This is a genomic window from Cupriavidus sp. GW821-FHT02F09 (genome assembly GCF_059421605.1).
The window spans coordinates 227,909-283,127 of sequence record NZ_JBWKVH010000006.1 but is presented as its reverse complement, the minus strand read 5'-3'; the positions used below and the strand labels follow the sequence as shown (position 1 = coordinate 283,127).

57 protein-coding genes (1 of these 57 only partly in view) are annotated in these 55,219 nt (G+C 65.5%); 24 read left to right on the top strand and 33 right to left on the bottom strand.

The window, feature by feature from the left end:
- Positions 1–197 precede the first annotated feature (197 nt).
- The 4 genes from AC07XB_RS10215 to ubiA all read left to right on the top strand — a co-directional run bounded on the left by AC07XB_RS10215 (position 198) and on the right by ubiA (position 3,466).
- A complete protein-coding gene (locus AC07XB_RS10215; RefSeq protein ID WP_492372954.1) occupies positions 198–1,643 on the top strand; it encodes a catalase in 1,446 nt (481 codons plus the stop codon).
- A 78-nt stretch (positions 1,644–1,721) separates the two neighbouring features.
- The gene (locus AC07XB_RS10210) at positions 1,722–1,916 is read left to right on the top strand and encodes a hypothetical protein (protein WP_150985960.1); all 195 of its coding nucleotides are present in this window, start codon (positions 1,722–1,724) and stop codon (positions 1,914–1,916) included.
- A 77-nt stretch (positions 1,917–1,993) separates the two neighbouring features.
- Positions 1,994–2,479, top strand: coding sequence for a Dps family protein (locus AC07XB_RS10205; protein ID WP_035867478.1), 486 nt, complete (start codon positions 1,994–1,996; stop codon positions 2,477–2,479).
- 129 nt (positions 2,480–2,608) lie between these two features.
- Complete coding sequence (ubiA, locus tag AC07XB_RS10200) at positions 2,609–3,466, top strand: 4-hydroxybenzoate octaprenyltransferase (protein WP_492829062.1); 858 nt, start codon at positions 2,609–2,611, stop codon at positions 3,464–3,466.
- 104 nt (positions 3,467–3,570) lie between these two features.
- On the opposite strand, the gene proC is transcribed toward ubiA, so the two are convergent.
- Both proC and AC07XB_RS10190 read right to left on the bottom strand, forming a co-directional pair.
- Positions 3,571–4,395 (bottom strand): pyrroline-5-carboxylate reductase, encoded by an 825-nt coding sequence (gene proC / locus AC07XB_RS10195; protein WP_492829060.1) that lies wholly within the window; start codon positions 4,393–4,395, stop codon positions 3,571–3,573.
- 45 nt (positions 4,396–4,440) lie between these two features.
- On the bottom strand, positions 4,441–5,169 hold the full coding sequence (locus tag AC07XB_RS10190) for a YggS family pyridoxal phosphate-dependent enzyme (protein ID WP_492829058.1): 729 nt from the start codon (positions 5,167–5,169) through the stop codon (positions 4,441–4,443).
- Between the two features lie 63 nt (positions 5,170–5,232).
- On the opposite strand from AC07XB_RS10190, the gene AC07XB_RS10185 reads away from it, so the two are divergent.
- The 3 genes from AC07XB_RS10185 to AC07XB_RS10175 all read left to right on the top strand — a co-directional run bounded on the left by AC07XB_RS10185 (position 5,233) and on the right by AC07XB_RS10175 (position 8,023).
- The gene (locus tag AC07XB_RS10185; RefSeq protein WP_150985964.1) at positions 5,233–6,276 is read left to right on the top strand and encodes a type IV pilus twitching motility protein PilT; all 1,044 of its coding nucleotides are present in this window, start codon (positions 5,233–5,235) and stop codon (positions 6,274–6,276) included.
- Positions 6,277–6,310: 34 nt separating this feature from the next.
- The gene (locus AC07XB_RS10180; RefSeq protein WP_492372959.1) at positions 6,311–7,450 is read left to right on the top strand and encodes a PilT/PilU family type 4a pilus ATPase; all 1,140 of its coding nucleotides are present in this window, start codon (positions 6,311–6,313) and stop codon (positions 7,448–7,450) included.
- Positions 7,451–7,531: 81 nt separating this feature from the next.
- Positions 7,532–8,023: a glutathione peroxidase gene (locus tag AC07XB_RS10175; RefSeq protein ID WP_492372960.1), complete on the top strand. Its 492-nt coding sequence runs from the start codon at positions 7,532–7,534 to the stop codon at positions 8,021–8,023.
- 37 nt (positions 8,024–8,060) lie between these two features.
- Here the strand turns inward: AC07XB_RS10175 and AC07XB_RS10170 are convergent, their stop codons facing one another.
- From AC07XB_RS10170 to AC07XB_RS10115, 12 genes are all read right to left on the bottom strand, one after another.
- On the bottom strand, positions 8,061–8,750 hold the full coding sequence (locus tag AC07XB_RS10170; protein WP_492372961.1) for a helix-turn-helix transcriptional regulator: 690 nt from the start codon (positions 8,748–8,750) through the stop codon (positions 8,061–8,063).
- Positions 8,751–8,804: 54 nt separating this feature from the next.
- Positions 8,805–9,170 carry a VOC family protein gene (locus tag AC07XB_RS10165; RefSeq protein WP_492372962.1) on the bottom strand — a complete coding sequence of 122 codons (366 nt, stop codon included), beginning with the start codon at positions 9,168–9,170 and terminating at the stop codon, positions 8,805–8,807.
- An 80-nt stretch (positions 9,171–9,250) separates the two neighbouring features.
- On the bottom strand, positions 9,251–9,973 hold the full coding sequence (locus AC07XB_RS10160; protein ID WP_043349437.1) for an LrgB family protein: 723 nt from the start codon (positions 9,971–9,973) through the stop codon (positions 9,251–9,253).
- On the bottom strand, positions 9,970–10,356 hold the full coding sequence (locus tag AC07XB_RS10155; protein ID WP_492372963.1) for a CidA/LrgA family protein: 387 nt from the start codon (positions 10,354–10,356) through the stop codon (positions 9,970–9,972). Before AC07XB_RS10155 ends, AC07XB_RS10160 begins: the two co-directional genes overlap by 4 nt.
- Positions 10,357–10,433: 77 nt before the next feature.
- Positions 10,434–11,699, bottom strand: coding sequence for a glycolate oxidase subunit GlcF (gene glcF / locus AC07XB_RS10150; RefSeq protein WP_492372964.1), 1,266 nt, complete (start codon positions 11,697–11,699; stop codon positions 10,434–10,436).
- A 65-nt stretch (positions 11,700–11,764) separates the two neighbouring features.
- Positions 11,765–12,880 carry a glycolate oxidase subunit GlcE gene (glcE, locus tag AC07XB_RS10145; protein WP_492829056.1) on the bottom strand — a complete coding sequence of 372 codons (1,116 nt, stop codon included), beginning with the start codon at positions 12,878–12,880 and terminating at the stop codon, positions 11,765–11,767.
- 30 nt (positions 12,881–12,910) lie between these two features.
- On the bottom strand, positions 12,911–13,870 hold the full coding sequence (locus tag AC07XB_RS10140) for an ion transporter (protein ID WP_492372966.1): 960 nt from the start codon (positions 13,868–13,870) through the stop codon (positions 12,911–12,913).
- Positions 13,871–13,872: 2 nt separating this feature from the next.
- Entirely contained in the window at positions 13,873–15,366 is a 1,494-nt protein-coding gene (locus tag AC07XB_RS10135; RefSeq protein ID WP_492829054.1) for an FAD-linked oxidase C-terminal domain-containing protein, read from the bottom strand.
- 252 nt (positions 15,367–15,618) lie between these two features.
- A complete protein-coding gene (locus tag AC07XB_RS10130) occupies positions 15,619–16,155 on the bottom strand; it encodes a GNAT family N-acetyltransferase (RefSeq protein ID WP_492372968.1) in 537 nt (178 codons plus the stop codon).
- Positions 16,152–16,946 (bottom strand): hypothetical protein, encoded by a 795-nt coding sequence (locus AC07XB_RS10125; protein WP_492372969.1) that lies wholly within the window; start codon positions 16,944–16,946, stop codon positions 16,152–16,154. Before AC07XB_RS10125 ends, AC07XB_RS10130 begins: the two co-directional genes overlap by 4 nt.
- Positions 16,947–16,992: 46 nt before the next feature.
- Positions 16,993–17,883, bottom strand: coding sequence for a LysR substrate-binding domain-containing protein (locus AC07XB_RS10120; RefSeq protein ID WP_150985975.1), 891 nt, complete (start codon positions 17,881–17,883; stop codon positions 16,993–16,995).
- 13 nt (positions 17,884–17,896) lie between these two features.
- On the bottom strand, positions 17,897–19,315 hold the full coding sequence (locus AC07XB_RS10115) for an FAD-binding oxidoreductase (protein WP_492372970.1): 1,419 nt from the start codon (positions 19,313–19,315) through the stop codon (positions 17,897–17,899).
- A 241-nt stretch (positions 19,316–19,556) separates the two neighbouring features.
- Here AC07XB_RS10115 and AC07XB_RS10110 point away from each other — a divergent pair, with 241 nt between their 5' ends.
- The 4 genes from AC07XB_RS10110 to AC07XB_RS10095 all read left to right on the top strand — a co-directional run bounded on the left by AC07XB_RS10110 (position 19,557) and on the right by AC07XB_RS10095 (position 25,861).
- Positions 19,557–20,102 (top strand): cob(I)yrinic acid a,c-diamide adenosyltransferase, encoded by a 546-nt coding sequence (locus tag AC07XB_RS10110; RefSeq protein ID WP_492829051.1) that lies wholly within the window; start codon positions 19,557–19,559, stop codon positions 20,100–20,102.
- Between the two features lie 185 nt (positions 20,103–20,287).
- Positions 20,288–22,294 (top strand): molecular chaperone DnaK, encoded by a 2,007-nt coding sequence (dnaK, locus tag AC07XB_RS10105; RefSeq protein WP_492829070.1) that lies wholly within the window; start codon positions 20,288–20,290, stop codon positions 22,292–22,294.
- Between the two features lie 175 nt (positions 22,295–22,469).
- Positions 22,470–23,618: a molecular chaperone DnaJ gene (dnaJ, locus tag AC07XB_RS10100; RefSeq protein WP_150985979.1), complete on the top strand. Its 1,149-nt coding sequence runs from the start codon at positions 22,470–22,472 to the stop codon at positions 23,616–23,618.
- Positions 23,619–23,938: 320 nt separating this feature from the next.
- Complete coding sequence (locus tag AC07XB_RS10095; protein ID WP_492829049.1) at positions 23,939–25,861, top strand: chorismate-binding protein; 1,923 nt, start codon at positions 23,939–23,941, stop codon at positions 25,859–25,861.
- 9 nt (positions 25,862–25,870) lie between these two features.
- Here AC07XB_RS10095 and AC07XB_RS10090 read toward each other — a convergent pair whose 3' ends face one another.
- The 8 genes from AC07XB_RS10090 to hda form a co-directional block, all read right to left on the bottom strand.
- Positions 25,871–26,602: an ATP-binding cassette domain-containing protein gene (locus tag AC07XB_RS10090; protein WP_492372973.1), complete on the bottom strand. Its 732-nt coding sequence runs from the start codon at positions 26,600–26,602 to the stop codon at positions 25,871–25,873.
- Positions 26,599–27,297 (bottom strand): ABC transporter permease, encoded by a 699-nt coding sequence (locus AC07XB_RS10085; RefSeq protein WP_492829047.1) that lies wholly within the window; start codon positions 27,295–27,297, stop codon positions 26,599–26,601. Before AC07XB_RS10085 ends, AC07XB_RS10090 begins: the two co-directional genes overlap by 4 nt.
- A gap of 13 nt (positions 27,298–27,310) precedes the next feature.
- Positions 27,311–28,132: a 3-methyl-2-oxobutanoate hydroxymethyltransferase gene (panB, locus tag AC07XB_RS10080; protein ID WP_492829045.1), complete on the bottom strand. Its 822-nt coding sequence runs from the start codon at positions 28,130–28,132 to the stop codon at positions 27,311–27,313.
- A gap of 211 nt (positions 28,133–28,343) precedes the next feature.
- On the bottom strand, positions 28,344–28,985 hold the full coding sequence (locus tag AC07XB_RS10075) for a deoxynucleoside kinase (protein ID WP_492372975.1): 642 nt from the start codon (positions 28,983–28,985) through the stop codon (positions 28,344–28,346).
- A gap of 81 nt (positions 28,986–29,066) precedes the next feature.
- Positions 29,067–29,585, bottom strand: coding sequence for a 2-amino-4-hydroxy-6-hydroxymethyldihydropteridine diphosphokinase (folK, locus tag AC07XB_RS10070; RefSeq protein ID WP_492372976.1), 519 nt, complete (start codon positions 29,583–29,585; stop codon positions 29,067–29,069).
- Positions 29,585–31,198, bottom strand: coding sequence for a polynucleotide adenylyltransferase PcnB (gene pcnB, locus AC07XB_RS10065; protein WP_492372977.1), 1,614 nt, complete (start codon positions 31,196–31,198; stop codon positions 29,585–29,587). Before pcnB ends, folK begins: the two co-directional genes overlap by 1 nt.
- A 1-nt stretch (position 31,199) precedes the next feature.
- A complete protein-coding gene (locus AC07XB_RS10060; protein WP_492829043.1) occupies positions 31,200–31,874 on the bottom strand; it encodes a histidinol-phosphatase in 675 nt (224 codons plus the stop codon).
- 115 nt (positions 31,875–31,989) lie between these two features.
- Positions 31,990–32,697 carry a DnaA regulatory inactivator Hda gene (hda, locus tag AC07XB_RS10055; protein ID WP_043349383.1) on the bottom strand — a complete coding sequence of 236 codons (708 nt, stop codon included), beginning with the start codon at positions 32,695–32,697 and terminating at the stop codon, positions 31,990–31,992.
- A gap of 278 nt (positions 32,698–32,975) precedes the next feature.
- Between hda and purM the strand changes: the two genes are divergently transcribed.
- Entirely contained in the window at positions 32,976–34,028 is a 1,053-nt protein-coding gene (gene purM / locus AC07XB_RS10050) for a phosphoribosylformylglycinamidine cyclo-ligase (RefSeq protein ID WP_183035224.1), read from the top strand.
- A 125-nt stretch (positions 34,029–34,153) separates the two neighbouring features.
- On the opposite strand, the gene AC07XB_RS10045 is transcribed toward purM, so the two are convergent.
- The 3 genes from AC07XB_RS10045 to mutL all read right to left on the bottom strand — a co-directional run bounded on the left by AC07XB_RS10045 (position 34,154) and on the right by mutL (position 37,819).
- Positions 34,154–34,657: a GNAT family N-acetyltransferase gene (locus tag AC07XB_RS10045; protein ID WP_416049631.1), complete on the bottom strand. Its 504-nt coding sequence runs from the start codon at positions 34,655–34,657 to the stop codon at positions 34,154–34,156.
- A 116-nt stretch (positions 34,658–34,773) separates the two neighbouring features.
- Positions 34,774–35,760: a tRNA (adenosine(37)-N6)-dimethylallyltransferase MiaA gene (miaA, locus tag AC07XB_RS10040; protein WP_492373106.1), complete on the bottom strand. Its 987-nt coding sequence runs from the start codon at positions 35,758–35,760 to the stop codon at positions 34,774–34,776.
- A gap of 28 nt (positions 35,761–35,788) precedes the next feature.
- Positions 35,789–37,819, bottom strand: coding sequence for a DNA mismatch repair endonuclease MutL (mutL, locus tag AC07XB_RS10035; protein ID WP_492829041.1), 2,031 nt, complete (start codon positions 37,817–37,819; stop codon positions 35,789–35,791).
- 156 nt (positions 37,820–37,975) lie between these two features.
- Between mutL and AC07XB_RS10030 the strand changes: the two genes are divergently transcribed.
- Complete coding sequence (locus AC07XB_RS10030) at positions 37,976–38,602, top strand: VTT domain-containing protein (protein ID WP_241754543.1); 627 nt, start codon at positions 37,976–37,978, stop codon at positions 38,600–38,602.
- A gap of 49 nt (positions 38,603–38,651) precedes the next feature.
- On the opposite strand, the gene AC07XB_RS10025 is transcribed toward AC07XB_RS10030, so the two are convergent.
- Positions 38,652–39,500 carry a SirB1 family protein gene (locus AC07XB_RS10025; protein WP_150985991.1) on the bottom strand — a complete coding sequence of 283 codons (849 nt, stop codon included), beginning with the start codon at positions 39,498–39,500 and terminating at the stop codon, positions 38,652–38,654.
- 236 nt (positions 39,501–39,736) lie between these two features.
- Entirely contained in the window at positions 39,737–41,290 is a 1,554-nt protein-coding gene (murJ, locus tag AC07XB_RS10020; RefSeq protein WP_043349366.1) for a murein biosynthesis integral membrane protein MurJ, read from the bottom strand.
- A gap of 380 nt (positions 41,291–41,670) precedes the next feature.
- Between murJ and rpsT the strand changes: the two genes are divergently transcribed.
- Positions 41,671–41,937 (top strand): 30S ribosomal protein S20, encoded by a 267-nt coding sequence (gene rpsT, locus AC07XB_RS10015; protein ID WP_006157537.1) that lies wholly within the window; start codon positions 41,671–41,673, stop codon positions 41,935–41,937.
- 257 nt (positions 41,938–42,194) lie between these two features.
- On the opposite strand, the gene AC07XB_RS10010 is transcribed toward rpsT, so the two are convergent.
- Positions 42,195–42,494: a DUF3579 domain-containing protein gene (locus AC07XB_RS10010; RefSeq protein ID WP_043349364.1), complete on the bottom strand. Its 300-nt coding sequence runs from the start codon at positions 42,492–42,494 to the stop codon at positions 42,195–42,197.
- A 396-nt stretch (positions 42,495–42,890) separates the two neighbouring features.
- Here AC07XB_RS10010 and argF point away from each other — a divergent pair, with 396 nt between their 5' ends.
- From argF to ppnP, 3 genes are all read left to right on the top strand, one after another.
- Positions 42,891–43,814: an ornithine carbamoyltransferase gene (argF, locus tag AC07XB_RS10005; protein ID WP_043349360.1), complete on the top strand. Its 924-nt coding sequence runs from the start codon at positions 42,891–42,893 to the stop codon at positions 43,812–43,814.
- A 189-nt stretch (positions 43,815–44,003) separates the two neighbouring features.
- On the top strand, positions 44,004–45,233 hold the full coding sequence (locus tag AC07XB_RS10000) for an argininosuccinate synthase (protein WP_035867543.1): 1,230 nt from the start codon (positions 44,004–44,006) through the stop codon (positions 45,231–45,233).
- Between the two features lie 117 nt (positions 45,234–45,350).
- Positions 45,351–45,662: a pyrimidine/purine nucleoside phosphorylase gene (gene ppnP, locus AC07XB_RS09995; protein WP_492829039.1), complete on the top strand. Its 312-nt coding sequence runs from the start codon at positions 45,351–45,353 to the stop codon at positions 45,660–45,662.
- A gap of 19 nt (positions 45,663–45,681) precedes the next feature.
- On the opposite strand, the gene murB is transcribed toward ppnP, so the two are convergent.
- Positions 45,682–46,698: a UDP-N-acetylmuramate dehydrogenase gene (murB, locus tag AC07XB_RS09990; protein WP_492829037.1), complete on the bottom strand. Its 1,017-nt coding sequence runs from the start codon at positions 46,696–46,698 to the stop codon at positions 45,682–45,684.
- Between the two features lie 140 nt (positions 46,699–46,838).
- Here murB and AC07XB_RS09985 point away from each other — a divergent pair, with 140 nt between their 5' ends.
- Positions 46,839–47,324: a YajQ family cyclic di-GMP-binding protein gene (locus AC07XB_RS09985; RefSeq protein ID WP_006157531.1), complete on the top strand. Its 486-nt coding sequence runs from the start codon at positions 46,839–46,841 to the stop codon at positions 47,322–47,324.
- Between the two features lie 58 nt (positions 47,325–47,382).
- Here the strand turns inward: AC07XB_RS09985 and AC07XB_RS09980 are convergent, their stop codons facing one another.
- From AC07XB_RS09980 to AC07XB_RS09970, 3 genes are all read right to left on the bottom strand, one after another.
- Positions 47,383–47,832 (bottom strand): DUF192 domain-containing protein, encoded by a 450-nt coding sequence (locus AC07XB_RS09980; RefSeq protein WP_492373103.1) that lies wholly within the window; start codon positions 47,830–47,832, stop codon positions 47,383–47,385.
- A gap of 187 nt (positions 47,833–48,019) precedes the next feature.
- Complete coding sequence (locus AC07XB_RS09975) at positions 48,020–48,241, bottom strand: hypothetical protein (RefSeq protein ID WP_416049626.1); 222 nt, start codon at positions 48,239–48,241, stop codon at positions 48,020–48,022.
- A 103-nt stretch (positions 48,242–48,344) separates the two neighbouring features.
- Positions 48,345–49,019 carry a pseudouridine synthase gene (locus AC07XB_RS09970; protein WP_492373102.1) on the bottom strand — a complete coding sequence of 225 codons (675 nt, stop codon included), beginning with the start codon at positions 49,017–49,019 and terminating at the stop codon, positions 48,345–48,347.
- A 321-nt stretch (positions 49,020–49,340) separates the two neighbouring features.
- On the opposite strand from AC07XB_RS09970, the gene icd reads away from it, so the two are divergent.
- The 4 genes from icd to AC07XB_RS09950 all read left to right on the top strand — a co-directional run bounded on the left by icd (position 49,341) and on the right by AC07XB_RS09950 (position 53,076).
- On the top strand, positions 49,341–50,591 hold the full coding sequence (gene icd, locus AC07XB_RS09965; protein WP_043349336.1) for an NADP-dependent isocitrate dehydrogenase: 1,251 nt from the start codon (positions 49,341–49,343) through the stop codon (positions 50,589–50,591).
- 292 nt (positions 50,592–50,883) lie between these two features.
- Positions 50,884–51,453: a PAAR domain-containing protein gene (locus AC07XB_RS09960; protein ID WP_492829035.1), complete on the top strand. Its 570-nt coding sequence runs from the start codon at positions 50,884–50,886 to the stop codon at positions 51,451–51,453.
- Complete coding sequence (locus AC07XB_RS09955) at positions 51,453–52,154, top strand: hypothetical protein (protein ID WP_492829033.1); 702 nt, start codon at positions 51,453–51,455, stop codon at positions 52,152–52,154. Before AC07XB_RS09960 ends, AC07XB_RS09955 begins: the two co-directional genes overlap by 1 nt.
- A 1-nt stretch (position 52,155) precedes the next feature.
- Complete coding sequence (locus AC07XB_RS09950) at positions 52,156–53,076, top strand: type II toxin-antitoxin system YafQ family toxin (RefSeq protein ID WP_492829031.1); 921 nt, start codon at positions 52,156–52,158, stop codon at positions 53,074–53,076.
- Here the strand turns inward: AC07XB_RS09950 and AC07XB_RS09945 are convergent.
- The gene (locus AC07XB_RS09945; protein WP_150986000.1) at positions 53,004–53,210 is read right to left on the bottom strand and encodes a cold-shock protein; all 207 of its coding nucleotides are present in this window, start codon (positions 53,208–53,210) and stop codon (positions 53,004–53,006) included. The genes AC07XB_RS09950 and AC07XB_RS09945 overlap by 73 nt on opposite strands.
- 513 nt (positions 53,211–53,723) lie before the next feature.
- Between AC07XB_RS09945 and clpS the strand changes: the two genes are divergently transcribed.
- Positions 53,724–54,050, top strand: coding sequence for an ATP-dependent Clp protease adapter ClpS (gene clpS, locus AC07XB_RS09940; protein WP_006157525.1), 327 nt, complete (start codon positions 53,724–53,726; stop codon positions 54,048–54,050).
- Positions 54,047–55,219 carry the 5' portion of an ATP-dependent Clp protease ATP-binding subunit ClpA gene (clpA, locus tag AC07XB_RS09935; RefSeq protein ID WP_043349328.1) on the top strand. It continues 1,122 nt past the right edge of the window, so the window shows 1,173 of its 2,295 coding nt (coding positions 1–1,173); its start codon is at positions 54,047–54,049; its stop codon lies beyond the right edge, outside the window. The genes clpS and clpA overlap by 4 nt, the downstream gene beginning before the upstream one ends.

Here is a 55,219-nt window from a genome sequence, read left to right as displayed (position 1 = left end):
GTCATCCACAAGGAGTCGCACATGAAAGGCGAAAAACCCAGCTTGACCGCCGCCGGCGAGCTCCTGAGCGCACTGGCCGGCCGCATGGCCGACTGCCTGGCCTGTTACGCCACGGTGTACTGACATTTTGCCGCGGCTTTGCCGCAACCCGCCCTAGCTAGACTCCCCGTTCCACCCCCACGAAAAATGAGGCCAAGATGAGCAAGAACAAGGACACTCTCACCACCGCCGCTGGCGCGCCGGTAGCCGACAACCAGAATTCGCAGACCGCCGGCCCGCGCGGCCCGATGCTGCTGCAAGACGTGTGGTTCCTGGAGAAGCTCGCTCACTTCGACCGTGAAGTCATCCCCGAGCGGCGCGTGCACGCCAAGGGCTCGGGCGCGCACGGCAAGTTCACGGTGACCCACGACATCACGCGCTTTTCCAAGGCCTCGATCTTTGCCAGCGTTGGCAAGGAGACGCCGATGTTCATGCGCTTCTCCACGGTGGCGGGCGAGCGCGGCGCGGCGGATGCCGAGCGCGATGTGCGCGGGTTCTCGGTCAAGTTCTATACCGATGAAGGCAACTGGGACGTGGTGGGCAACAACACGCCGGTGTTCTTCGTGCGCGACCCGCTGAAATTCCCGGATTTCATCCACACGCAAAAACGCAATCCGCGCACCAACCTGCGCGACCCGATTGCCGTCTGGGATTTCTGGTCGCGCCATCCGGAATCGCTGCACCAGGTCACCATCCTGATGAGCGACCGTGGCCTGCCGCAGAACTATCGCCAGATCCATGGTTTCGGCTCGCATACCTTCTCGTTCATCAATGCGGCCAACGAGCGTTTCTGGGTGAAGTTCCACTTCAAGTCGCAGCAGGGCATCGCCAACTGGACCAACGAGGAAGCGGCCAAGGTGGTGGCGGGCGACCGCGAGAGCGCGCAGCGCGACCTGTTCGAGAACATCGAGCGCGGCAACTTCCCGCGCTGGAACGTGCGCGTGCAGGTCATGCCCGAAGCCGATGCGGCCAAGTACCACATCAACCCGTTCGACCTCACCAAGGTGTGGCCGCACAAGGACTATCCGCTGATCGACGTCGGCGTGATGGAGCTCAACCGCAACCCGGACAACTACTTTGCCGAGGTGGAGCAGGTGGCGATGAACCCTTCCAACATCGTGCCGGGTATTGGCTTCTCGCCCGACAAGATGCTGCAGGGCCGGCTGTTCTCGTACGGCGACACGCAGCGCTACCGCCTGGGCGTGAACCACAACCAGATCCCGGTGAACGCGCCCAAGTGCCCCTTCCACAATACCTTCCACCGCGATGGCGCGATGCGCGTGGACGGCAACCAGGGCGGCAAGCTCAACTACGAGCCGAACCGCGAGGGCGCCTACGCCGCCAGCGAGCGCGCCATCGAGCCGCCCCTGGCCCTGGATGGCGCGGCCGACCGCTTCGACCACCGTGTCGACAGCGATTACTACAGCCAGCCCGGCGCGCTGTTCCGCTTGTTCGACGAGGCCCAGCGCCAGCGTCTTTACGCGAACATTGCGGCAGCCATGCAGGGCGTGCCGGAAAACATCGTGCGGGTGCAGCTGGAGCACTTCACCAAGGCCGATCCGGCTTATGGCGAGGGCGTCAAGCGCGCACTCAACCTGAAGTAATGCGCAAGCAATGAAGCAGGGCAGTGCGGGTGGCCCCTAGCCGGGGGCCACCTTGAATGCCCGGCACGGAGAACCATCATGGCCATGTTCAGACTGTTCGTCAGCGAATTTCAGCAGTTGCAGCAAGTTGCCCACGACCGCCCCCGCCGCGCAGACGCGGCGCGCCTGCAGCGCAAGCTGTGGCGCACGGAGATCGGGCTGGCGGCGGTCGCGCTGGGCGCGGTCGCGATGTTCCTGGACGCGGCCAAGGGTTTGTCTGCCTTTACCGGGTGATGCCATAATGTGCGGGTTGTGCCGCGTCCCGAGGCGCGGCAGTTGTCAGAGCCACCCCAGACTGGAGCGTACCTATCATGGCAAAGAAGAATGAGATGAGCGTGAACATCGGCATTTCCGACAAAGAACGCAAGAAGATCGCGGAAGGCCTGTCCAAGTTGCTGGCGGATACCTACACGCTCTATCTCAAGACCCATAACTTCCACTGGAACGTCACGGGTCCGATGTTCAACACCTTGCACCTGATGTTCGAGACGCAATACACCGAGCTGGCGCTCGCCGTGGATTCGATCGCCGAGCGTATCCGCGCGCTGGGCTACCCGGCGCCGGGCACCTACAAGGAATACGCCCGCTTGTCGTCGATCCCGGAGGAAGAGGGCGTGCCCGAAGCCACCGAGATGATCCGCAAGCTGGTCGAAGGCCAGGAAGCCGTGGTGCGCACCGCGCGCTCGCTGTTCCCGGTCATCGACGCCGCGGGCGACGAACCCTCCGCCGACCTGCTGACCCAGCGCATGCAGACGCACGAAAAAACCGCGTGGATGCTGCGCTCGATGCTGGCCTGATGCCCTGAGTCGACACCACCGGCGGCCTTGGTGTGCTGCCGGCCATGCGCGCCGCGCCCTGACCGGGTCGCGGCGCGTTTTTCGTTGAATGCCATTGCCTTGCCCGACCCCGTGCCGCGGCCCCTCGCCATGCTTGAACGCTTAGCCCTGTACGCGCGCCTGGTGCGCATCGACAAGCCCATCGGCACGCTGCTGCTGTTGTGGCCCACGCTGTGGGCACTGTGGATGGCCTCGGGCGGCCAGCCGGTGTGGAGCCTGTTCTGGATCTTCGTCATCGGCACCTTCCTGATGCGCTCTGCCGGCTGCGCCATGAACGACTGGGCCGACCGCGACTTCGACAAACACGTCAAGCGCACCAAGGAGCGGCCGCTGACCGCGGGCAAGATTGCCGCGTGGGAGGCCGTGGCGGTGGCGGTGGTGCTGGCGCTGGCAGCCTTCGCGCTGATCACGCCGCTCAATGGGTTTACCAAGTGGCTGGCGGTGGTCGCGGCCGTGCTTGCCGCCACCTATCCGTTCTTCAAGCGGTTCTTTGCCATCCCGCAGGCCTACCTTGGCATTGCTTTCGGCTTTGGCATCCCGATGACGTTCGCCGCGGTGCAGGACCATGTGCCGGTGGTGGCGTGGGTGATGCTGCTGGCCAATGTGTTCTGGGCGGTGGCCTACGATACCGCCTACGCCATGGTGGACCGCGACGATGACTTGCTGCTCGGCATGAAGACTTCGGCCATCACGTTCGGGCGGTTCGATGTCGCCGCCATCATGATCTGCTATGCGGTGTTCCTGGGGCTGATGGCCTGGGCCGGTACGCAGTTCGGGCTGGGCTGGCCGTACTGGATCGGGCTGGCGGCGGCGGCGGGATGCGCGGTGTATCACTACACGTTGATCCGCGAGCGGGATCGCATGAAGTGCTTTGCCGCGTTCCGGCACAACAACTGGCTGGGTGCTTGTGTGTTTGCCGGGGTGGCTGCGGCCTATGCGTTGCGCTGAAGGATGTTGTGCGTCAGATAGCGTCATCCCAGGCGGTCTTGGCCTTTTCGGCCGGCTTCGTTCAGCGCTGCACGAAGCCGCTCTCGCGACCGCTTGAGCCTGACTCAGTCCTTGCCAAACTCCGCGCCCATTTCCGTCGCGCGTTCAGCGGCGGCGTGCATGGCCTTGACGAAGGCTTCGCCGATACCGGCGGCTTGCATGGCGGTGAGCGCGGCGTAGGTGGTGCCGCCCTTTGAGGTCACGCGCTCGCGCAGCAGGCTGACCGGCTCTTCCGACTGGGCAGCCAGGGCCGCGGCGCCGCGGAAGGTTTCCACTGCCAGCGCGCGCCCTTGCTGGGCGTTCAGGCCGAGCTCCACGGCCGCTTTCTCCATGGCTTCGATGAAGTAGAAGACGTAGGCTGGGCCGCTGCCGGAGATGGCCGTGACTGCGTCGATCTGCGCGTCGCCTTCCACCCACTCGCACTTGCCCACGGCTTGGGCCAGCGCGCTGGCGATGTCACGGTCTTGCTGCGCCAGTCCGGCTACCGCTGCCAGGCCGGTCATGCCCATGCCGGCCAGCGCCGGGGTGTTGGGCATGGCGCGCACCAGGCGGGTGCGCCCGCCAAACCAGCGCCGCATGTCGGCCAGGCGGATGCCGGCGGCCACGCTCACGATCAGGCTGTCGCCCAGGTGCGGCAGCAGCGCTGCCGCCGCTTCGCGGAACTGCTGCGGCTTGACCGCCAGCACAAGCACATCGCTCTTGCCAAAGGCGGCGTCGGGCGCGCCTGCCGCATGCACCCCGAGGTCGCGCCGCAGGCGCGCCTGCGCTTCATCGAACGGATCGACCACGCGGATCGAGGTGGCTGGCACGCCCCGGGCGATCAGGCCGCCGATCAGGGCGGTGGCCATATTGCCGCCGCCGAGGAAACCAAAGGTGAGAGTCTTGAGCATATCGGTCTCTTGCTGGGAATCGTCTGGGAAGAAGGGGGCCGGCGTTCAGGCCGGCTTGGCCTGTGTCGCCTCGGGTGCCGTGGCATGGTCGCGCGCGCCGAAAATGGCGGTGCCGATGCGCACCACGGTAGCGCCCTCGGCAATGGCAGCCTCCATGTCGGCGGACATGCCCATCGAGAGCGTGTCCACATCCAGCCCGGCGGCGCGCAAGGTGTCGAGCAGGGTGCGCAGCGCGGCAAACGGCCGGCGCTGGGCCGCCATATCGCTCTGCGGCTCCGGAATGGCCATCAGGCCGCGCAGCCGCAGCCCGGGCAGCGCCGCCACGGCGCGTGCCAGCGCGGGCACTTCGTCTGGCGCGACGCCGCTCTTGCTGGCTTCGCCGCTGATATTGACCTGCAGGCAGACCTGCAACGGCGCCATGCCGGCGGGCCGCTGCGCCGACAGCCGCTCGGCGATGCGCAGGCGGTCGATGGCATGGACCCAGTCGAACTGCTCGGCCACGGCACGCGTCTTGTTGCTTTGCAGGGGGCCGATAAAGTGCCAGCTTATCTGGTCGCGCAAATCGCCAAGTTGCGCAATCTTGTCCACGCCTTCCTGCACGTAGTTCTCGCCAAAGGCGCGCTGGCCGGCGTCGAACGCAGCCTGCACCGCGGTGGCGGGGAAGGTCTTCGAAACCGCCAGAAGCGTGACTTCACCGGCCGGTCGCCCGGCCTGTTGTGCGGCTGCCGCGACACGCCGGTTGACGGCTTGCAAGTTGGCGGCGATTACAGACATAATCCGGCGAACATATCAAGAAGTACAACAATAAGTACGACAAAAAGGGTGGGGTCATTATAGATGGACATCGCGCAGCTATTAGCTTTCGCCGTCAAGAACAAGGCGTCCGATCTCCATCTCTCGGCAGACATGCCGCCGATGGTGCGTATCCACGGCGATATGCGCCGCATCAATGTGGCCGCGATGGGCCACAAGGATGTCCACGCCATGGTGTACGACATCATGAGCGACACCCAGCGCAAGCAATATGAGGAACGGCTGGAAATCGACTTTTCTTTCGAGATCGCCAGCCTCTCGCGTTTCCGGGTCAATGCCTACAACACGCAGCGCGGCGCCGCCGCCGTGTTCCGGACCATTCCTTCCAAGGTGCTGACGCTGGAAGACCTGCGCGCGCCGGCGGTATTCGCGGACCTGTGCATGAAGCCGCGCGGCCTGGTGCTGGTGACCGGCCCGACGGGCTCGGGCAAGTCCACCACGCTGGCGGCGATGGTGGACCACCGCAACGATCACGACATGGGCCACATCCTCACGGTGGAGGACCCGATCGAGTTCGTGCACACGTCCAAGAAGAGCCTGATCAACCAGCGCGAGCTGGGGCCGCACACGCATTCCTTTGCCAACGCGCTGCGCTCCGCGCTGCGCGAGGATCCCGACGTGGTGCTGGTGGGTGAGCTGCGCGACCTGGAAACCATCCGCCTGGCGCTGACCGCGGCCGAAACCGGCCACCTGGTGTTCGCCACGCTGCACACGAGCTCGGCGGCCAAGACCATCGACCGGGTTGTCGATGTGTTCCCGCCCGAAGAAAAAGACATGGTGCGCACCATGTTGTCGGAATCGCTGGAAGCGGTGATTTCGCAAACGCTGCTCAAGACGCGCGATGGCAACGGCCGTACGGCGGCCCACGAGATCATGATCGCCACGCCGGCGATCCGCCACCTGATCCGCGAGAACAAGATCGCGCAGATGTACTCGATGATGCAGACCAGCAGCGGCCTTGGCATGCAGACGCTGGACCAGTGCCTGTCGGACCTGATCAAGCGCGGCATCATCAACTACAACGATGCGCGCGCCATTGCCAAGAACCCCGACTCATTCACGGGCTGAGGCGAGTCCGCCGCATCCGAACCAGGACACCGCCATGCTCGATCGCGAATCCGCCGCCAAGTACATCAACGACCTGCTCGAGCTGATGGTGGGCAACCGCGGCTCGGACCTGTTCATCACCGCGGATTTTCCGCCGGCCATCAAGGTCGACGGCAAGATCACGCCAGTCTCGCAGCAGCCGCTCAACCCCACCCAGGCGCTCGGCCTGGTGCGCTCCATCATGAATGAGCGGCAGGCGGGCGAGTTCGACGGCAGCCGCGAGTGCAACTTCGCCATCTCCGTGCCCAACGCCGGGCGCTTTCGCGTCTCCGCGTTCATCCAGCAGGGCAAGGCGGGCATGGTGGTGCGTACCATCAATACGCGCATTCCTTCGGTGGAAGACCTCGACCTGCCGCCAGCACTGCATGACATCGTGATGTCAAAGCGCGGACTGGTGATCGTTACCGGCGCCACCGGCTCGGGCAAGTCGACCTCGCTTGCGGCCATGCTCGATCATCGCAATGCGCATTCGTATGGGCACATCATCACCATCGAGGACCCGATCGAATACGTGCACGCGCACCAGAACTGCATCGTCACGCAGCGCGAGGTCGGCATCGATACCGACTCCTGGCACGTGGCGTTGAAGAACACGTTGCGCCAGGCGCCCGACGTGATCCTGATCGGCGAAATCCGCGATCGGGAAACCATGGAATACGCGATGCAGTACGCGGAGACGGGCCACCTGTGCCTGGCCACGCTGCACGCCAACAATGCCAACCAGGCCATCGACCGCGTGGTCAACTTCTTCCCCGAGGAAAAGCGCCAGCAGTTGCTGATCGACCTGTCGCTCAACCTGAAGGCGATGGTGTCGCAGCGCCTGTTGCCGCGCAAAGGGCAGAAGGGCCGGGTGCCGGCAGTGGAGATCATGCTCGGCACGCCGCTGGTGGCCGACCTGATCTTCAAGGGCGAGATCCATGCGCTCAAGGAAGTCATCAAGAAATCGCGCGAGCAGGGCATGGTGTCGTTCGACCAGGCGCTCTTCGATCTCTACGAGGCCGGCAAGATCACCTACGAAGACGCGCTGCGCAATGCCGACTCGCTCAACGACCTGCGGCTGATGATCAAGCTGCACGGCACCCTGGACCGCGAGCCCGACCTGGGCGCCGGCACCGAACACCTGAACGTGATCTGAGCACGCACCGCATCGCCTAGTACACTGACCGGTACAGGACGCGCATCGCCGTGCGCCGCCGTGCCACCCGAGGATTCCGTCATGAGCAATGTCTACCAGTTCGAAGCCAGCTCCCTGGCTGGCCAGCCGGTGCCGCTGTCGCAATTCAGCGGCAAGGTGCTGCTGATCGTGAACACCGCCAGCGAGTGCGGCTTCACGCCCCAGTACGCCGGCCTGCAGGCGCTGCAGGACCAGTACACCGCCAGTGGCCTTGCCGTGCTGGGTTTTCCCTGCAACCAGTTCGGCAAGCAGGAGCCGGGCGACGCCGCGCAGATCGGCCAGTTCTGCGAGTCGCGCTTCCACGTCACTTTCCCGATGTTCGGCAAGATCGACGTCAAGGGCGACAACGCGCATCCGCTGTATCGCTGGCTGACCTCGGAGAAGCCGGGCGTGCTTGGCCTGGAAGCGATCAAGTGGAACTTCACCAAGTTCCTGCTGCGCCGCAACGGGACGGTGTTCAAGCGCTACGCGCCCACCACCAAGCCCGAGGATATCAAGCGCGACATTGAGACACTGCTGGCCGAGCCGGCGTAGGATGCGTCCCGAATCAGCCGATCACCCGATCGGCCGGCTAGCCGCTGGTGTGCTGCACCGCACGCAGGAAGCCGTTGAGCGAGCGGTCGGGTGTTTCGTGGAAGCGGTCTTCCAGCATGACGATGCCGCGGCAGCGGTCCAGGCGGAAGCTGCGATAGTCGGTGCGCGTGGTGCACCAGGCGGCCAGCAGCCAGCTATTGCCCCAGAAGAACAGGCCCAGCGGCTGCACGATGCGGTCGGTGGCGCGCTGCTGCGCGTCGGTGTAGTCCAGGCGCAGCAGGCGTTGCGCGTTCATGGCGCCATGCACCACGTCAAAGGCGTCGCGCACCTGCGGCAGGTTGACGAATTCGGGGGCGAACACGCGGCTTTGCTGCGCCGCATGACGCCGCGCGGGCGGTAGCGCCGCCACCAGCTTCTCCAACGCGGGATCGGCCGCGGCGGCCAGCGCCCCGCCGCCCCAGGCCTTGAGCAGCCGCAGCCCGGCCACCAGCGCTTCGACTTCGATCGCGGTGAACATCAGCGGAGGGACGTCATAGTCGGCCCGCAACCGGTAGCCGATGCCCGCTTCGCCCTCCACCGGCACGCCCGACAGCGACAGCGCCTGGATATCCCGGTACACCGTGCGTTCGGACACCCCGAGCCGCTGCGCCAGCAGCGCCGCCGTGGTGAGGCGGCGCCCGCGCAGTACCTGGACGATCTGGAAAAGGCGGTCGGCGCGGCGGCTCATCGAGGCTTCATCTTGGTGCTATGCGGGTATTGGTAAAACGGTCGCGGTGGCTGACTATCCTACCAGTGGCTGGTGCAGGCCGACGCGATTGCCTTCGCTGTCGATGATATGCGCGATATGGCCGATATCGCCAGGCAACTGCAGCGGGCCGAACACGGTCTTGCCGCCGGCCGCGGTGACACGCGCCAGCAGCGCCGTGAGCTGCGGCGTGTGCAGGTAAGGCAGGCAGCCGTCGGCCGAGGGGCGGAAGCCCTCGCCGGCTACCAGTGCGCCGCCAGGCTCACGGTTGGCAAAGACAGCCATGTCGATCTGCGCCATGGTTTCGCGCTTGAGGGTGGTCTCGAAGGCCTGCTCGTAGAACCGGATGGCACGGGTCATGTCCACGACAGGAATTTCAAGCCAGTTGATCAGTCCGCTCATGATGGTCTCTCTCAGGGGTGATGGAGAGACGGATCATGCGCGGGGGCTCCTGACAACGTCCTGTCAGCAGGGATCAGGGATCAGCGTGGCATCCATGCCGCCAGCATCGGCACCATCACGGCGGTCAGCACGCCGTTCAGGCCCATGCCGAGCGCGGCGAAGGCGCCGGCCTCCTGGTTGACCTGGAAGGCGCGCGCCGTGCCGATGCCGTGCGCTGCCACGCCGGTGGCGAAGCCGCGCACGGTGTAGTCGGAAATGCGCAGCAGGTTCAGCAGCTTGGTGGCGCTGACCGCGCCGATGATGCCGGTGGCCATCACCAGCACGGCGGTCAGCGAGGGCAGGCCGCCGATCTTCTCGGCCACGCCCATGGCGATCGGGATGGTGACCGACTTGGGCGCGAGCGAGCGCATGGTCTCGGGCGAAGCGCCCAGCAGCCAGGCGATGCCAACGGCCGATACCACCGCCACCAGCGATCCCGCCAGCAGCCCGCCCAGCAGCGGGAACACATGCTTGCGCAACTTGGGCAGCTGCATGTAGAGCGGCACCGCCAGCGCGACGGTAGCGGGCCCGAGCAGGAAGTGGACGAACTGCGCGCCATCGAAATAGGTCTTGTACGGCGTGCCGGTCACCGTCAGCAGCGTGACCAGGATGGCGACCGCGATCATCACGGGATTGGCTAGCGGCGAGAAGCGCGCGCGCTCATAGACGCGGAACGCGAAGACATAGGCCAGCAAGGTAGCGGTCAGGCCGAGCAGCGGGCTGGCCGCCAGATAGACCCAGATCTCGTTCAGGCGCGGCGTCATGCTTGATCTCCCGAACCGGCTTGCGCGCCGGCATCCTCAGGCGGCCGGGGCTTGCCCATCAGCGCGCGCGCCACCAGCGCGGTGGTGGCGATCGCCAGCCAGGTGGACACCACCAGCGCCACCACGATCGGCAGCCATTCCCCGCCGATGCGGTGCGCGTGCACCATGATGCCGACGCCCGCCGGCACGAACAGCAGCGACAAGTGCTTGAGCAGCTCGGACGTGGTCCCCTGGATCACCGGCAGCAGCCGGTCGTCGAAGGTGAGCCAGCCGAACAGCAGGATCATGCCGATCACCGGCCCGGGCACGGGCAGGCTCAGGGAATAACTGAGCGCTTCCCCGACGGATTGGAAAACCAGCAGGATGGCAAAGGTCTGGAGCATGCGCGGGCGGGGCGAAAGGAGCGAAAGGCGGCAAGGGTGAATGCCATCGCATGGTAACCCGGCACCACGCGTCCAGCCTACCCCAGCATGCGATCCACCAGCTCGATCCAGTGCATCACCGGCGTGCCGGTGCCGCTTTGCAGGTGCGTGATGCAGCCGATATTCGCCGAGACGATGGCCTCGGGCTTCGAGGCCTGCAGATTGGCGAGCTTCTCGTCGCGCAACCGATAGGACAATTCGGGCTGCAGCACCGAGTACGTGCCTGCGGAGCCACAGCACAGGTGGCTGTCGGCACAGAGCTTGACGTCCACGCCCAGGCCTGCCAGCAGGGCTTCCACCTTGCCGCGGATCTGCTGGCCGTGCTGCAGCGTGCAGGGCGGATGATAGGCCACGCGCTGGCCATTGGTGCCGTTGGAGCCTTTGCTGCTTCTTGCCTCGGCGGCCGCGTCTTGCAGGGCGTCGGCGAAGTTCGGCAGCAGCTCCGACAGATCCTTGGTCAGCGCCGAGATCTGGCGCGCGCGATCCGCATAGCGGGCATCGTTGCGCAGCAGGTGGCCGTATTCCTTGACCATCACGCCGCAGCCCGACGCCGTCATCACGATGGCCTCCGCGCCGGCTTGCACCGCCGGCCACCAGGCGTCGATATTGCGCCGCATATTGTCGAGGCCGCCATCGTGGTCGCCGGTGTGATAGCGCACGGCGCCGCAACAACCGGCCTCGCGCGCCACCACCAGCTGCACGCCAAGACGGTCGAATACGCGTGCCGTGGCGGCATTGATGTTGGGCGACATCGAGGGCTGCACGCAGCCGTCGAGCAACAACATCTTGCGCGCGTGCGTGGTGCGCGGCCATGCGCCGGCGTTGACCGCCTGCGGCACCTTGTTGCGCAGCGCCTGCGGCAACAGCGCTCGCACGCGCTGCCCCAGGCGCATGGCCGTGCCGAACAGCGCCGGGCGCGTCATGCTTTCGCGCAGCGCCCACCGCGCGAAACGCTCGCGCGCCGGGCGCTGGATGCCTTCGGCCGCAAGGCGGTCGTCCACCACCTTGCGGCCGATGTCGACCAGACGGCCGTACTTCACGCCCGAGGGGCAGGTGGATTCGCAGTTGCGGCAGGTCAGGCAGCGGTCCAGGTGCAGGCGTGTGCTTTCCGTGACGGGCTGGCCCTCCAGCACCTGCTTCATCAGGTAGATGCGGCCACGCGGGCCGTCCAGCTCGTCGCCGAGCAACTGGTAGGTGGGGCAGGTCGCGGTACAGAAGCCGCAATGCACGCATTTGCCGACGATGGACTTGGCTTCTTCGCCGTCGGGCGTGTCGCGCAGGAATTCGGCCAGTGTGGTTTGCATGGTTCGGGGACTCTCCGGTGCCTTGGCTGGGGATCGATGCGGTGTGGTGCGGTGCCGCCCGTGGCTCAGAGGCCGGCGTACATGCGCTGCGGGTTGAAGATGCCGGCGGGGTCGAACGTCGCCTTGAGCCGCTGATGGATGGCAGCCACCGGTGCGGACAGCGGCGTGAACACGCCCACGGCTTTGTCGCCGTTGCGGAACAGCGTGGCGTGGCCGCCGGCCGCTTTGGCCGCGGCGCGCACGATGGCGCTGTCGGCCGCGCTGTCGCTGCCGCCCAGCCACCAGCGCTGGCCGCCGCCCCATTCGATCAGCTGCCCGCCGGGCAGCGCCAGCGGCGCGGCGGTGGTTGGCACGGCAATGCGCCACAGTGCCCGGCCAGCTTGCACCGGGGCAAAGAAGGCGTGGCTCTGCTCGCGCAGCGCGCGCCACAATGCATCGGCTTGCGCGGCGTCCACGGCTTCGCCGCCAAGCCGCTCGCGCGCGGCGCGCAGCGCGGCCGCCGCGCCCGACAGGCGCAGGTGCAGCACGCCGTCGTGCCAGGCCGAAGCGGCAATCGGCAGGGGCTGGCCGCCCCAGTCGTTGAGGCGATCGAGCGCCGCGGCCTCGTCCAGCGCAAAACGCAGCGTGGCGTCGTCGAAGGGCACCGGCAGCACCTTGAGCGAGACTTCCAGGATCAGCCCCAGCGTGCCGAGCGACCCGGACATCAGCCGCGAGACGTCATAGCCGGCTACGTTCTTCATGACCTGGCCGCCAAAGCTCAGGACGTCGCCACGGCCATCCATCACGCGTGTGCCCAGCACAAAGTCACGCAACGCGCCCACCGCCTGCCGGCGCGGGCCGGACAGGCCAGCGGCCACGGCGCCGCCGATCGTGGCCACGTCGCTGGCATTGGCGCCGGTGCTGAAGTGCGGCGGCTCGAACGCCAGCATCTGGCGCCGCTCGGCCAGCGCCGCCTCGATCTCCGCCAGCGGCGTGCCGCAGCGCGCGGTGATCACCAGCTCGGGCGGGTCGTAGTCGACGATGCCGCTGTAGGCGCGCGTGTCGAGCAGTGCCCCTTGCGCATGCTGGCCGTAGAAATCCTTGCTGCCGCCGCCGCGCAGGCGCAGCGGCGCGCGCGTGTCGGTGGCATGCCGGATGGCATCGCGAAAGGCGGTGAGGGTGGCTTGCGGATCTGCTGGCATGGTGGCGGGCGGGTGTCGGCGTGAGCTAGGTCAGGCGGAAGAAGTGGGACGGTGAGGTGGCGTCTCGGCGCTTGCGCGGGAGCCTGCCGGCTCGCGTTCGCTCTCGCCCTGGTAAGGCGGCAGCTCGCTGCCGCAGTGCTTGCAGTAGCCGGCGTCGGGATCGTGGCCTTCCGTCAGGCAATGGTTGCAGGTGCGCGTGGTCAGCGGCCGCTTCATGATGCTGGCGGCCAGCTCCGCGCCCACGATGCCGGTGGGGAAGGCGATGATGCCGTAGCCCAGCAGGATGGTCAGCGAGGTGATGAACTGGCCCAGCGGCGTCTTGGGCACCATGTCGCCGAAGCCGGTGGTGGTGAGCGTCACCACCGCCCAGTACATGCTCACGGGGATGCTGGTAAAGCCGTGCTGCGGGCCTTCCACCACATACATCACGGTGCCGAGGATCACGGTGATGATGAACACCGTGCCAAGGAAGACGAAGATCTTGCGCCGGCTGTTGGCCAGCGCGTGGTACAGGATCTGCGCTTCCTCGAAATACACCGTCAGCTTGAGGATCCGGAACACGCGCAGCAGCCGCAGCAGGCGCACGTCGATCAGGAAGGCCAGCTCGGGCACGAAGAAGGCGAGCCACGTGGGGATGATCGATAGGAAATCGACCACGCCGAAGAAGCTGAACACATAGCGCAAGGGGCGGCGCACCACCACGATGCGCATCAGGTATTCGGCGGTAAACAGCAGCGTGAACAGCCACTCCAGCACCGTGAACACGCGGCCCAGCCGCAGGTTTACCGCCGGCAGGCTGTCAAACATCACAATCAGCACGCTGGCCACGATGGCCAGCAGCAGAGTGATGTCGAACAGCTGTCCGTTGCGCGTGTCGGCCTCGAAGATGATGGTGTACCAGCGCTCGCGCCAGCCGGATTCGGGCTTGCCGAGGCGCTGGCGGGTTTGCGCGCTGCTGCGGTTGCGTTGCGTGGCGTTTTGAGCGGCCATGTTCAGAATCGCGGCAGGTCAGGGTGCGGCAGCAGGCCGCGCTTCACATGCATGCGGCCGTACTCGGCGCAGCGCGCCAGCGTGGGGATGGCCTTGTCGGGGTTGAGCAGGCGCGCCGGGTCGAAGGCCGCCTTGACGCCAAAAAACAGCTCGCGCTCTTGCGCGGAGAACTGCACGCACATGGAATTGAGCTTCTCCACGCCCACGCCGTGCTCGCCGGTCACCGTGCCGCCCAGCTCCACGCAGCTTTCCAGGATGTCGGATCCGAACAGCTCGGCGCGGTGCCATTCGTCCTGGTCCGCACCATCGAACAGGATCAGCGGGTGCATATTGCCGTCGCCCGCATGGAACACGTTCATGCAGCGCAGGCCGTACTTGCGTTCCATCTCCTCGATGCGCTTGAGCAGCGTGCCGATATGCTTGCGCGGGATGGTGCCGTCCATGCAGTAGTAGTCCGGCGAGATGCGCCCGGCGGCGGGGAAAGCGTTCTTGCGCCCGCTCCAGAAGCGCAGCCGTTCGGCCTCGCTTTGCGACACCTGGATGCGGCTGGCGCCGGAAGCGCGCAGCACCTCGCTCATGCGCTCCACTTCCTCGGCCACTTCTTCCGGCGTGCCGTCGGACTCGCACAGCAGGATGGCGGCGGCGTCCAGGTCGTAGCCGGCGCGCACGAATTCCTCGACCGCGGCGGTGGCGGGCTTGTCCATCATCTCCAGCCCGGCCGGGATGATGCCGGCGCCGATCACATCGGCCACCGCGTTGCCGCCCTTGGCCACGTCATCGAAGCTGGCCATGATCACCTGCGCCAGCTGCGGCTTGGGGATCAGCTTGACGGTCACCTCGGTGACCACCGCCAGCATGCCTTCGGAGCCGATCACGGCGGCCAGCAGGTCCAGCCCCGGCGCGTCAGGCGCTTCCGAGCCGAATTCCACCACTTCGCCCTCCATCGTCACGGCGCGCACGCGCAGCACGTTGTGTACCGTCAGGCCGTACTTCAGGCAATGCACGCCGCCCGAGTTCTCGCTGACGTTGCCGCCGATGGTGCAAGCGATTTGCGAGGAAGGATCGGGGGCGTAATAGAGGTTGTACTGCGCGGCGGCCTCGGAGATGGCGAGATTGCGCACGCCGGGCTGGACCACCGCGGTGCGCGAGCGCACGTCCACGCTGACAATGCGCTTGAACTTGGCCAGCGACAGCACCAGGCCGGTGGCGATCGGCATGGCCCCGCCGGACAGGCTGGTGCCGGCGCCGCGCGGCACCACGGGCACCTGCAGCGAGTGGCACAGGCGTAGGATGGCGCAGACCTGGTCTTCGTTGTCGGGCAGCGCCACGGCCATCGGCACCTGGCGATAGGCTGCCAAGCCGTCGCACTCGTAGGGCACGGTGTCTTCGGGTTTCCACAACAACGCCGCATCGGGCAGGATTTTCGCCAGGCCGGCGAGCAACGCGCTGCGGCGTGCGTCGTCGGCGACCAGTGAGACTTCGTGCGGGGCGTTCATGGCAACTCCTGTTATGGCCGCCGGCGCCCGCCATGGCAGGGCGGACGCGGGTGGGGAGCAAGGACTATAGCGCAGCCAGGTGGCTGCGCAGCCTCGTGGCAACGTGAATTCCGCATGGCAGGCCGATCAAAATCGCTCATGACGGCGTGGGCGCGGAACGTGCCATGCGGGCGGTGGCGAGGGGATCCTCGCAGGCTGGCCGGTACCAATCCAGCTTAGCACCGGCGCGGCGCAAGGCGGCAATAGGCCGCTTTATTGTCCGCGCGGCGCCAGCATGTGTACCATTTCCAGCTTGTCGTGATAGTCCGGTGCCACATAGAGCGCCTGCGGCTCCACGCCGTAGCGCACGAAGCCCATGGCCTCATAGAGCGCGATCGCTGGCGCATTGATGACGTTGACGCAGAGCGTGACCTGGCGCAGCCCGGGCATGTCGGTGGCCACCGCCAACGCCTGTTCCATCAGCTGTCGCCCGAGGCGCCGGTCGCGATAGCCCGGCGCCACATACATGCCCCAGATAAACGCCTTATGCCGCTGCTTGGCCTTGTCCTCGCGCATCAGCCCGACCACGCCGGCCAGCGCGGTGCCGCCCTCGGTGGCTTCAAAGGCGCCGATCACGGCCTTTTCGGGCGTTGCCTCAAGGCGGCCGGCGACGGTGGCCAGCGGCAGGTCACGCTCTTCCTCGAAGCTGGAACCGAAGGCAGCGGGCGCCTCCAGCAGGCCTTCGAGGCGCAGTGCCTGGAAGGCGCTAGCATCGGTGGGGGTGAGCAGGCGGATCTGCATGGGCATCATGCGTGCTCCTGGTTGGCAGTCACGAGCTGCTGTCTGGCGCGTCGTTCCCGATATGCCTTGACTGCCCATTGTGTAACAGCTGTAGCAAGGATTGCCATGGGAAAGGCGATCGCGATGGTGCTTTGCGGCAAGAGTACGGCCAAGGTGAAGCAGAACGCGACAAAGGAAAACAAGCCTGCCGCCATCGAAGCCAGCAAGGCGACGACAAAGTCCGGGCCGGCTGCCCGGTGCGAGAACACCGACAGCACAATGCCAAGCACGGGGAACACGGCCAGCAGCCCGCTCCAGGTGGAGCCGATCGATGCCGACAGGGTCGTTACCGCGACCGTCAGGGCCGCACCGGCCAGCATGCGCATCAGCAGCCCCGCGCGAGACACGGGAGCCGCCAGCCCGGCGGGACCGGGCGGCGGAAAGAGCGACGGGCAGATGCCTAGCGTGAGCAGCGCCAAGGCCAGAGCGGTGAAGGGCGAGAAGGGCAGCCTGCCAAGCAACGCCGCCGCGGCCAGCCAGGCACCCAAGGCAGCCGTCAGCGCCAGCGGCCATCCGTGCCGGCGGCAACTCCAGGCATAGGCCAAACTGAACGCGACCGACGCGAACACGGCGCAGAGGGCGCTGGTAGCCGCTGCTGCGGCAAATGGCGCGCCACGCTCCAGTGCAATCAAGAACAGGATCGGACCAACCACCACGGGCATGCCGGCCAGCAAGCCGGCCACGCTGGGGCCCCAGCGTTTGCCCGCTATGGAGATGCATGCGATGAAGCCGGGTACCAGTAACAGCTTCAGGGCGAGCATTGGCAGGATTCCTCTTCGCTGATGTTCAGGTTTGGGTTTGGAGGTGCTACCAGTCCAGGCTGAGCAGCCAGTCGACAAAATACCGTGCCTCCGGCTTGAGCGGCGCCTGTTCGCGCTCGACGATGTAGTAGCCGTGCGGCGACACCGATTCGATGTCCAGCAGCCGCACCATCTGGCCCAGCGACAGCCAGTGCCGGGCCATGCGCTGGCGCACCAGCGCGACGCCCTGGTTGGAGGCGATGGCTTCGAGCATCAGGCCGATGTCGTTGAACTGCGGGCCGGTCTGGGGCTCGGGCCAGTCCAGGCCGGCGGTCTCGAACCAGGGCTTCCAGGGTTCCAGCGGGCTGCGCAGCAGCACCAGGTTGTGCAGGTGCTCGGGTTTGGTGATGGCGCGGCCGTCGATGCGCTCGTAGTACTCGCGCCCGCAGGCCGGGAACACGGGCTCGACCAGCAGCTTGGTGGTCTTCAGGTCGGGGTAGCGCCCGGTGCCGTAGCGGATCTCCACATCGGTGTCTTCCGCCTTCACGTCCAGGAAGGGGATGGCCAGGTGCAGCTCGGTGTCGATGTGCGGGTACAGCGCCGTGAACTCGGGCAGGCGCGGCACCAGGTGCTGGCGGCCGAAGGTGGGCGGGATCGCCACGCGCAGGCGGGTGCGCAGCTTGTTGTACTCGGGCCGGGCCAGTTCGTTGAGCGCCTTGAGGGCATCCTGCACATTGCGCAGGTAGCGCGTGCCAGCGGCCGTCAGCCGCAGCGCGGCGTTGGCGCGCACGAAGAGGTCCTCGCCCCACAACTCCTCCAGGTTCTTGATGCGGTGCGACACCGCGCTGGGCGTGACCGACAGCTCCTCGGCCGCGCGTGCGAAGCTGCCCAGCCGGGCGGCGGCTTCGAACGCGATCAGCAGGTGCAGCGGCGGGACGCGGTTGAACACGGATGCCATGCCGCGCGATCCCTTAGCGTACCGGGCGGAAGATCTTGCCCGGGTTGAGGATGTGGTTGGGATCGAGCGCGTTCTTGATGGCGCGCATCAGGTCGAGCGCGTCTTCGCCGTGCTCGCTGACCAGGAAATCCATCTTGTGCAGCCCCACGCCGTGCTCGCCGGTGCAGGTGCCGCCCATGGCCAGCGCGCGCTCCACGATGCGCCGGTTGATGGTCTCGGCCTCGGCGAGCTCCTCGGGCTTTTCAGGGTCGGTGAGGATCGCGACGTGGAAATTGCCGTCGCCCACATGGCCCACGATGGGGCAGGGCAGGCTGGACGCGTTGAGGTCACGCTCGGTCTCGGTCACGCAATCGGCCAGGCGGGAAATCGGCACGCACACGTCGGTGGTGACCGCCTTGCAGCCCGGCTTGAGCTGCAGCATGGCGAAGTAAGCGGTATGGCGCGCGTTCCACAGGCGGCTGCGGTCTTCCGGCCGCGTGGCCCACTCGAAGCCCTGGCCACCATTGTCGGCGGCGATCTGCTGCACGGTCTCGGCCTGCTCCTTGACGCCGGCCTCGGTGCCATGGAATTCGAAGAACAGGTGCGGCGCCTCCGGCATGGACAAGTTGTCGTGCCGGTTGATGGCGCGGATGGCCAGTGCGTCGACGAACTCCACGCGCGCGACGGGCACGCCCAGCTGGATGGTCTCGATGGTTGCCCGCACCGCGCTGCCCATGCTGGGGAAGCTGCAGATGGCCGCCGAGATGGCTTCGGGCTGCGGGTACAGCCGCACCGTCACCTCGGTGATGATGCCCAGCGTGCCTTCGCTGCCGATCATCAGGCGGGTCAGGTCGTAGCCGGCGGAGGACTTGCGGGCGTGGGTGCCGGTCTTGATGATGCGGCCGTCGGCGGTGACCACCGTCAGCGCCAGCACGTTCTCGCGCATGGTGCCGTAGCGCACCGCGTTGGTCCCGGAGGCGCGCGTGGCGCACATGCCGCCCAGCGAGGCATCGGCGCCGGGGTCGATCGGGAAGAACAGGCCGGAGTCCTTGATTTCCTGGTTCAGCTGCTTGCGGGTCACGCCCGGTTGCACCGTCACGTTCAGGTCTTCGGGTTGCACCGACAGCACCTTGTTCATCTGCGACAAGTCCAGGCTGATGCCGCCAGCCACCGCCAGCAGGTGGCCTTCGAGCGAGGAACCGGCGCCGTAGGCAATCAGCGGCACACGGTGCTCGTTGCACAGCCGGGCCACTTCGGCCACTTCCTCGGTGGTGTGGGCGAAGACCACGCCGTCCGGCGCTGCCGGCGGGAAGGGGGACTCGTCGCGGCCGTGGTGGTCGCAGACGCCGGGGGAGGTGGAGAAGCGCTCGCCGAAGCGGGCCTGCAAGGCGTCACGCACGGCGGCGGGCAGGGGTTGGCGCACCAGCGCGGCGTGGGCAAGGGGTTGGTTCATGGCGTCTCCGGCGGGTCTGTGGGGACCGGGGACGCGCAGCGTCGGCCATGGCAAAAGGCCGCGCTGAACGGCGCCGGCAATCGCACCCGGTAGCGTATCAAGCGAATCCCGTTATTCTACGCCGCGCCAGGGGCGGCTCGTTGGGCGGGCGCCGCAACCGCCACCCGGCGCCGGGCAGCGCGCTAACGCGAAGGGGCGGATGCGCGCCATAATGCTGGATTCGCCAACGCAGGAGACCCGCATGGGCCATCGCCTCTCCAAGATCGCCACCCGCACCGGAGATGCCGGCACCACCGGGCTTGGCGACGGCAGCCGCATCAGCAAGGACAGCCTGCGCATTGCCGCCATCGGCGATGTGGACGAGCTCAACTCGAACCTCGGCGTACTGCTCACCGAGACGCTGCCCGACGACGTCCGCACGGCCTTGCTGCATATCCAGCACGACCTGTTCGACCTTGGCGGTGAGCTCTCCATCCCCGGCTACGTGCTGGTCAAGCCCGAGCAGGTGCTGCAGCTGGACGCATGGCTGGATCACTACAATGCCAACCTGCCGCGCCTGGCCGAGTTCATCCTGCCGGGTGGCAGCCGGGCCGCGGCGGTGGCGCATGTGTGCCGCACGGTGTGCCGGCGCGCCGAGCGCGCGCTGGTGGCGCTGGGCGCGCAGGAAGCCCTGAGCGAGGCGCCCCGCCAGTACCTGAACCGCTTGTCCGACCTGCTGTTCGTGTTGTCGCGCGTGCTCAACCGGGCCGGCGGGGGCAGTGATGTCCTGTGGCAGCGAGGCCGTTAGCCGATCCAGTTTTAAATGATGTAAGCAGCACAAAAACCACGCTTGGCGCGCAACGTCTCCTAACACCCTGCAACTTGGCCAGCCAGCCTGCCGTTGATCAGAAGGAGAAGCCGAGAAATTTAGTCGGAATTGCACTTCCGGCCCTTGAAATGGCCCCGGACGGCCACATTTCGGCCTCAGGATGAATTGCAGTCCCCGCGGATAGCGGGGCTCAAGAGGAGAGAATAATGGGTAAGATCATCGGTATCGACCTCGGTACCACCAATAGCTGCGTCGCGATCATGGAAGGCAATACGCCCAAGGTGATCGAAAATGCCGAAGGCACGCGTACCACCCCTTCGATCATCGCCTACATGGAAGACGGCGAGATCCTGGTGGGCGCGCCTGCCAAGCGCCAGGCGGTGACCAATCCGCGCAACACCCTGTATGCGGTGAAGCGCCTGATCGGCCGCAAGTTCGAAGAAAAGGAAGTGCAGAAGGACATCGGCCTGATGCCGTACACCATCGTCAAGGCCGACAACGGCGACGCATGGGTGTCCGTGCGCGACCAGAAGCTGGCACCGCCGCAGGTGTCCGCCGAAGTGCTGCGCAAGATGAAGAAGACCGCCGAAGACTACCTCGGCGAGCCGGTGACCGAAGCCGTGATCACCGTGCCGGCTTACTTCAACGACTCGCAGCGCCAGGCCACCAAGGACGCTGGCCGCATCGCAGGCCTGGACGTCAAGCGCATCATCAACGAGCCGACCGCGGCCGCGCTGGCCTTCGGCCTGGACAAGAACGAAAAGGGCGACCGCAAGATCGCCGTGTATGACCTGGGTGGCGGCACGTTCGACATCTCGATCATCGAGATCGCCGACGTTGACGGCGAGAAGCAGTTCGAAGTGCTGTCGACCAATGGCGACACCTTCCTGGGCGGCGAAGACTTCGACCAGCGCATCATCGACTACATCATCGGTGAGTTCAAGAAGGACCAGGGCGTCGACCTGTCCAAGGACGTACTCGCGCTGCAACGCCTGAAGGAAGCCGCTGAAAAGGCCAAGATCGAACTGTCGAGCTCGCAGCAGACCGAAATCAACCTGCCGTATATCACGGCGGATGCCTCCGGTCCGAAGCACTTGAACCTGAAGATGACCCGCGCCAAGCTGGAATCGCTGGTCGAGGAACTGATCCTGCGCACCATCGAGCCGTGCCGCATCGCCATCAAGGACGCCGGCGTCAAGGTCAGCGAAATCGATGACGTGATCCTGGTCGGCGGCATGACCCGCATGCCCAAGGTGCAGGAACAGGTCAAGGAATTCTTCGGCAAGGAAGCGCGCAAGGACGTGAACCCGGACGAAGCCGTCGCCGTTGGCGCCGCGATCCAGGGCTCCGTGCTGTCGGGCGACCGCAAGGACCTGCTGCTGCTGGACGTGACGCCGCTGTCGCTGGGCATCGAAACGCTGGGTGGCGTGATGACCAAGATGATCACCAAGAACACCACCATCCCGACCAAGCATGCGCAGGTGTTCTCGACCGCTGACGACAACCAGCCGGCCGTGACCATCAAGGTGTTCCAGGGCGAGCGTGAAATGGCCACCGGCAACAAGCTGCTGGGTGAGTTCAACCTCGAAGGCATCGCGCCGGCCGCACGCGGCACGCCGCAGATCGAAGTCTCGTTCGACATCGACGCCAATGGCATCTTGCACGTGGGCGCCAAGGACAAGGCGACCGGCAAGGAAAACCGCATCACCATCAAGGCGAACTCGGGCCTGTCGGAAGACGAGATCCAGCGCATGGTGAAGGACGCCGAGGCCAACGCCGAGGAAGACAAGAAGGCCCGTGAGCTGGCGGACGCCCGCAACCAGGCCGACGCGCTGATCCACTCGACCAAGAAGGCTGTCGCCGAATACGGCGACAAGCTGGAAGCGGGCGAGAAGGAAAAGATCGAAGCCGCGATCAAGGAACTGGAAGACGCCGCACGCGGCGGCGACAAGGCCGAGATCGATGCCAAGGTCAGCGCGCTGTCCGAAGCCAGCCAGAAGCTGGGCGAGCGTGTCTATGCGGACATGCAGGCCCAGGCCGGCGAAGCAGGTGCGGCGGGCGCCGCGGGCGCGGCCGGTGCCGGTGCTGCCGGCGCGGGCCATCAGCAAGCCCATCCGCAGGACGATAACGTCGTGGACGCCGAGTTCAAGGAAGTCAACGACAAGAAGTAATGGAAGAGCGGGGCGGGGGCGCGGTGCGCAACACCAGCGCCAGCCCCCATCCCGACGCCGGGCGACGGACATTGGACCAAGCGGGTTACCGCCGTCGAATGCCTCGCTCGGCTTTTTTGCTATTTCGCCCGGGCGGGCTTTGGACGCTTCCGGGCCCATCAGGTAAGCAGCCACCATGGCAAAACGTGACTTTTACGAAGTGCTCGGGGTGGGCAAGAACGCCGGCGACGACGAGATCAAGAAGGCCTATCGCAAGCTGGCGATGAAGCACCACCCGGACCGCAATCCGGACAGCAAGGATTCCGAAGAGAAGTTCAAGGAGGTCAAAGAGGCCTACGAGATGCTTTCGGACCCTGAGAAGAAGGCAGCCTACGACCAGTACGGCCACGCCGGTGTCGACCCCAACATGGCGGGCGGCTTCGGCGGCGGCGGCCAGGCCTACGGCGGTTTCGCCGAAGCCTTCGGCGACATCTTCGGCGATATTTTTGGCCAGCAAGGCGGCCAGGCTGGCGGCGGACGCCGTGGCGGCGGCCCGCAGGTGTACCGCGGTGCTGACCTGCGCTACAGCATGGAAATCACGCTGGAGCAGGCCGCCCACGGCCACGACGCGCAGATCCGGGTGCCCCACTGGGACGAGTGCGAGCATTGCCACGGCAATGGCGCCGAGCCCGGCACCAACGTCGAAACCTGCCCGACCTGCCATGGCGCGGGCCAGGTGCGCGTGTCGCAAGGCTTCTTCTCGATGCAGCAGACTTGCCCCAAGTGCCACGGCACCGGCAAGCACATCCCCAAGCCGTGCACCAAGTGCCACGGTCAGGGCAAGCTGAAGTCGCAGAAGACGCTGGAAGTGAAGATTCCCGCCGGCATCGACGAGGGCATGCGCATCCGCTCCTCGGGCAATGGCGAGCCGGGCATCAACGGTGGCCCCCCGGGCGACCTGTATGTGGAAGTCCACATCAAGCAGCACGCGGTGTTCGAGCGCGACGGCGACGACCTGCACTGCCAGATGCCGATTTCCTTCGCCACCGCGGCGCTGGGCGGCGACCTGGAAGTGCCCACGCTGGGCGGCAAGGCCAGCTTCCCGGTGCCGGAAGGCACCCAGCCCGGCAAGACCTTCCGCCTGCGCGGCAAGGGCATCAAGGGTGTGCGCTCGGGCTACCCCGGCGACCTCTACGTGCACGTGAACGTGGAAACGCCGGTCAAGCTGACCGAGGCGCAGAAGGACATCCTGCGCCAGTTCGATCGCTCGGTGCATGAAGGCGGCTCGCGCCACAGCCCGCAGGAGCAATCCTGGCTCGACAAGGTGAAGAGCTTCTTCAGCTGATCCGGCTTGGGGCATGCGGCCGGCCACGCGTTGATGCGTGGCCGGCTTTTTTGTTTTGAGGGCGCCGAAAAAACCGTGGGCTTCGCTTGAACTGGCTCCTAGCTAAGCCACCCCTCTCCCCAGCCCTCTCCCCCTGAGGGGAGAGGGAGCGAAAGCCGTCGTCAGGGCGGGCGGCTTTGGCCCGCTCCGCGACTTCGGCCGGTGCCTCAGGTTTGCTCCCCTCTCCCACTTGTGGGAGAGGGGCCGGGGGAGAGGGCGGGCGCGCGATAATGCAATGTCGCCCGCTTTATGGCGACCTCAATTTATGCTGGTGATTTCCCGTGGCAGTCTCCCTGACCCGCTCGTCTTCTTCCTCAATCTCACAAGCGCCCGAATCCGGCTCTGCCGGCGCCGCCGAGCCCTTCGTCCTGCTTGACGACGCCACCGCCGCCCCCGGCGAGGCATCTTCGCGCCTGTACACCGGCTTCGCCCGTGAAGATGCGCTGCCCGACGCCTCCGAGCTCGACGCGCTCGACGCCATGCTGGCCGAAGGCTGGCGCCAGGGCTGGCATGCCACGCTGCTCGCCCCCTACGAATTCGGCGGCCCGCTGGTCGGCGTGCCGGTCCATGTCGACCACGCGCTGCCTTTCCATGACGGCGCGCTGCGCCTGCTGTGGTTCCGGCAGATGCGCCGGCTGGACACGCGGGAGGTCGCGCAGTGGCTGGCGCCGTCCTCGGGCGAACCGGCCGGCGTGATGGACGTCACGGCCGACACGCCGGAAGCCGCCTTCCACGCGGCCATTGCCCGGATCCACCAGTGGATCGAGGCTGGCGATACCTACCAGGTCAACTTCACGCAGCGGCTGCGCTTTGCCGCTTTCGGCGATCCGCTGGCGCTGTATGCCGCGCTGCGCGCCGCTCAGCCGGTGCCCTACGCCGCGCTGGCGCGGCTGCCGGGCGATGGCTGGGTGCTGTCGCTGTCGCCGGAATTGTTCGTCCGGCATGACGGCCAGGGCCAGTTGCTCACCCGCCCGATGAAGGGCACGGCGCCGCGCACGGGTGACGACGCGCGCGATGCCGAGGCCGCGCTGGCGCTGGCGGCCGACCCGAAGAACCGCGCCGAGAACGTGATGATCGTCGACCTGCTGCGCAACGACCTGGGCCGCGTCGCGGTGCCGGGTACGGTGGCCGTGCCCGATCGCTTCGTGGTGCAGCCCTTCGGCCAGGTGCTGCAGATGACCTCCACCGTGACTGCCAAGGCGCGCGCCGGCACCAGCCTGGCGGATCTGATGCGCGCGCTGTTTCCCTGCGGCTCCATCACCGGCGCGCCCAAGCGGCGCACCATGGAGATCATCGGCGAGCTGGAGCGCGCGCCGCGCGGCCTTTACACCGGCTCGCTCGGCTGGATTTGCGCGCCCGGCGAAGGGCAAGCGCAGGCATGGCCGGGTGCCTTTGCGCTGTCGGTCGCCATCCGCACGCTGGTATTGGGCGCGCAGGGCGCCGACGGACTGCGCGCGGGCGAGATGGGCGTGGGCGGTGGCATCGTGCATGACAGCGACGCCGCGGGCGAATTTGCCGAGTGCGGCTGGAAGGCGCGCTTCCTGACCGCGCACGATCCGGGCTTTACCTTGTTCGAAACCATGCGGGTGGAAGACGGGGCGTGCCAGCGCCTGGATCAGCATCTGGTGCGGCTGGCGGCTTCCGCTGCGTGCTTCGGCTTCGGGTTTGAGCACGCTCGCGCGTTGGCGTTGGTGCAGGCGGCCGTGGCGGATCTCGGGGCCGGCACCTGGCGCCTGCGGCTGGCGCTGGACAAGGCGGGCAGCTTCACCGTTGCCCACGGCCCGGTGGCGCCGCTCGCCGCGGCCCCGGTGCGCGTGGTGCTGGCCGCGCAGGCGCTGCCGGTCGCGGACGCGTTGCGCCGCCACAAGACCAGCGCGCGCGCCGTCTATGACGCCGGCTGGCAAGCGGCCGAGCGCGCCGGCGCCTTCGACAGCCTCTTCTTCAACGCCCGCGGCGAGCTGCTCGAAGGCGGCCGCAGCTCGGTGTTCGTCAAGGTGGAAGGCGAGTGGCTAACGCCGCCGCTAGCCGCCGATATCCTGCCCGGCGTGATGCGCGCTGCGGTGCTGGGCGAAGGTGCACGCTACCTCGGCGGGACGGTGCGCGAGGCGGTTGTCACGCGGGCCATGCTGCTGAGCGCGGAGGCACTAGCGCTGGCGAATTCGTTGCGGGGCGTGCTATTGGCGGAGTTGCCGGCAACAGCCTGATCCAGGCGTTCAGGGGTGGCGCGTATCCAGCCGCCCGTCGCCAAGCTTCCAGCGCACCACGCCCGGCAGGTTGATCAACTCGCGATCGTGGCAGACCATCACCACGCTGCGGCCTTCGGCGGCCAGGTCCTGCACCAGGCCGATCACCTGCTCGCGAGCGTGGCCGTCCAGGCTGGAGGTGGGCTCGTCCAGCAGCAGCAAATCGGGCTCCAGCACCTTGGCGCGGGCCAGTGCCACGCGCTGCACCTCGCCGCCGGACAGGCATTCGGGGGCGGTGTCCTGCACGTGCGTGATGCCGGCCCAGCCCAGCGCGGCTCCCACGCGCCGCCTGACTTCGTCGTCGGGCATGCCACGCGCCTTCAGGCCATAGGCGATGTTCTCGCGCACCGAGGTGCGAAACAGGTAGGGATGCTGGTGCAGGTAGGCAATGCGCTGGCGCAGCGCGGCGGGCAGCGGATCGAGTGCGGCGTTGTGCGGCGTGCCGTCCGCGCTGGTCCAGGCCACGGTCGCGCCGGGTGCGCGCTCCAGCCCCGCCACCATGCGCAGCAGCGTGCTCTTGCCCGCGCCATTGACACCGGTCAGCACAACCACAGCGGCGCGCGGGAAGGCAAGCTCGGCAATATCGAACAGCCCCCGCGCGCCTACCTGGCGCTGCAAGCCGCGCACCGTCAGCAGCGGCGGCAGCTGGGAAGGCGGCAACGCCTGCCCGTCAGGCGTGCGGCGCGCGGGCAGGGTGCTCATCGGCGAAATCCTCCCGCGCCTTGCAGCCACGCCAGCATCACATTGACGAGCACTGCCAGTGCGATCAGCACAACGCCCAGCGCAATACCCTGGGCGAATTCTCCCTTGCTGGTTTCCAGCGCGATGGCGGTGGTGATGGTCCGGGTGGCGCCTTCGATATTGCCGCCGATCATCAGTGCCGAGCCGACTTCGGCGATGACCCGCCCAAAGCCCGCCACCAGTGCGGCCATCAGGCCAAAGCGCATCTCGCGCAGGACGGTGAAAAAGGTTCGCCAGCGCCCGGCACCCAGTACCCAGGCGGTTTCACGCAGCCGCGCATCCGCCCCCTGCAAGGTGGACAGGGCAAACGCCAGCACCACCGGGAAGCCGATCACCGCCTGTCCGAGCACCATGCCGCTGCGGGTAAACAGCAAGGAGAAGTTGCCCAGCGGCCCGTGGCGGGTGAACAGCAGGTAGAGGACCAGCCCGACCAGCACGGTCGGGAAGGAGAGGAAGGCCTGCGCCACCACCACCACCACACGCCGCCCGGGAAAATCGTGGGTGGCGATCAGGTAGGCCGCGCCGATGGCGGGCACGGCGGCCATCGCCAGCCCGAGCACGGCCACCACCAGCGAGGTCCAGACGATGAACCAGATGGCGCCGTCACCGCTGGCCAGAAGCGCAAAGGCCGCGGCGGTGGCGGCACCGATCTCCATTGCCGGCGCGCGCTCAGGCCGAGAAGGTGTGCTCGACGGCCGGGAAGCTGCCGTCCTTCACGGCCGCCACGTAGGCGCGCACGGCGGCCTCGATCGAGCCGGCGCCTTCCATGAAGTTGCGCACGAACTTGGCCTTGCGGCCCGGGTAGACGTTGATCATGTCCTGCAGCACCAGTACCTGGCCGGAGCAATCCGCGCCGGCGCCGATGCCGATGGTCGGGATCGTCAGTAGGCCGGTGACCACGCCGGCCACAGCCGCCGGCACCGCTTCCATCACGATCAGCTGGGCGCCCGCGGCTTGCAGCGCGAGCGCGTCGCGCTTGAGCTGCGCCGCGCTTTCGTCGGTCTTGCCCTGCACCTTGAAGCCGCCCAGCGCGTGCACCGACTGCGGCGTCAGGCCAATGTGGCCGCACACCGGAATGCTGCGCTCGACCAGGAACTTGACGGTGGGCGCGAGCCAGTCGCCGCCCTCCAGCTTGACCATTTGCGCGCCGGCCCGCATCAACGCCACGGCGCTGGTGAAGGTGGCTTCCGGGGTGGGATAGGTGCCGAATGGCAGGTCCGCCACCAGCAGCGCGCTCTGGTTGCCGCGTGCCACGCATTCGGTGTGATAGACAATCTGTTCGAGCGTCACGGGCAGCGTGGTCTGCTGGCCTTGCATGACATTGCCAAGGGAGTCGCCGACCAGCAGCACCTCGACCCCGCAGTAGTCGAGCAGCGCGGCGAAGCTGGAGTCGTAGGCGGTCAGCATGGCGATTTTTTCGCCGGCGGCGCGCATCGCTTGCAGCTTGGGGATGGTGACGGTCTTGCGGGAGGGGTCGAGGAGGTAACTCATGACGTTGGGCCGGTAGAGAGACGGGAGACGGGCCGGCCGCAATGCGGCAGTGCATTCATGATCGGTGCATCAACGCATCTGCATCCGTGCGGCAAGGCCTTTGCCCCTTTCAGTTCGTACTGCGCGAGGCGCTCGGCCCCAGGATGGGGCCACGGGATTCGCGGCAGCGACTGCTGTCGTTATGGTGAAGGCTGGCAGGCGGGAGAGCCTGTCAGGGCGCAGCGAGATTGAGAAAGGCCTTGCGGCCACGCATGTTTTCGATGCGCGACAGTAGTGTACGGAAATCGGCGTCGTTGTCTACCGGGCTGAAGTGGGCGGTGTCGACGATCATGACCGGTGCTTCGTCGTAGCGATGGAACAGCTCGCCGTAGGCATCCGACAATCGCTCCAGATAGGCATCGTCGATGCTGGACTCGCCAGGCGCGTTGCGCCGGGCGATGCGCTCGCGCAGCAGGGCGGGTGAGGCCTGCAGCACGATGACGAGGTCTACACGCTGGCCTTGGGCCGGCAGGCGCGCGGCGAGGGCGTCGTACAGCGCGAGTTCGTCCTCGGGCAGGGTCAGCCCGGCGTAGAGGCGGTCCCGGGTGTGCAGGAAATCGCCTACCACGCGCTGGCCCGCCAGCAGTGCCGCCTGCCAAGCCTTGAGCTGCTGCGCGCGCTGGTTCATCAGCGACAGCTGCAGCGGCAGCGCGTATCGCGCGGGCTCGCGGTAGTAGCGTTCCAGGAAGGGGTTTTCGCGCGCAGCATCGAGCAATTCGCCGGTGCGCAGGGTTTGCGCCAGGCGTTGCGCGAGCGCGGTCTTGCCGGCTCCGATGGGGCCTTCCACCACAATGCGGCGCAGGTGTTCGAGCATGGGCGGGTCCGGTCGGCTAGGGGGAACTACACAGTACAGGGCGGATAAAGCGGGGCCGGCTTGCCGCTGCCGGCCATGGCTTCAGGAATCGCTGCGCGCGTCCAGTTGCCGCGTGCACTTGCAAAAGGAGACCTTCTCGACGCGCTGCGTGCTGACCGCGGCCAGGTAATCCGCCGCGCGGCCAAGGCCGGGGACAACCAGTTCGGCATCCAGCTCAAGCAGCGGCACCAGCGTGAAGGCGCGTTCGGCCAGGCGTGGATGCGGCACCACCAGCTTTTCGTCCTGGTGGATTTCGTCGCCAAAGACCAGCAGGTCCAGGTCGAGGGTGCGTGGTGCGTTGCGGAAAGGCCGCTCGCGGCCAAACTGATCCTCGATGTGGTGACAGATGCGCAATAGCTGGGCGGCGGTGAACGAGGTCTCCACCTTGACCACCGCGTTGTAATAGTCGTTGCCCGTCGCATCGACCGGGGCCGTGCGATAGAGCGACGATCTCGCCAGCACCGTGATGCCGACCTGCTGGGCCAGGCACACGATGGCATCTTTCAGAGCCTGCCGGGCGTCACCCAGGTTGGCTCCGATGCCGATAAAGGCAAGTGTCATTACGATTCCTCCGGCTGGACGCGTACCTTGCCGGTTTTCCGGTCTGCAGTGGAGCCGGATTCCTGGCTCGCGTCCATATCACTCCGCGGAGAAACTTTATCCGATTTCCGCGGACTGCGCCGGCGGCGCTTCTTGCGTGCCGGGCCGCCGCTGTCGCTGCTATCGCCATCTCCGGCGGGTTCAAAGCCTTCGGCATCGCCCGCGCCGCCGCTGCCGCCGCCGCCTTGCTTGCCGGCGCCGCGCACCGGGCGCACTGCCTCGATCAGGTCCTCGCGGCCGTGGCTATCGGCATCCTGGAAGTCTTGCCACCATTTCGCCAGCTCGGCCGGCTGCTCGCCGGATTCGCAGCGCAGGTAGAGGAAATCGAAGCCGGCACGGAAGCGCGGCGATTCGATCAGGCGGAACGGCATGCGGCCCACGCGCTTCTCGAAGCGCGGCTGCATGCCCCAGATGTCCCGCATGTCGGTGACAAAGCGGCGCTGGATGGCGAGCTGGCCGGTCTGGCGTTCCAGCACGTCGTCCATGGCGATATTGAGCGCGGCGATGGCGTGTTCGCCTTGCTCGCGCAGCGTGGTCCAACGCTGCAGCACGTGGTGCCAAAGCAGCGCGGCAAACAGGAAGCCCGGCGAGACCGGCTTGCCAACCTGCACACGCTGGTCCGTGTTGTCCAGCGCCAGTTGCACGAAGCGCTGGCCCATCGGCTGCTCCAGCGCGACATCCAGCAGCGGCAGCAGGCCGCGGTGCAGGCCAGCCTTGCGCAGCTCCTGCAGCGACGCCCAGGCATGGCCTGACATCAGCAGCTTGAGCATCTCGTCGAACAGGCGCGCGCTGGGCACATTGTGGATCAGCGAGGCCAGGTCGGCGATCGGCTGGCGGGTGTCCTCGTCGATCGTGAACCCGGTCTTGGCGGCGAAGCGCACCACGCGCAGCATGCGGATGGGGTCTTCGCGGTAGCGTGTGACCGGATCGCCGATCATGCGCAGCGTGCGTGCGCGGATGTCCTCCATGCCCTGGTGGTAGTCGTACACTAGTTGCTGGGCGGGGTCGTAGTACATCGCGTTGATGGTGAAGTCGCGGCGTTCCGCGTCTTCGGCCTGCGAGCCCCACACGTTGTCGCGCAGCACGCGGCCAGAGGCATCGATCGCGTGGGTCTTGCTGTCGAGCTCGGAGCGCTTGAGGCGGCGCCCTTCGGGCAAGGTCTCGCTGGCGACCGCGTCGACCAGCGCGCGGAAGGTGGAGACTTCAATGATTTCCTGCTCGCGCCCGCCATAGAACGTCACGTGCACGATCTGGAAGCGCCGGCCGATGATGCGCGAGCGGCGGAACAGCGCCTGCACCTGGTCAGGCGTGGCGTTGGTGGCGACGTCGAAGTCCTTGGGCTTGATGCCCAGCAGCAGGTCGCGCACCGCGCCGCCGACGATAAACGCCTCGTAGCCCGCCTGCTGCAGCGTGGAGGTGACCTTGATGGCGTTGCGCGAGATCAGCGACTGGTCGATCTGGTGCTCGGCATGCGCAACGATATTCGGCGCATGGGCGCGCTGGCCGCGGCGTTTGACGGGGCGCTGCTGGGTGCCCGGCTTGCCTAGCAGCCGGTTGATTAGCTTTTTGATCACGTCAGAACAGGTCCATGATGCGCCAGCCTGACGCGGCGGCGTGGTGACGCAGGCGATCGTCCGGGTTGGCGGCGATCGGCTCGCTGACCTTCTCCAGCAGCGGCAGGTCGTTGGCCGAGTCGCTGTAGAAGGTGGTGTTTTCGAAGGCATCCCAATGGGTGCCCATGCTCTTTAGCCAGGCTTCCACCCGGGTTATCTTGCCCTCGCGGAAGCTGGGGATGCCATCCACTTCGCCGGTGAAGGCGCCGTCGGGCTTGCCGTTGGCGGTGGCCGGCTCGGTGGCGATCAGGTGCTTGATACCGAAAGCCGCCGTGATCGGGGCGGTGACGAAACTATTGGTAGCGGTGACCACGGCGCACAGGTCGCCGGCGTCGAGGTGCTTGTAGACCAGTGCACGCGCCTGCGGCGTGATGACCGGATCGATCACTTCACGCATGAACTGGCTGCGCAACGCTTCCAGGTGGTCGCGCGGATTGGCCGCCAGCGGCGCCAGCGCGAAACGCAGGAAAGCCTGGATATCCAGGGTGCCAGCCTTGTAATGGCCGAAGAACTCGTCGTTCCTGCGGCGGTAGAATTCCTCGTCGACAACGCCCAGGCGCACCAGGAAGCGGCCCCATTCGTGGTCGCTGTCGGTCGGGAGCAAGGTGTGGTCGAGGTCGAACAATGCCAGATTCATGGGCGGCGATTTTACATTAACGTGACTGTGAGAGCTTTCTTAACGTCTCTGGATGCCAACAAAGGCAAGCACGGTGCATGCCATGGGTCACGCGCGCTGGCGCGCAGGCTCTGGCTCACTCGCGCAACTCGGCAAACATTTCCCGCAACAGGGGCAGCGTGACGGCGCGCTTGCGTTCCAGCGAATAGGTGTCCAGTGCGTCCAACAGCGCCATCAGGCTGGGCATGTCGCGGTATTTGCGCGTGACCAGCCAGTGCGGGATTTCCGGCGAAAGCTGCAGCCCGCGCTCGCGCGCGGCCTGCACCAGCGCCGCCATCTTGTCCTCGTCCGACAGCGGTGCCAGCTGATAGACCAGGCCCCAGCCCAGCCGCGTGCGCAGGTCCTCGCGCACCGGCATGGCCAGCGGCGCCTGGCTGCCGGCCACCACGATGGCGGTGCGCACGTGAGCCCGGACCTCGTTGTACAGCGAGAACACGGCGATCTGGCGCGCTTCGTCGAGCAGTTCCACATCGTCCACGGTGTAGAGCTGGCAACTCGGGTCGAAGATGAAGTCCGACAAGGCGTGATGCGGGCTCAGGTAGCGGCAACGGATGCCGGCCTGGTAGCCACTGTCGCAGACCGCATGCAGCAGGTGGGTGCGGCCCGAGCCCACTTCGCCCCACAGGTAGATCAGGCGGTCGGCGGCCCGCTCCTGCGCTACTGCCGTGGCCAGGTCGCGCAGGCGCTGCACCGGCTCGCGGTTGACCGCAACGAAAAAATTCTCGAAGGTCGAGGGCGGCGGACTGCCAAGTTCAAGCGATAGCTGCTTGGGACGCTGAAACATGACTTATCGGTTACTTGTTGTGCGAATCATCTGTCAGGTAAACGCGTCGCGGCTGGCAGGCGCTGACCGCCTGTAGGGCGCGGGCAGAACGGCCGGTGGCTGCCGGAATCATCTTCATCGGGAATGGCTGCGGACAATACTTCATGACACGGAACACCGGAAACTGGAAGCCGGAAGCCCGTATCCGTTAAAATTGCAATTCTACTGGACTCGCGGCCGCAAATCGCCGTCGTGAGCGCCGCATTCCTCACTTCATACTCCAGGAAAAGCAGGTTCCCATGAGCGCATCCCCCACTTCCGGCCAGGCAGGCCTCTCCTACCGCGATGCCGGCGTCGATATCGACGCGGGCGACGCGCTCGTCGACCGCATCAAGCCGTTCGCCAAGCGCACCATGCGCGAAGGCGTGATGGCCGGCATCGGGGGCTTCGGCGCACTGTTCGAGTTGTCCAAGAAATACAAGGAACCGGTGCTCGTTTCCGGCACCGACGGCGTGGGCACCAAGCTCAAGCTGGCCTTCCAGCTGAACCGCCACGACACCGTGGGTCAGGACCTGGTCGCCATGAGCGTCAACGACATCCTGGTGCAGGGTGCTGAGCCGCTGTTCTTCCTCGACTACTTCGCCTGCGGCAAGCTCGACGTGGAAACCGCGGCGACCGTGATCAAGGGCATCGCCCATGGCTGCGAGCTGTCCGGCTGCGCGCTGATCGGTGGCGAAACCGCCGAAATGCCCAGCATGTACCCCGACGGCGAGTACGACCTGGCCGGCTTCGCGGTCGGCGCCGTGGAGAAGAGCCGCATCATCGACGGTACCACCATCGTGCCGGGCGACGTGGTGCTGGGCCTGGCTTCGTCGGGCGCGCACTCCAACGGCTACTCGCTGGTGCGCAAGATCATCGAAGTGGCCAAGCCGGACCTGAACGCAGACTTCCACGGCCAGCGCCTGCAGGACGCCATCATGGCGCCCACCCGCATCTACGTGAAGCCGCTGCTGTCGCTGATCGAGACCCTGCCGGTCAAGGGCATGGCCCACATCACCGGCGGCGGCCTGACCGAGAACGTGCCGCGCGTACTGGCGCAGAACGTGACCGCCGTGCTGCAGCGCGACGCCTGGACCCTGCCGCCGCTGTTCCAGTGGCTGCAAGCCCAGGGCAATGTTGCCGACGACGAAATGCACCGCGTGTTCAACTGCGGCATCGGCATGGTGGTGATCGTCGCCAAGGAAGACGCCGACCGCGCCATTCGCCATCTGCAAGCCGCTGGCGAAGCCGTGTGGCAGATCGGCGAAATCCGCGAGCGTGAAGAAGGCCAGGCACAGACCATCGTGGTCTGAGCGGTCCCGCTCCAATAAAAAAACGGCGCATGCTCAGGCATGCGCCGTTTTTTTATGCCCGCCGGGCGCTGAACGAAGCCTGTGGGACAGGCCAAGACCGTTTGCAATGGCGACGGTCTGCGGAGTTACTCCGTCGCGCCCAGCTTCGCCAGCGCGTCCCCGGTCACCCGGCAAATTCGCCAGTCCGGCATCACGTCCGCACCCATTGCCCGGTAGAAATCAATGGAAGGCGTGTTCCAGTCCAGCACGCTCCATTCGAAGCGGCCGCAGCCGCGCTCCACCGCCAGCGCCGCAAGATGCTTGAGCAGGACCTTGCCCAGCCCATGGCCGCGCCAGGCGGGGTCGACATAGAGATCTTCCAGATACAGCCCGGGCTTGGCCAGGAAGGTCGAGAAATTGTGGAAGAACAAGGCGAACCCGACGGCCTGCGGACCCTGAGCGCCGGGGACCTCCACCAGCACAGCCTCGGCATGCGGGCGCGGGCCAAACAGTGCCTCGCGCAGTTTTTCCGGCGTGGCTTCGACCAGGTGGGTGAGTTTCTCGTATTCGGCCAGTCCCGTGATCAGCGCGAGCAAGGTTTCGCAATCGTCGGAAGTGGCGGGGCGCAGTACGAAATCGGTGGCAGGCATGGCGGGATTTGACGTCATCGGCAAGATATAAACGACGATTATCGCTTATCCGTCACACTCGTTCCCCATTCCCCATTCCCCATTCCCCATTCCCCATTCCCCATTCCCCATTGACGCTACGCTTGCCCGATCCGCGCCAGCCGCGCCACCTGCGCGACGTAGTCCTGCGCCAGGCAGTCCACAACCTCCCGCTCGGGCGTGCTGCGCAGCCAGGTCAGCTGGCGCTTGCAGAGCTGCCGGGTGGCGGCCAGGCCGCGCTCGCGCATGGTGTCGAAATCGGTCTCGCCGTCGAGGTATTCCCACACCTGCCGGTAGCCGACGCAGCGGATCGCGGGCAGCGCAGGCTGCAGGTCGCCGCGCGCGCGCAACCGTTGCACTTCCTCGATAAAGCCGCCGGCCAGCATGGCGTCATAGCGGGTGGCGATGCGCGCGTGCAGCACGGCGCGGTCCGACGGCTCCAGCGCGATCACGCGGTAGCGTCGGTCGGCCGCGCCGGCAAAGGCGCGCTCGTCGGCCTGCCGCGCCAGCAGCGCCGACATGGGCTGGCCGGACAGGCGGTGGATCTCCAGTGCGCGCTGGATGCGCTGGGCATCGTTGGGCGCGAGGCGCGCCGCGGTGACCGGGTCCACCTCGGCCAGCATGGCGTGCAGCGCCGGCCAGCCGCGCTCGGCGGCCAGCGCGTCCAGCTCGGCACGCAGGGCCGGATCGGCTTGTGGGAGGTCGTTCAGGCCCTGCGTTAGCGCCTTGTAGTACAGCATGGTGCCGCCGACGATCAGCGGTTCGCGGCCGCGCGCGCGGATCGCCACGATCAGCCGCTCGGCGTCGGTGACGAACTGGGCGGCCGAGTAGCTATCGGCCGGATCGATGATGTCGATCAGGTGGTGCGGCACCGTGGCCAGTTCGGCGGGCGAGGGCTTGGCGGTGCCGATGTCCATCTCGCGGTAGACCAGGGCCGAGTCCAGGCTGATGATCTCGATCGGCGTCTGCGCGGCCAGCGCCAGTGCCGCGGCGGTCTTGCCGGAGGCGGTGGGGCCGAGCAGGCAGACCACCGGCGCGTGGCCTGATGCGGGCGCGGCGGTGCCGCTGGGTGAGGCTGTTGTCATCGAGTCATCGAGTCGTCGGGCATGCGGCTTACTGCCCGCGCAGGAACAGGCGATCGAGTTCCGCCACGGTCAGCTGCACCCAGGTGGGCCGGCCGTGGTTGCACTGGTCGGCGCGCTCGGTCTGCTCCATCTGGCGCAGCAGCGCGTTCATTTCTTCCAGCGTGAGCTTGCGGTTGGCGCGCACCGCGCTGTGGCAAGCCAGCGTGGCCAGCAGTTCGTTCTGGCGCTCGACCAGCACGCGCGAGCCGCCGAAGGCTTGCAGGTCGCGCAGCACGTCGCGCGCCAGGGCTTCGGTGTCGGCCTGCTTGAGCAGAGCGGGAATCGCGCGGATTGCCAGCGTGGTGGGCGAGACCTGCGCGATGTCGAAGCCGAGCAAGGTGAGGGTTTCCTGATGCTCCTCGGCCGTGCCGATTTCCACGGGGCTGGCTGTGAGCGTGACCGGGATCAGCAGCGACTGCACCGCGAGCTCGCGCGCTTCGAGCGCGGTCTTGATCTGCTCGTAGAGGATGCGCTCGTGGGCGGCGTGCATATCCACCAGCACCAGGCCGCGCGCGTTCTGCGCCAGCACATAGATGCCGTGCAGCTGCGCGATGGCATAGCCCAGCGGGCTGGCCTCGTCTTCGGGAAGTTCCTGGCGGGCCAACTGGTCCAGCAGGCCGGGCGGGTCGTTCTCGCGCGCGGCTTGCGCATCGGCCAGCCAGGCCGGGGGTGTGGCGCCCGGGCCGGCCGGCGGGACATAGGTGGCCTGGCCGCGGGAAAACCCGCCGCCCGGCTGGATTGCGTCGCGCACCATGCCGAGGTAGGCCTGCCGGGGCTGGGCCACGCCGAGCTCGGTCTGCCGTGCGGCGGCCGTGTAGTCGACCCATGGGCGCGGGCTGGCGCCGCCGCCCATGCCGCCGCTTCTGCCCGATCCGGCGAAGCCACCGGAGCCGCTGGAGCCGCTGCCAAAGCTTCGCGCGCCCGGGAATCCGCCGGCGCCACCAATCGGCTCGGCCGCCGCCGGATCGGCTGCGTCGACCGACGTATGCAGGCTGTCACCCTGCTCGCCGGCCTGCCGCGCCAGGCAACGCTGCACGGCGTGGTAGACAAACTGGTGCACCGAGCGCGATTCGCGGAAACGCACTTCGATCTTGGACGGGTGCACGTTCACGTCCACCATCTCGGGCGGCAGGTCCATGCACAGCACGTAGGAGGGGAAGCGGTCGCCGTGCAGCACGTCCTGGTAAGCACTGCGCACCGCGTGGGTAAGCAGCTTGTCACGCACGTAGCGGCCGTTGACGAAGAAGAACTGCTGGTCCGGGCGCCCGCGCGAGGCGGTGGGCAGCCCGGCAAAGCCATACAGGTGCAAGCTGCCGGCCTCTTCGTCCAGTGGCAACCGGGCATTGGCGAAGTCGGCGCCCAGCACCTGGGCGGTGCGCGTGGCGACGTCGCCGGCGTTCCAGTGCTCCATCGGCTTGCCATTGTGATGGACCGAGATGGCCACGTCCGGGCGCGCTAGCGCCGCGCGCCGCACCATCTCCAGGCAGTGGCCAAACTCGGTTTGTTCGGATTTCAGGAACTTTCTGCGCGCTGGCGTGTTGAAGTAAAGGTGCTGCACGTCGACGGTGGTGCCCACGCCGCCGGATGCGGGCTGTACCACACCGGTGTCGGCGATCACCTGCATCGCGTGGGTATCGCTGGCGGTGCGGCTGGTCAGGGTCAGCTCGGACACCGAGGCGATCGAGGCCAGTGCTTCGCCGCGAAAACCGAGCGTCAGTACCGCTTCAAGCTCGTCCAGCGAGGCGATCTTGCTGGTGGCGTGGCGCTTGAGCGCGACCGGCAGCTCATCGGCGGGAATACCGCAGCCGTTGTCGGCAATCACGATGCGGCGCACGCCACCTTCCTCCAGGCGGAGGTTGAGCTGGGTGGCGCCGGCGTCCAGCGCGTTCTCCAGCAGTTCCTTGACCACGGAGGCGGGGCGCTCCACCACCTCGCCGGCCGCGATCTGGCTGATCAGCTGGTCGGGCAGGGGGCGGATGGGACGGAGCGGCTGGGCTGGGTGCGGGGCTTGGGCAGGCATGGGCGGAATTATACGTGGGTGCGCCGCCTGGCCCATGGGCGCGCGATGGATGAAAAGTGGCTGGGCAAGGTGACTTTGGCGCCTGTCCGGTCTTGTATGATGTCGGCAAATTATCGAACGGGGATCGAATTGGATATCGCATTGCAGTTCATCGACATGCTGCTGCACGTCGACAAATACCTAGGCACCGTCATCCAGAACTACGGTGCGTGGGTCTACGCCATCCTCTTTGCCATCGTGTTCGCGGAGACCGGGCTTGTGGTGCTGCCTTTTCTCCCGGGCGATTCCCTGTTGTTTATCGCCGGCGCCTTCTGCGCCACGCACGCCATGAACGAATGGGCGCTGGTCGGCCTGCTGCTGGTGGCGGCGATCGGCGGCAATACGGTCAACTACTTTGTCGGCAGCTGGGTCGGGCCGAAAGTGTTCGACGGCCATTGGCGCTTCCTGGACCAGCAGGCGCTGCGCAAGACGCACGATTTCTACGAGCGCCACGGCGGCAAGATGCTGGTGATGGCCCGTTTCCTGCCGATCGTGCGTACCTTCGCGCCGTTCGTGGCCGGCGTGTCGCAGATGACGTTCGCCAAGTTCCAGCTGTTCAACGTGATCGGCGCGGCGGCCTGGGTGCTGGGCCTGGTGTTTGCCGGCTACTTCTTCGGCAACCTGCCGTTCATCAAGCAGTACCTGAACCTGATCGTGCTGGCGGGCATCGGCGCGGCTGTGGTACCGCTGGTGCTGGGTGGCCTGTGGAAGCTCGTGCGGGGCGGCAAGCGCCGTCCTTCCTGAGCCAGCGGGGGCAGGCCCCGGCCTGCCCCGCCTGAGTCTCAGGTTACTTTCAGCTTACGCTGCGGCTCATCATGCGCAGCGCCGGCATGCGGTCGCGGATCTGCGTGGTGTCGGCCGCATCCGGGCGCGCCATCACATAGGCTTCCAGGTCGGCCAGCGCCGGGCGGAAGCACTCCAGGTTGGCATACGCAAGCCCGCGGTCGCGGACCTCCTCGATCGAGCCGGGCAGCAGGATCACCAGGCGGTTCTGCACCGCCAGCAAGCGCTGCCAGCGCGACTCCTGCAGATAAATCGACTTGAGATTGCGCAGCATGCGCGCCACGATCTCGCGGTGGCTGGCCACCTGCAGGAACAGGCCCAGCGGCACCTCGTTGGGATCCGCGATGCCCTCGCGCTCCAGGTGCGGGTCGAGCATCTCCTGCAACTGTTCCTTTGACAAGGTCTCGCCGGTGAGCGGGTCCACCACCACCTCACCGGCCGGGATCGACATCCGCACCAGGAAATGGTTAGGGAAGGACACGCCCTTGAGCGGCAGCCCAATGTGCTGGCCCAGTTCCATATAGAGTACCGCCAGCGAAATCGGGATGCCGCGCCGCTGCTTGAGCACGACGTTCAGGTACGAGTTGTCGGGGTCGTAGTAATCGTTCGCGTTGGCGCCGAAGCCCAGGTCGCGGTAGAAGAAATGATTGAGCAGACGCATGCGCTGGATGGCCGGCGTACCTTCGGCGACGCGGCGTTTCAGGCGTACCGCGAGCATGTCGAGCGCTGCGAGCTCGGCCTGCAGGTCCAGGTCCGGATAGGCATCCTGGGCGATCGAGAGCACGGTCTCTGTCAGCGGGATACCGTTCTCGTCTGCCACGAGACTGGCAAAGTATTCCAGGACTTTCGTGGTTGTCATTGCGGCGTTCCTGAATGCGGCCTGGCGGCTGTTCCAGATGAATGCTGGCGGCGTGGCGTGCGTTCCCGAACGGTAGGGTGTTGGTACCGTCCGCGGTCGCGCGCCTTGGCAGAACCGCTTCGTCTCATTCTGACACAACCTCAGTAGCCTTGACCCTGCACCGCGCGCTGCCGCGACCCCTGGCCCGGTGCCGTCTGGCACTGGCGACAAGGGCAGGTTTGGCAGGCGGGGGCTTGTTAGCCGGCTCTCCGCTTGAAAGCGGAGTATCTCAGCCCCATGAGCCACAGTGTACCGAAGTAGACGACTGCCGCAAGTACCAGGCACGAGGCCAGCAGGGCGATACGCAACAATGGCGTGGCACCCAGGGCGACCCAGTCGAAGTTGCGGGCGAACCACAACAGCATGCCCGCCAGCAGCGTTACGGCGGTCAGCAACTGGGCCAGGAACAACCACCAGCCCTTGGCCGGCGAGTAGAAGCCGCGCTTGCGCAGGCCCAGGAACAGCAGCAGCGCGTTGACGGTGGCGCCGAAGCTGATCGACAACGCCAGGCCCGCATGGCCAAAGCGCGGCACGAACACGTAGTTGGACAACTGCGTGATCACCAGCACCAGCAGGGCGATCTTGACCGGTGTGCGGATGTCCTGGCGGGCATAGAAGCCCGGCGCCAGGATCTTGATTAGGATCAGTCCCAGCAGGCCGATGCCGTAGGAGACCAGCGCCTGGCGGGTCATTTCCACCGCATGGGCGTCGAACTTGCCATAGTTGAACAGCACCGCCGTGAGCGGCGCGCCGAACACGAACAGCCCCACCGCGCATGGCACGGCCAGCAGGAAGGTCAGGCGCAGGCCCCAATCCAGCAGGCCGGAGTATTCGGCCCGGTTTTCCTCGGCGCTGGCTTTCGACAGGCTCGGCAGCAAGATGGTGCCCAGCGCCACGCCCAGCAGCGCGGTTGGGAATTCCATCAGGCGGTCGGCATAGGTCAGGTAAGACACACTGCCGGCGGCCAGGCGCGAGGCAATATTGGTATTGATGATCAGGCTGATCTGGGCCACCGAGACCGCCAGCAGCGCCGGCGCCATTTGCCGCATGACGCGGCGCACGCCGGGCTCTGCCCAGGCCGCGCGCAGGTTCAAGCGCAGGCGCGGCATCACGCCCAGGCGCCGGAGCGCCGGAATCTGCACCGCCAGCTGCAGGATGCCGCCCACCAGCACGCCCCAGGCCTGCGCGTAGATCGGCTGCGCCATATGGGGGCCGACAAACAGCGCGGCGATGATCAGGCAGATATTGAGCAGTACCGGGGTGAAGGCCGGCATGGCAAAGCGGCGCCAGGTGTTCAGGATGCCGGAGGCCAGCGCCACCAGTGAGATCAAGCCGATGTAGGGAAACATCACGCGTGTCATGAAGACCGCGGCGTCATAGGTTTCACCGCCATGCTGGCGAAAGCCCGTGGCGACGACCATCATGACCACCGGCGCGCCGATCACGCCAAGCAGCGAGACGCCCATCAGGACCCAGGTCATGACCGTGGCAACGGCATCGATCAGCGCGCGGGTATCGGTTTCGCCACGCTTGCTGTGGTATTCACCCAGGATCGGCACGAAGGCTTGCGAGAACGCGCCCTCGCCGAAGATCCGGCGCAGCAGGTTGGGGATGCGGAACGCCACGTTGAAGGCGTCGGTCATGTCCGAGGCGCCGAAGGCACGCGCGATCAGGATCTCGCGGATGAGGCCTGTGATGCGCGACAGCATCGTCAGGCTGCTGATGGTGGCGAGCGCTTTGAGCAGGTTCAAGATGGTTCGGCGGCAAGGGGTGGCGGCGGCAGCGTGGGTCGGACCGCCGGTGCGAACCGGGTTCAGACGCCGGGCGCGCGCCAAAGTTGCATCGAGGCCACGCGAGGGCGGGGCCGGTGTGGCGCGTATTATACGGTTTGGCCCCGCAGGCGCCCGGATATGCACGTATATCGGCCTTTGCTTCGCCCTGCTCGAGATGAGGTGCGGCTCGGCTTGCCAGCCGCTTTTTCTTGTGTGTATAATTGCCGATTCACAAGGCTAGTTGCGTTCCGGATTCGTGTGCCAGTGCATCCCGGGTCGCTTGATGTGCACTTAATTGTGTCCGCGGTTTGCTCCGTCCTCCCGTCGGGCACGCATCTGAATTCAGGAAATCTACTTAAATGGCAAATTCCGCACAAGCTCGCAAGCGCGCGCGCCAGGCCGTCGCCCAGAACGCCCACAACTCCAGCCTGCGTTCGCGTCTGCGTACCGCAGTGAAGGCTGTTCGCAAGGCGATCGAAGCCGGCGACAAGGCTGCTGCTGCCGAGATCTTCAAGAACTCGCAATCGATCATCGACGCTATTGCCGACAAGAAGATCGTGCACAAGAACAAGGCTGCGCGCCACAAGTCGCGCCTGTCGTCAGCTATCAAGTCGATGGCTGCCTGATATAGGCAATGGTGCCGGGCGCAAGCCAGGCACCTTCCGGCTGTTCGCCGGCCATTGCGTTGACCGCGCCGTTTCGGCGGCGTGTCACGGTCCTGGTCAGGTTGTCAGTCGGCAGGGTGGGTCTCCTACGGGGTATCCAGCCGATAAAAAAGCTCGTCATTTGACGAGCTTTTTTTTGCTTTGTACTTTGGGCTGGCGCCGGTCCTGAGGGTGCGTGCGGCTAGCTGCGGCCATGCCGCAGCTTCTTCGGTGTGGACTCACTCCAGCGAGCAGGCCTCGACCAGCTGCAGGTTGTTGTCGCGCGCGAAGTTGAGCACGAAGTCGAGCGCCTTGGGCTCGATGTCGCGCAGCCGCGCATCGACCACCACGCTCTTCAGCCCGCCGGCTATCACTGGCCGCACGTAAGGTGAGTAAGTGATGCGGGGGTCGCCGGTGTCGCCCTCGGGGCGGAATTGCGCCATCACGCCACACAGTCGTTCAGCCCAGTCGCTTGGGCGGAAGGTCTTGCCTTCCTTGGTGATGCCTTGGATGAAGTATTCGCGAACTGTGGGATTCATGGGACTGCGGGGATAAGACGGGTGACTCGACGGTAAACCCGCCAGACTGACCAAACGGAAGCCCGTTTGACGCGGCCAGGAAACAATTAGTTCGTTTCATTCCGGCCGTGGCGGCGGGGGCGTCGGTGTCGGCGGGGGCACTTTTGATGCCGGCAGCGGGCGGTGGCATGGGTATGCCGGGCCCCGCGTGAATCAGCCGGTATTATATCTTATATAAGACTCGCGCATAAGCCTCCGTGCCGGGCGAGGTGCCGTGCATGCTCGCCAAAGCCACAATAATCCCTTATGATTCTTACAGTTAAATTGCGTAAGCGACGCGAAAGGCGGCTCCGCGGCATGGCCAGGTCATGAACCCTTCATGGCGGCGTGCCACCACCGAGCCGCCTTCTTTGTTTTATGAGCCCAACTTCGATCAAGCATTACCTCCAGTTCAGCGACCTGACTCCCGACGAGTACGAGTACCTGCTGGACCGCGCACGGATTCTGAAGACCAAGTTCAAGAACTACGAGACATGGCATCCGCTGCACGACCGCACGCTGTCCATGATCTTCGAGAAAAACTCGACTCGTACGCGCTTGTCGTTCGAGGCCGGCATCCACCAGCTCGGTGGCCATGCCGTCTTCCTCAACACCCGCGACTCCCAGCTGGGGCGCGGCGAGCCGATCGAGGATGCGGCGCAGGTGATCTCGCGCATGGTTGACATCATCATGATCCGCACCTTCGGCCAGGAAATCATCGAGCGTTTCGCCGCGCATTCGCGCGTGCCGGTGATCAACGGGCTGACCAACGAATACCATCCTTGCCAGGTGCTGGCCGATGTCTTCACGTACATCGAGCAGCGTGGCAGCATCCGCGGCAAGACCGTCGCATGGATCGGTGACGCCAACAATATGGCCTACACCTGGATCCAGGCGGCCGAGCGCCTCGGCTTCACGTTCCATTTCTCGGCGCCTCCCGGCTATCAGCTTGATCCGGCCATGGTGCCGGCAACGGCTGCTCATCTGGTCAAGGTGTTCGACGATCCGCTGACCGCCTGCCAGGGTGCCGACCTGGTCACCACCGACGTGTGGACCAGCATGGGCTACGAGGCAGAGAACGACGCCCGCAAGCGCGCCTTCCAGAACTGGATGGTGACTACCGCCATGATGGATCGCGCCGGTGACGATGCCCTGTTCATGCACTGCCTGCCTGCCCACCGCGGCGAGGAAGTCGAGGCCGCCGTGATCGACGGCCCAAAGAGCGTGGTCTGGGAAGAGGCCGAGAACCGCCTGCACGTGCAGAAGGCCCTGATGGAATACCTGCTCTGCGGGCGTTACTGACCGCTGGCGGCCCGGCGCCACGATTGGCGCACATGCGGCGCGCCAATCCGGCGCCCGCATGCTCGCCCGGCTCGGCAAGTGCCGCCCAAGCCGGGGCGGACGTGTCAAAATAGCGGTTTATCCGCATCCCTTTTTCTCGCGTGACTGGCTTTGTGGCCGGCCGCGCTTACTTTTCGCATCGAGTCGAACATGAGCGATATCAAGAAAGTCGTGCTCGCCTACTCCGGCGGGCTGGACACTTCGGTGATCCTGAAGTGGCTGCAAGACACCTATCAGTGCGAGGTGGTCACCTTTACCGCCGACATCGGCCAGGGCGAGGAACTCGAACCTGCACGCCAGAAGGCGCTCAAGTTCGGCATCAAGCCGGAAAACATCTTCATCGACGACCTGCGTGAAGAGTTCGTGCGCGATTTCGTCTTCCCGATGTTCCGCGCCAACGCCGTCTATGAAGGCGAGTACCTGCTCGGCACCTCGATCGCGCGTCCGCTGATCGCCAAGCGCCAGATCGAGATCCTGCGCAGCACTGGCGCCGACGCCGTGTCGCACGGCGCTACCGGCAAGGGCAACGACCAGGTTCGCTTCGAGCTGGGCTACTACGGCCTCGAGCCGGGCGTGAAGGTCATCGCCCCATGGCGCGAATGGGACCTGTTGTCGCGCGAGAAGCTGCTGGCCTACGCTGAAAAGGCCGGCATCGAAATCGACATGAAGCACAAGAAGGGCGGCGCCCCGTACTCGATGGACGCCAACCTGCTGCACATCTCCTTCGAAGGCCGCCACCTGGAAGACCCCAAGGCCGAGGCCGAGGAAGACATGTGGCGCTGGACCGTGTCGCCGGAGAACGCACCGGACGCGGCCGAGTACCTGGACGTCGAGTTCGAGGGCGGCGACATCGTTGGCCTGAACGGCAAGCGCATGACCCCGGCTGAAGTGCTGACCGAGCTGAACCGCCTGGGCGGCAAGCACGGCATCGGCCGCCTTGACCTGGTGGAAAACCGCTACGTCGGCATGAAGAGCCGTGGCTGCTACGAAACCCCTGGCGGCACCATCATCCTGAAGGCCCACCGCGCTATCGAGTCGATCACGCTCGACCGCGAAGTGGCTCACCTGAAGGACGACCTGATGCCGCGCTACGCCAGCCTGATCTACAACGGCTACTGGTGGAGCCCGGAGCGCCGCGCGCTGCAAGTGCTGATCGACCACACCCAGGCCAAGGTCAATGGCTGGGTCCGCGTCAAGCTGTACAAGGGCAATGTGATCGTGGTCGCCCGCGACTCCAAGGACACGCTGTTCGACAAGACCATCGCGACCTTCGACGATGACGGCGGCGCCTACAACCAGGCCGACGCCGGCGGCTTCATCAAGCTGAACGCGCTGCGCATGCGCATCGCCGAAAACGCTCGCCGCCAGCGCGGCGAGTAAGCCAGACCGCAGGCATGCAACAGAAGAGGGGCCGTCATGGCCCCTTTTTTGCGCCGCCTTGCCCTCCGGTATTCCCGATTCAGTCATCCAGAACCAAGAGCATCAAGGAGAAATAGCGTGAGCCAGTTCGACAACGTATCCGTCGTCAAGAAAGCCAACCTGTACTTCGACGGCAAGTGCGTGAGCCACACCGTGCTGTTCCCGGACGGCACCCGCAAGACGCTGGGCGTGATCTTCCCCGCCGCGCTGACCTTCAACACCGGCGCCCCGGAGATCATGGAAATCAATGGCGGCGTGTGCCGCGTCAAGCTGGCTGGCGAAGACAAGTGGCAAACCTATGGCACTGGCCAGCAGTTCAATGTGCCCGGCGACAGCAGCTTCGATATCGAAGTGACCGAAACGCTGGACTACGTCTGCCACTTCGGTTGAGCACGGCAGCCCGGACGGGTTAAAGCACCACCGGCTCGGGTTCGATTCGCACGCCGAAGCGGGCTTGTACCGCATCGGCGATGCGGTGCGCCAGCGCCAGCAGCGCCTGCCCGGTGCCGCCGCCGTGGTGCACCAGCACCAGCGCCTGCTTGCCATAGACGCCCACCGGGCCGTCGCTGACCCCCTTGAATCCACACTGGTCGATCAGCCAGCCGGCTGCCAGCTTGTAGCTGCCGTCAGGCTGGGCATGGCTGACCAGGTTGGGATACCGCACCAGCAGCGCGTCGCGCAGCTCGGCGCTCACCAGCGGGTTCTTGAAGAAGCTGCCGGCATTGCCGACCTGGGCCGGATCGGGTAGCTTGCGCGAGCGGATCGCGATCACCGCGTCGCGGATGCGGTCTGCCGTGGGATGCGCCGCAGGATCTTGCGCCAGCTCGCGCGCCAGTTCCGCATAGCCCAGCACTGGCTGCCACGGCAGCGGCAGGCGCAGGGTGACGGCGGTGATGATGTAGCGGTCCCGACCCTCACGCTTGAACAGGCTGTCCCGGTAGGCGAACTGGCACTGCTCCAGCGTCAGATGGACGAATTCGCCGCTATGGCGGTCGAGCGCGCGCAGGCTGTCGAAGCGCTCGCGCAGCTCCACGCCGTAGGCGCCGATGTTCTGGATCGGCGCCGCGCCCGCGGTGCCGGGGATCAGGGCCAGGTTTTCCAGGCCCGGAAGGCCGTCGGCGATCGTGCGGCAGACCAGCGCATGCCAGTTCTCGCCGGCACCTGCCGTCACAAGCTGGGCGGCATCCGCCGAGGCCACCGCGTAGCCGGGAATCTCCATCAGCAGCACGAGCGCGTCAAGGTCCTGCGTAAGGACCACATTGCTGCCGCCGCCGAGCACCACCAGCGGCAGGTCTTGCGCGCGGGGATCGGCCAGGGCGGCCAGCAGGTCGGCTTCGCTGCGCACGTGCACCGCAAAGCGCGCGCGCACGTCGAATCCGAATGTATTGTGGCGGCGCAGGGGATAAAATTCGAGGAAATCTGCCATGCAAGGGAAAGGTGAAGCGGCCCGCCGGGGTCGACGGCACCGGACTGCAGGGTAGGCTGGATTATACGTAAGCGCCGCCGCCAGCCGGCGCGCGCCCGGTACAAGCAATAAGCAACACACAGCAAGACAAGGAGAATGCAATGCCGTCGTTTGACGTAGTGTGCGAAGCGAACATGATCGAGGTGAAGAACTCGGTCGAGCAGGCCAACAAGGAAATCACGAACCGCTTTGACTTCAAGGGTTCGGATTCGCGGGTCGAGCACAAGGAGAACGAGCTCACCGCGTTCGCCGATGACGATTTCAAGCTCGGCCAGGTCAAGGACGTGCTGATCAGCAAGATGGCCAAGCGCAATGTCGACGTGCGCTTCCTCGACTACGGCAAGACCGAGCGCATCGGCGGCGACAAGGTCAAGCAGGTCATCACCATCAAGAAGGGCGTCACCGGCGACCTGTCGAAGAAGATCGTCAAGATGATCAAGGACAGCAAGATCAAGGTGCAGGCCAGCATCCAGGGTGACGCGGTGCGCGTCACGGGCACCAAGCGCGACGATCTGCAGAGCGTGATCGCGCTGCTGCGCAAGGATGTCCCCGAAGCGCCGCTGGACTTCAACAACTTCCGCGACTGATCCTGTCGCCGGCAGGCGTGGCAGCCATGCTGCCGCGCGCCCGCTTTTTCCTTTTTCTTTAGCGCGCCTGCGGCAGGCCGCCGATCTTCGCGCCGGCCTTCAGGCCCTTCTGCGCAAACCAGCCCTTGTTCATCTCCAGCGCGTAGCGCACGGCCGCGCGCGGGCAGTGGTTGTCCTCGGTCTGGGGCGCCATGTCTTCGATATTGACGATGGACCCGTCATCGGCCAGGAAGGCGATCGACAGGGGCAGGTCGGTATTCTTCATCCAGAAGCAGTGTCCGGCTTTCTCTTCGAACACAAACAGCATGCCCTCGTTGGCGGGCATGGTCTTGCGGTACATCAGGCCGAGCTCGCGGGCTTCCGGCGTGGCGGCGATTTCCGCCTTGATCGCGTACATGCCAGCGGTGAGTTGCCTGACCGGCAAGCTGGCCGGGGACTGGGCACAGGCGGCGGCCATGGCGGCGAGGGCGCAGCCGCTGACGAGCAGGTTCTTGAGCAAAGGGCGCATGAGTTGGAGCGGCAAATGACGGGTTCGGGACAGCCGCCAGCATAGCGCAGCTACCGCGCGAGCGGCACGGACAAATATTCCACTTCGTTGCGGCAGGCCTGATTGTCGCGGGCAAGAAAAAAGGCAGGCGCCTTGCGGGCAACCTGCCTTGCTTGCCGGGCGCTAAGCCCGGCCTGCCTGCAAACTCTTACTTCGTTGCAGCAGCGTCAGCCTTGGCAACCGGAGCAGCCTTGGTCTTGCTGTGAGCGTGCTTCTTGGACTTCTTGGTGCTCTTCGTCGCGGGCTTTGCAGCCGGTGCTTCGGCGGCAGGCGCTGCAGCAGCCGGGGCTGCCGGTGCGGGTGCGGCGGCTTGGGCGAAAACGCCGGTGGCGAACAGGCCGGCAACCAGAGCAGCGATCAGTTTGTTCATGCTTAACAACCTCGAAGGTAAATCGATTCGGAAGAGTTGACTCGTATGCGACGCGTCAGTGTCAAAAACGAAACGAGGCGGTGAGCCGTTGACTCGCGACTTGTTAATATTTGTAACTTTTTGCGCGAGGGCGTGCGTGGCGCCGCTCCGCCGGGCTGGTCGCCGCCCCCGATCCACGCCCGCGCACGATCTCGCGGGGACGTGGCGCGGCTACGGCTTCCAGGCCGAGCGCGCTCGGGTCGATCTCGCACCATTGCCCTGGCGCGAGTCCGAGCGTACGCAGGTCGAGCCTGCCAATTTGCACGCGCACCAGGCGCAAGGTCGGAAATCCCACCGCCGCGGTCATTCGGCGCACCTGGCGGTTCTTGCCCTCGCGGATCTCGAGTTCGAGCCATTGGGTCGGGATGGCGGCGCGAAATCGCACCGGCGGATTGCGTGGCCACAGAAAGCCTGGCTCGTCGATGCAGCGCGCTCGCGCCGGCAGCGTGCGGAAGTCTCCGAGGTCGACGCCATTGCGCAGGTGCGCCAGGGCGGCTTCGCCGGGCACGTTTTCGACCTGGGCCAGATATGTCTTGGGCAGTTTGTGATGCGGATCGGCAATGCGCGCCTGCAAGATGCCGTCATCGGTCAGCAGCAGCAAGCCTTCGCTGTCGGCATCGAGCCTTCCCGCCGGATACACGCCGGGCCGCTGCACGCAGTCGCCGAGAGTCGGGCGCGACGGGTGCGCGGAGAACTGGCTCATGGTGCCGAAGGGTTTGTTCAGTGCGATCAGCGTCATCGAGAGTATTGGGGCCTGGCGCGCGGATAGGCGCATGAATGGCGTCAGTATGGGGCGTCAGTATGCCGTAGCCCACGCCGGGCGGCGCGGGGCCGGCCAGGATGGCGGATCATGAAATTTTGCTGCATAATACGAAACGGTCTTATGTCTTATATAAGACTTGTATGCGTGTGACGCATAGCCGGGCAGTCCGCGTGTGGTGCGCAACGGCATCGCCTGCGCGCCAATCGCCGTTAAAATGCCCGCGCGCCACCCAAATCTCGCCGTCTGGTCACGAATCCGGCGGCTCGTTGCAACCCCCCGTTCCGTACTGGAGACGTCATGTATCAACACATCAAGGTTCCGGCCGGCGAAAAGATCACGGTCAACCAGGATTTTTCGCTGAATGTTCCGGACAATCCGATCATTCCGTTCATCGAAGGCGACGGTACGGGCCTGGATATCACCCCGGTGATGATCAAGGTGGTCGATGCAGCCGTGGCCAAGGCCTACGGTGGCAAGCGCAAGATCTCCTGGATGGAGATCTACGCCGGCGAGAAGTCGACCAAGGTGTATGGCCCTGACGTGTGGCTGCCTGAAGAAACCCTGGAAGTCCTCAAGGACTACGTGGTGTCCATCAAGGGCCCGCTGACCACGCCGGTTGGCGGCGGCATCCGCTCGCTCAACGTGGCGCTGCGCCAGCAACTGGACCTGTACGTCTGCCTGCGCCCGGTGGCGTACTTCAAGGGCGTGCCCTCGCCGGTGCGCGAGCCGCAAAAGATCGACATGGTGATCTTCCGCGAGAACTCGGAAGACATCTACGCCGGGATCGAATGGGAAGCGGAAAGCGACCAGGCCAAGAAACTGATCGCCTTCCTGCAGAACGAAATGGGCGTGAAGAAGATCCGTTTCCCGGATACCTCGGGCATTGGCGTCAAGCCGGTCTCCAAGCAAGGCACCAAGCGCCTGGTGCGCAAGGCCATCCAGTACGCGATCGACAACGACAAGCCGTCGGTGACCATCGTGCACAAGGGCAACATCATGAAGTTCACCGAAGGTGGCTTCCGTGACTGGGCCTACGAGCTGGCACAGCAGGAATTCGGCGCCGAGCTGATCGACGGCGGCCCGTGGTGCAAGTTCAAGAACCCGAAGACCGGCCGCGAAATCGTCATCAAGGACGCCATCGCCGACGCCTTCCTGCAGCAGATCCTGCTGCGCCCGGCCGAATATTCGGTGATCGCCACGCTGAACCTGAACGGCGACTACATCTCCGACGCGCTGGCGGCCCAGGTTGGCGGCATTGGCATTGCCCCGGGCGCCAACCTGTCGGATTCCGTGGCCATGTTCGAAGCCACCCACGGCACCGCACCGAAGTACGCCGGCAAGGACTATGTGAACCCGGGTTCCGAAATCCTCTCCGCGGAAATGATGCTGCGCCACATGGGCTGGACCGAAGCCGCCGACCTGATCATCTCCTCGATGGAGAAGTCCATCCTGTCGAAGAAGGTCACCTATGACTTCGCCCGCTTGCTCGAAGGCGCGACGCAAGTGTCGTGCTCGGGCTTTGGGCAGGTGATGATCGACAATATGTAATCCTATTTCGGGCCATCTCAGCCTGAACCGAAACCCCGGCGACTCAACGGTCGCCGGGGTTTTTTTCATCCCGTCGTATCAAGAGGTACTACCCGGCAAGTGTGCAGCCAGGTCGACATAATAAAGACCGAATAGGACACATAAGGAAAATGCTCTCCGCACTTGCAGAAATGTCTGATTGATTTTAGTGCTGTATCGCGCATAAATAGGGGCGCGAAACGCCTATCAATCAATCCATGGGAGAACGCATGCACAACGTGAGGCAGTTGACCGCAACTTGGGAGGCCAAACCATGATGCGCAGAGTTGCGTGTGTGGGCGACAGGCTTTCACCAGATGGCGTCATCCTCCCGTATGACGGTCCAGTTTTCACTATCGGTGACGGTGCCGGCCACCAGGTAGCGCTTATCGGTGGGCAAGCCTACTGCGAAGCCTGCAAGAGCACCGGCATCATTGCAAAGGCTGGCGGACCGAGCCGTATTAGCTTCATGGGCGAGACGGCGGCTGATGGCGATATCGTGCTCTGCAAGTGCCCGACACATCCGAGCATTATCGCCACTCTCGCCGGCGAGACTTGGGGCGACGACGAAGCCGAGAGTGCTGGAATGGCGAGCGTGCAGGATGCGATCGCAGGCACATCGGATTTCATAGCGGCACCCTTCCTGGCCTCTAATCCCCGTTACGACCAACAGGTGCAACTCCTGGACGAAAAATCCGGCCAACCCCTGGCACGCCGGCGCTACCGCCTTACAGGCGATGCCGGATCGATTGAGGCGCGAACGGACGACAGCGGTATGACCGAGCGCATTTCGAGCGATACCGCAGCGACCATGACGCTGGAGATTTTTGGGGAGGATGCCTGATGCAACCAATCAAGACGATACAAATTCCATTGACGCCGATTGAGAAGCGCGCGCCCGTGAAGGTCTATCTGCTGCGGCCTCGCGGGACTCTGTATTGGGGTGGGGCCGGACTTGATGGAGGCTACGTGCGGCCGCAACTCGAGGCATTCCGGAAGGCCGGGGTTACCCACTGCTTTGCAGGCCTTACAAACTCGGCGACTGCCGATCTTCCCAAGGGCACGGGCTATGCATTTGCGGGCACGTTGCTCGATGCCATTCGGTCCGGTCTGGCCATCCGCTCACGCGATGACGGGGAATGGACAATCACAAGCGGCATGGCGGCAGAGGCTCCCCAATTCAATCTGATAGGTTACAGCTATGGGTCACTGCTAGCGGCTCAGACGGCATGGTCATATGCTCGTGCCGGGCACGTGATTGATCATCTCGTATTGGTGGGGTCACCTATCGAGGCAGGGTTTCTCGCCGATCTGCGTAGCCACAAGGGTATTCGCAAGACCACTGTAATCAATCTGACTGAACATGGAGATCCGATTTACGCCGGGATGCCATGGGCAGAGCTTGCTGTGGCGGCACCGCTGCTCGGCAAACAAATGATTGCAGGCAAAGGGGAAGGGCATTTCTACTATGCGCATGTGATGCCAGACAGCCCGCGGCGTTGGACCGCCCTAGCGCAGCGAGTCGCTGACGAGGGGCTCCGATGAAATGGGCCAGTGGCAGGCTTGCACGCGCCGTGGACTGCATCAGTATCGGCCTAGCGCTCCTGGGCGTGGCCTTTGGCGCCTACACAGTAGCTACGCCGATAACAACCATCGACCAGGTGACGACCGGCCCTCTGGTGGCGGTTGCCGGCGCCGCACTTGCTCTGGCTTGTCTCCTGGCTCTGATTGGCCTGGTGCTTGTGTTGCTAGCGCTTGTTCTACGTGCTCCTGGGCGGTGGCGCATCATCGCCTCCTATTGCGTAGGGGTGGTGTTCTTCGTCGGCACCTTCCTACTCGCGGATTCCTGGGCGGCCCGTCACCTACCCCCACGGCAGACGAGCGCTGCCGCCATAATCAGCAATCTCGATGTAAGTGCTTAGCCATCTTTCCACAGGCCGACGGCGCGCCGTTCGGGCCTGAGTGGCCGGACCATGCGCTCATGGGCGGCTGGGCCGACCATCGCGAATGCCACGTTGGCGGCGACTTCCTGTTGATCTACTGGCTGGATAGTGCCGGCACTGGAGGGCAAGATATTTTGCGCCTAATGACGTGCATTTCGGGGTGTTTGAATGTGCGGAAACAGCCAAAATTGTGCAAAAAGCCACCAAAGCGCTGCAAAAACGACCGGAAATCAATGAGGAATCGAAGTGGCAGGCTAAAAGGCGCGACCAGCGAGCCAAACAAAAAGCCCGGCATTGACCTGGCCGGGCTTTTTGTCGGATGCGTTACGTGCTGCTGTCCAGCCTGCGTGCTTTGGGGCGGGGCAGGCCGATCCCGTTCCGGGGGTGATCCCCCGCATCCTGTCGTGGCCGCCTCAAGCTCTACCGGCTGGTGCGGCCGCGCACCGAATCTTCAGGCGTTATCCTGGATATTGGTGGCTTGTTTGCCCTTGGGGCCCTGGATGATTTCGAAGGATACGCGCTGACCCTCTTTCAGGGTCTTGAAGCCATTCATCTGGATGGCCGAAAAGTGCGCAAACAGTTCTTCTTCGCCGTCGTCCGGCTTGATGAACCCAAAGCCCTTGGCGTCATTGAACCATTTGACGATACCGCTTGCCATAAACTCCCCCAACAAAAAAAGCAGGATACGAGCGGGGGAAAGCGCCGCGGCCAGTGGGCGCCCGGCTAGTGTTCTTGCGCGCTGCCCGGATGGAACCGGGTCGGGCGCAAAGGCACGACTGTGCGGGCACCGCGTGGCGGCCAGTTTGATGTGCTGACTCGCCGCCGCTGGATTCGTGGGCCTCCCTGCTCACGGATCACTCAGTCCGGATGATTGCTTGGCTCGCGTAACCAGACGTGAATGTGCGAACGATTCTTCTGTCAAACCTGCGCACTGTCAAGTTGGCAGATTCCCCACTCCCGGTAGGGTGTGGCGGGAAAGGAACGGCTGTAGATGGTATTTTGGAGGGAAAGGGCGCACCGCGAAGGCGTGCGCCCTCCCGTCCAAGTGACCCACGAGTGAACCCGGATGCCTTCGGCGTCCACGGAATCTGGATGGCCGCTGCATCGGCCTCTTGAATCCGGTGTCTTTTCCCCAAATTGCAGAGTTGTGCGTAAGGGTTAGAATAAAGCCATGGCTACACGGCTGGCAAATGTCCCACAACGCGAAGCAGGCACCGTACTGGAGCGGAAAGAGCAGGCGCTCAAACCACCCGCCATGTACAAGGTGTTGCTGCTGAATGACGACTTCACCCCGATGGAGTTCGTCGTGATGATCCTGCAGCAGTATTTCAGCAGGGACCGGGAGACGGCAACGCAGATCATGTTGACCGTCCACCGGGAGGGTAAGGGGGTCTGCGGCATCTATACCAGGGATATCGCGGCAACGAAGGTCGAGCTGGTGTCAACCCACGCACGGCAGGCGGGTCATCCGTTGCAGTGCGTGATGGAGGAAGCATGATTGCGCAAGAATTGGAAGTCAGCCTGCACATGGCGTTTGTTGAAGCCCGGCAGGCACGCCACGAGTTTATAACCGTGGAGCACCTGCTACTGGCGTTGCTTGACAACCCCACGGCAGCGGAAGTCTTGCGCGCCTGCGCAGCCAATATTGAGGATTTGCGCACCAGTCTGAAGAACTTCATCGCGGACAACACGCCCGTGGTGCCTGGTACCGACGAGGTGGATACCCAGCCTACGCTGGGCTTCCAGCGCGTCATCCAGCGCGCCATCATGCATGTCCAGTCCACTTCCAACGGCAAGAAGGAAGTGACCGGGGCCAATGTCCTGGTGGCGATCTTTGGCGAGAAGGACTCGCACGCGGTGTACTACCTCCAGCAGCAGGGCGTGACCCGGCTGGATGTGGTCAATTTCATCAGCCATGGCATCCGCAAGGACCAGGCCGAGCCCGCCAAGCATGGCGACGGCACGGCCGAGGGCGAAGGCGGTGATGGCAAGGAGAGCCCGCTCGAGCAGTTCACCCAGAACCTGAACACGCTGGCCAAGGCCGGCAAGATCGATCCGCTGATCGGCCGCGAGAGCGAAGTCGAGCGGGTGGTCCAGGTGCTGTGCCGCCGGCGCAAGAACAACCCGCTGCTAGTGGGCGAGGCGGGTGTCGGCAAGACCGCGATCGCCGAAGGCCTGGCTTGGCGCATCACCAAGAACGAAGTGCCCGACATCCTTGAAAAGGCAGTCGTGTACTCGCTCGACATGGGCGCCCTGCTGGCCGGCACCAAGTACCGCGGGGACTTCGAGCAGCGCCTCAAGGGCGTGCTCAAGTCGCTCAAGGACAATCCGAACGCGATCCTGTTCATCGACGAGATCCACACGCTGATCGGCGCGGGCGCCGCTTCGGGCGGGACGCTGGACGCCAGCAACCTGCTCAAGCCGGCACTGTCGTCAGGCCAGCTCAAGTGCATCGGCGCGACCACCTTCACCGAGTACCGAGGCATCTTCGAGAAGGACGCGGCCCTGTCGCGCCGTTTCCAGAAGATCGACGTGGTGGAGCCGTCGGTCGACCAGACCGTGCAGATCCTGCGCGGCCTGAAGTCGCGCTTCGAAGAGCACCATGGCGTCAAGTACGCGGCAGCGGCGCTGACTGCGGCGGCCGAGTTGTCGGCGCGCTTCATCACC

Coding starts and splice junctions, on each gene's coding strand:
- AC07XB_RS10205 (WP_035867478.1), top strand. CDS start 1,994: ATGGCAAAGAAGAATGAGATGAGCGTGAACATCGGCATTTCCGACAAA.
- AC07XB_RS09975 (WP_416049626.1), bottom strand. CDS start 48,241: ATGAACAAACTGATCGCTGCTCTGGTTGCCGGCCTGTTCGCCACCGGC.
- dnaJ (WP_150985979.1), top strand. CDS start 22,470: ATGGCAAAACGTGACTTTTACGAAGTGCTCGGGGTGGGCAAGAACGCC.
- AC07XB_RS10185 (WP_150985964.1), top strand. CDS start 5,233: ATGGACATCGCGCAGCTATTAGCTTTCGCCGTCAAGAACAAGGCGTCC.
- AC07XB_RS10010 (WP_043349364.1), bottom strand. CDS start 42,494: ATGAATCCCACAGTTCGCGAATACTTCATCCAAGGCATCACCAAGGAA.
- AC07XB_RS09960 (WP_492829035.1), top strand. CDS start 50,884: ATGATGCGCAGAGTTGCGTGTGTGGGCGACAGGCTTTCACCAGATGGC.
- AC07XB_RS10120 (WP_150985975.1), bottom strand. CDS start 17,883: ATGGCATCCGTGTTCAACCGCGTCCCGCCGCTGCACCTGCTGATCGCG.
- AC07XB_RS10030 (WP_241754543.1), top strand. CDS start 37,976: ATGCTGCTGCACGTCGACAAATACCTAGGCACCGTCATCCAGAACTAC.
- AC07XB_RS10000 (WP_035867543.1), top strand. CDS start 44,004: ATGAGCGATATCAAGAAAGTCGTGCTCGCCTACTCCGGCGGGCTGGAC.
- miaA (WP_492373106.1), bottom strand. CDS start 35,760: ATGACAACAGCCTCACCCAGCGGCACCGCCGCGCCCGCATCAGGCCAC.
- AC07XB_RS10175 (WP_492372960.1), top strand. CDS start 7,532: ATGAGCAATGTCTACCAGTTCGAAGCCAGCTCCCTGGCTGGCCAGCCG.
- AC07XB_RS09970 (WP_492373102.1), bottom strand. CDS start 49,019: ATGACGCTGATCGCACTGAACAAACCCTTCGGCACCATGAGCCAGTTC.
- icd (WP_043349336.1), top strand. CDS start 49,341: ATGTATCAACACATCAAGGTTCCGGCCGGCGAAAAGATCACGGTCAAC.
- panB (WP_492829045.1), bottom strand. CDS start 28,132: ATGAGTTACCTCCTCGACCCCTCCCGCAAGACCGTCACCATCCCCAAG.
- AC07XB_RS09985 (WP_006157531.1), top strand. CDS start 46,839: ATGCCGTCGTTTGACGTAGTGTGCGAAGCGAACATGATCGAGGTGAAG.
- murB (WP_492829037.1), bottom strand. CDS start 46,698: ATGGCAGATTTCCTCGAATTTTATCCCCTGCGCCGCCACAATACATTC.
- hda (WP_043349383.1), bottom strand. CDS start 32,697: ATGTTTCAGCGTCCCAAGCAGCTATCGCTTGAACTTGGCAGTCCGCCG.
- AC07XB_RS10045 (WP_416049631.1), bottom strand. CDS start 34,657: ATGCCTGCCACCGATTTCGTACTGCGCCCCGCCACTTCCGACGATTGC.
- proC (WP_492829060.1), bottom strand. CDS start 4,395: ATGCTCAAGACTCTCACCTTTGGTTTCCTCGGCGGCGGCAATATGGCC.
- glcE (WP_492829056.1), bottom strand. CDS start 12,880: ATGCCAGCAGATCCGCAAGCCACCCTCACCGCCTTTCGCGATGCCATC.
- purM (WP_183035224.1), top strand. CDS start 32,976: ATGAGCGCATCCCCCACTTCCGGCCAGGCAGGCCTCTCCTACCGCGAT.
- AC07XB_RS09980 (WP_492373103.1), bottom strand. CDS start 47,832: ATGCGCCCTTTGCTCAAGAACCTGCTCGTCAGCGGCTGCGCCCTCGCC.
- AC07XB_RS10060 (WP_492829043.1), bottom strand. CDS start 31,874: ATGAATCTGGCATTGTTCGACCTCGACCACACCTTGCTCCCGACCGAC.
- AC07XB_RS10155 (WP_492372963.1), bottom strand. CDS start 10,356: ATGCTCCAGACCTTTGCCATCCTGCTGGTTTTCCAATCCGTCGGGGAA.
- AC07XB_RS09950 (WP_492829031.1), top strand. CDS start 52,156: ATGGGCCAGTGGCAGGCTTGCACGCGCCGTGGACTGCATCAGTATCGG.
- folK (WP_492372976.1), bottom strand. CDS start 29,585: ATGACACTTGCCTTTATCGGCATCGGAGCCAACCTGGGTGACGCCCGG.
- AC07XB_RS10160 (WP_043349437.1), bottom strand. CDS start 9,973: ATGACGCCGCGCCTGAACGAGATCTGGGTCTATCTGGCGGCCAGCCCG.
- clpS (WP_006157525.1), top strand. CDS start 53,724: ATGGCTACACGGCTGGCAAATGTCCCACAACGCGAAGCAGGCACCGTA.
- ubiA (WP_492829062.1), top strand. CDS start 2,609: ATGCTTGAACGCTTAGCCCTGTACGCGCGCCTGGTGCGCATCGACAAG.
- AC07XB_RS10025 (WP_150985991.1), bottom strand. CDS start 39,500: ATGACAACCACGAAAGTCCTGGAATACTTTGCCAGTCTCGTGGCAGAC.
- AC07XB_RS10210 (WP_150985960.1), top strand. CDS start 1,722: ATGGCCATGTTCAGACTGTTCGTCAGCGAATTTCAGCAGTTGCAGCAA.
- argF (WP_043349360.1), top strand. CDS start 42,891: ATGAGCCCAACTTCGATCAAGCATTACCTCCAGTTCAGCGACCTGACT.
- AC07XB_RS10135 (WP_492829054.1), bottom strand. CDS start 15,366: ATGAACGCCCCGCACGAAGTCTCACTGGTCGCCGACGACGCACGCCGC.
- AC07XB_RS10125 (WP_492372969.1), bottom strand. CDS start 16,946: ATGCTCGCCCTGAAGCTGTTACTGGTACCCGGCTTCATCGCATGCATC.
- glcF (WP_492372964.1), bottom strand. CDS start 11,699: ATGCAAACCACACTGGCCGAATTCCTGCGCGACACGCCCGACGGCGAA.
- AC07XB_RS10110 (WP_492829051.1), top strand. CDS start 19,557: ATGGGCCATCGCCTCTCCAAGATCGCCACCCGCACCGGAGATGCCGGC.
- mutL (WP_492829041.1), bottom strand. CDS start 37,819: ATGCCTGCCCAAGCCCCGCACCCAGCCCAGCCGCTCCGTCCCATCCGC.
- AC07XB_RS09945 (WP_150986000.1), bottom strand. CDS start 53,210: ATGGCAAGCGGTATCGTCAAATGGTTCAATGACGCCAAGGGCTTTGGG.
- AC07XB_RS10140 (WP_492372966.1), bottom strand. CDS start 13,870: ATGGCCGCTCAAAACGCCACGCAACGCAACCGCAGCAGCGCGCAAACC.
- AC07XB_RS10130 (WP_492372968.1), bottom strand. CDS start 16,155: ATGATGCCCATGCAGATCCGCCTGCTCACCCCCACCGATGCTAGCGCC.
- AC07XB_RS10190 (WP_492829058.1), bottom strand. CDS start 5,169: ATGTCTGTAATCGCCGCCAACTTGCAAGCCGTCAACCGGCGTGTCGCG.
- AC07XB_RS10165 (WP_492372962.1), bottom strand. CDS start 9,170: ATGAGCGGACTGATCAACTGGCTTGAAATTCCTGTCGTGGACATGACC.
- AC07XB_RS10170 (WP_492372961.1), bottom strand. CDS start 8,750: ATGAGCCGCCGCGCCGACCGCCTTTTCCAGATCGTCCAGGTACTGCGC.
- AC07XB_RS10180 (WP_492372959.1), top strand. CDS start 6,311: ATGCTCGATCGCGAATCCGCCGCCAAGTACATCAACGACCTGCTCGAG.
- AC07XB_RS10115 (WP_492372970.1), bottom strand. CDS start 19,315: ATGAACCAACCCCTTGCCCACGCCGCGCTGGTGCGCCAACCCCTGCCC.
- AC07XB_RS10075 (WP_492372975.1), bottom strand. CDS start 28,985: ATGCTCGAACACCTGCGCCGCATTGTGGTGGAAGGCCCCATCGGAGCC.
- AC07XB_RS10215 (WP_492372954.1), top strand. CDS start 198: ATGAGCAAGAACAAGGACACTCTCACCACCGCCGCTGGCGCGCCGGTA.
- rpsT (WP_006157537.1), top strand. CDS start 41,671: ATGGCAAATTCCGCACAAGCTCGCAAGCGCGCGCGCCAGGCCGTCGCC.
- AC07XB_RS10085 (WP_492829047.1), bottom strand. CDS start 27,297: ATGGAGATCGGTGCCGCCACCGCCGCGGCCTTTGCGCTTCTGGCCAGC.
- AC07XB_RS10090 (WP_492372973.1), bottom strand. CDS start 26,602: ATGAGCACCCTGCCCGCGCGCCGCACGCCTGACGGGCAGGCGTTGCCG.
- AC07XB_RS09955 (WP_492829033.1), top strand. CDS start 51,453: ATGCAACCAATCAAGACGATACAAATTCCATTGACGCCGATTGAGAAG.